Below are 57,671 nucleotides of genomic sequence, written 5' to 3' on the forward strand. Positions count from 1 at the left end.
CTGAAACCGAAGAAGACCTTCTTTTGGTTAAAAACTGTGTCGAGCTTCCCTTCCTTTTAAATGTCATTGAACATGACCGTAAGAAAATTCTGACCAGCAATATTAAATTTAAAGAAGTTTATAATTTACATTTACTAAAGATCCAATCGCAGATACTTAATGATTTGAAGGATCTGAAGATGAAAATGAGAAACTATATGATTTTTGTGATTAAAAAGGAAGAACATCACGATAGATATATCATTAAATACAAGAATAAGGGCTACGTTCATTATATGGAATTAGAAAGAACTAAGATCAAGTATGATTTGATAGAACTGATGAATTCCTATGAACAAGAATAAATTTCTAAGGAATATGTTATAAATGGATGACCAGCCAGTATCCAGTTGTAGACTTATGTATCTTGATGTATAGTACCTTTTAAACGATGTATCTTTAAAACATTATTAATTGATAATATAATCCGGACAGTGAGCAGAGAAAAGGTAAGTGAATAAACTTATAAATGGAGGTAATTAACTTAATTATGTTTGGCCTAATTAGTGAATTCTTCAGATCGAGAATAACTTTGAATTATTTTTTAGTTAGTTTAAGTAGACCAATTCAAACAAATTGTTGGGATTCCAGAAATGATTTGATTCAAGTCATTTCAGACACTAAATATAAAGAGTACAAAGAGTTAACAGGATTAATGAGCAAAGAGGAGTTAAGAAATCCTCAACGGATTACAACTCATCGTATAAAAGAATTTTCACTTAAATGTAATGTGCCTGAAGAAGAAATAAACTCTCTCTTTAAACTGTTCGAGATTAACTATAGAATTCCTCTACCCAAAGATCCTATCGAACGTATTGAATTTGTATATAATTACAAGTGGTGAGCAAGAAAAGAAACAGCCTCTCGAAGAGGCTGTTTCTTTTCTTGCTCTTTTGACTTTATCACTACTATTTTATTTAGATAAGTTTTCTAAATAAACTACAATCGAATCATCTACCATGATATATCTCGGAATTAGGTTCGACTACACTTATGACAATTCCAACAAAGCTAAGATACCAGCTTTGCAACGTTGCTCAGGAGTTGCTTGTACCAGATTAAACTCCTCTGCACCAATAATCTGTAATTTCAACTCCATTGTGAACCGGATCATAATCATGTTATCGTTCAAACTTCTGAGGTGCTCACCGAGTACATATGCAGCTGATATGTTGGTTGAAAAATCCCCGTCTCCATAAATAACATGCTTTAATAGATCAATTTCAGAATAAGGAATAATTGTATACCGCTCTTTGCGTTTCTCCCAGTCTTGAAACTTCTTAAATGGTTCTTCCTCCCCAGGCTTTTGAAACGTAACTGATTCATAATCATTACGTTTTTCTAGCCACGGAATCCATCCCAAGATAAATTCTTGAACCCACCGGTTTATTTGAGTGGTGGATTTCTCACCTAACACTTGCTTTCGAGTCAATTTTGTTTTAGTCATCTACTTTTCCTCCTGAGGTATGTAATTCAACAAATTATGAACATAGTTACGACTTTAATCATTGAGAATCATAACTTAGTTTGAGGTTAATCAAATTAAATTTTCACATCGTAGTCAGTATGGTTTACAAACCAATGCTGCCCTCCATTAACCGGCATTGCCTCAACACCCACATCTCTTTCTGCTTCATCGTAAATTTCCCACTCGGTAACTACACAATGTTGACCAAACTCAAACTCATGATGATTCGTATTTGCAGTTATAACGATGTGCTGACCAGGACTAATACTTGTATTAATTCCAATTAACCTTCTAATTTCATCATGCATTCTTGAAGAATAATTTGTACAGTCGCTTTATCAATTGCAGTATTATTAACAATGTTACTTTCAATCTCTTCTAATCTCTCTTTATCCATATCTATTCTCCATTCTCATTTAATTAATTTGTTCTTTAGTTCCGGAAAATCGAGATTGCATTGTGATAATTGTAATACAATCAATCATTGTTATCTATTCTTGAGAGCAATATTTAATTGGAGGAACTACTCGATTATCAGCACCTGAATTATACTTAGGGCTATAAGTCTATTTTGCTTAAGGAAGGAGCTGGTAGTATGAATATTTCCACTCTGTTATCATCAAATTACGCAGTCTATTTCACGCTGGATGATGAAAGGATGTTCCAATTAAATACTGTAGATGGAACCCATAAAGAAGTCTCGACAATTCCAATCTTAGACCGAAGTATACCAATTATGGTCTTACACAAAAATCAGTTTGATTTCGTGAAACACTATCATTTGAACCCGGACAATCCAGATAGAATCAGTTTATCAAGGGCAGAATTATATAACCAAATCGGGTTCATTAGTGATGAGGAATTGAGGACATTCTCCAACTGTATCAAAGGTTCTGATACTGCATCGGAGCAATAGTAAATAGAAAAGAGAAACAGCCTCTGTGAAGGATCTGTTTCTCTTCTACTGTCCTTTAAAATACTGTGGAGGGGAGTAGATACTAATCTTCCCAAACTTCCTCAGCTAAGCGTTTAATGCGTTCCTCAGCCGATTTAGTAGCAGCTTTATCGGTAATCCATCTGCCATTCTCTAATTCAACTACATCTCCAGTCTTTACGGCCGGATCTACTTGGTCCCTAGGGATATCCTCACACGCTCCATCTATTTCGATAACCGCAAATGGACCTTCGAATCGATCAACTATACCTTTCATGTAAAAAAACCCCTATCGTTCTGTTTTAAACTCCCATTTGTCTCCATTGGTTGTGGCCAAAATGGAGCCTTGTAAGTCATTACGAAACACTTTAACCTTCTGTTTTTCTAGGCGCTTCAATACTTTGTCTGTAGGATGGCCATACTTGTTATTAGCCCCCACTTGAATGACGGTGTATTCAGGTTTTACAGCTGATAATAGCTTTGCCGAACCGCTGCTGCTTGACCCGTGGTGCGGTTGGAGAATGAGCGAAGCTCTAAGATCTTCACCAGACTTAACCATATCCATCTCACTTTCATACGAAGCATCACCAGTCAAAAGAAGGGACTGATTCTTGTAGGTTAATTTTACAACAACACTGTAGTCGTTCAAATCATCATATTTAGATTTAATGGGTGCTAATACTTCAACAGAAATGTCTTTTCCAAAGTCGATTGTGGTTCCTGCTTTTGCGCTAGTTATCTTCAGACCTTTTTTCTTCGCAGACAGTAACACAGACTCAAACGTTTTAGTATTTGTGGTCACTTTTGGCATGTAGAGCTTCTTCACATCAAAGTTATCAATTACAGCATCAAGTCCTCCGATGTGATCTGCATGAGGATGACTACCAATTGCAACATCAATTTTCTTAATATTATGTTCTTTTAGAGTCCTAACCATCAAATCTTCTGTACCGTTGTCTCCTGCATCAAAAAGCATGACCTTTCCGTTGAGTTCAAGAATGATCGCACTCCCTTGATTTACGTCTACAAAAAGAACATTTAACTGCCCCTTTTTAAATTGAAGCTTCTGATCTGAAGAAGAAATATTAATCGTTTCAATCCCGTCAGCCACTGCTTGGGCAGATTTAATAAAGTTCTCTTGGTTTACTGAACACGATGTAAGCAGAACGGATAGAATGATTGATGTGAGTATAATCTTGAATAGTTTCATGGGTTACCTCCAGTTTATAATTTAGCTGTTCAATCCTACTATTATGTAACGAGTTTGAGCACCTCCTATACATGATTTCAGTTCTACTTCTCTGGATGAATGCAGCGTAGAAGGCACAAAAAAATACACTTTAACCTGAATGACAAATGTCTAGTAATTATTAGACGTATTGCCACCAATTTAAAGTGTATTTATAAAGTGTGATCCTCTCGCGCATGCAGAAGATTTAATCGTTTAAGATAAGGTAGAATAAACTTATCCTAACATTATATTCCTATGTTGAGAAGTACTCATTTTTTGCTTATGATGATATGTCGTCGGGTTTATTAGGACCGATTATGGTGACCGTATATCCTTTTTTTCTGCCGAAGAAATTCGCATATTCTTCACTTTCAAAATACACATCTATTTTCTTTCCTTTAATAGCTCCTCCTGTATCTTCGGCCTTCCTGTAACCGAGGCCATCAATATACACCCACCAGCCCATAGGGATCACACTCGGATCAACAGCAATCGTCCTCCCTTCCATTACTTTTGTTCCAGATGCTGTAACCCCGTAATCCGGATCTCCCTCATGCTTACCTGTGGAGGCGTAATGGGCTGTATAAGCCGTTAGTTCGAATCCAGTTAATGTTTCTTGGCTTTCACCGTCATAAGGTAACATAGATTGATTATCGGTTGCCTGGATTTCCTCCACCAAGGCGCTCGATACTCCCTCTTCCTGAGTGATAAGGATATTGTCCTGAGTAGTCGGTACTTCGATGTCTGGTTCAACGTAAACCGGTTCAGGTTCTTTCGTTCCTACAACTACAATTTGTGGAATCCCTTCAGTCTTCACGATGGACTCGTTAGGATCTTCGTTCAGTGCATATCCATTTAAATACGTTTTTTGGACTTGTTTTTGTATCGTTGGGGGAGTACCCTTCTGAGCTATACGACTCTGACCTTTTAGTAAGGTATCGTCATAGATTGTGATGGTTTTTAGTGGCTGATCCTCAAGGGTTTCCTCCATATTCTTTACATAATTCAGTATCATAATATCATCGTTTGCTAGCAGCGTTGATTTTCGCGAAGGTGATGTTTCATCATCATCTGATAGCGCTATACCCACGTCCTCTAATGCCATTTCTACGCTTTTTGCAGTGGATGAATAGTGAGTGGTTTGACCTTTGCTAGTAATCGTAAAGTTCTTAGCATAGCGAATCTCGATGTTCAAGCCATCCTCAATCACCGTCTGCAGGGGGACAGAAATATAATCACGCTTGGCCAACGGTATCATCTCATCTTGAAGCATATCTTCTACAGTCGTACTCTGTGTATCGACCTCAAGAGATTTTCCATCGATATGCAGTACGATTGATGTGGTTATGGGACGCCGGCTTTCTATAATATACACACCCGAGACAACCAGGCTTAATGCCACACAAACGAGCACACACACAAACCACTTACGTTTTAGTAGAAACCCAAGAGAGGCAAGAGACAAATCTAATCTTCTAAACATCAAAACAAGTTACCCTCCTTCTGTAAATAAAAAAAAGCACCTCAATGCAAGCCTACCGGCGCATTGAGGTGCTTCCTCTTTCATGTCTTATATTGTTAGGACTATTATTATATTTTTAGCACGTAAGGTCAAATATTCAACAAGTACAATACGCTTAGTATCTTGGCTCAGGCAGTAAATTTTGAAGATGGCCAAAAATCTGATTGTGATCTAGGTTATTAAGAGCTGCATGCAGTGTCTGCGCAGCCTGTTTGAACAGACTATTCGATGATCCCTCTTCAATTTCAGCAAGAGCGTACATAATCTTGCCTAATTGTAGATGATCAGACTGATCAACATACTGAGACGTGCGATGCAGCATCTTTGTTTGTTCCGTGATGTTTCCTATTGCTTTGTAATATAGTGAAGCAAGCCAGAACGTATTTTTGTTAATGGAGTCAGGCATTTCATCTGCAATCTCTATACAATATTTTACGTGCTCTAGAACATCCTCAGATCGATTCTCTTTTAACATCAACTCTATCCAATTATGTAGCAGTTCAATGTGAAATATTGATTGTGTATTCATTGCAGACAGAAAATCGCCATCAAAAAACTCTTCAATTAGTTTGTGATTCTCCGGATCTATTAGATATAACGTATAAAAACATTTGTACATATTTGGAATCGTTGTGGAATCACTGGTCTTTTGATAATAAGTTAATGCTTCTGTAATATAATCTTTTGCTTGCTGAATATCTTCTTTAATAAATGAATAAATGCCGAGAGCAAATTTAATTTCTGTTTGAAAGACAGTATCTGCATCTGAAAGCAACGCTGCATCTTTAGCATGCGTCATGGCAACATCTGTGTATCCTATGAAGCTATACAATAAACTTAGATTATACAATGTATTCGATTTCACTTCGTCAGATATGCGGTTTTCATCGATATAGCGTAAAGCATCTCTTGAGTATTTTAGGGCTTCACTTATTTCCTTAGAGCGATACAATTCACAAGAAAGAGCATTTAATGATCGTACCTTGTAATGACTGAGTATTGAATGATTTCCTGAAAGTGCAGAAATTTCTTTATAATTGTCTGTTTCCTTCTGTTTATCACCCCTGGATTTAGAGATCTGGGAGTCGATAAATAAAAAAGCAGGTTTAAGCCATTCTAGTTCTTTTGAAGTAACAGAATTACGTATTTTCATTTTCATTTTTTCAGCTTTGTCTATGAGTCCACTTTTAACAAATTGTAAAGTCAGATCAATCAATGAAGTAAACTTTTCAATAGGTGGTGTTAATAATGTATCTTCACTGAGAATATCTGTTATATCAACTTCTAGTGCTTTAGCTATTGTTCTAATTTCGTCAAAGTGCTCTTTTGAAATCTTTCCGTTCTCAAGGTAAGAAATTTTACCAGATGAAATGTACGTATCCACAGATAATTTTGAGATTGAAATGCGTTTGTTTTGTCTGATTGCACGAATATTTAAGCCTATCTTAATTGGATCATATTCACGTAGATTGAATGAGTATTTTTCCACTATGGTTCCCCTTTTGTTAATAATCCAATAGGTATAATGCCCTATTGGAAGTATTATAAACTAAATTATGTATTTTAAGAAGAAGAGAAAATATGTATCAATATAAAATGGAAAGATTAGTATATATAGAACCTTTTCTGAAACTAAGATTTTCTCTTCTGGCAGCGGTGTTATTATCCCAAATCACTTGTGGAAAGTGAACTCATTTGTAAATTCACTAACTCTTCTAGCCGTTCTTTAGTGATATTAAGATCGTTTTGTGCTTGAGTAATTGCGAATGGATGCACAGACTTACCTACATGTGATTTGAAGAATTGAAATGACTTCTTTGTTTTAGTTCTTAATTCAAAGTTATTGCTAATACTAGCATTACACATGAGACTTAGCTCAGCAAGCAACTGTGCAGCACTTGGCTTTGAGACCCGTGTCCAAATGACTTGTGGCAGACGATCCTCAATTCCCAACTCATTTATTCTTGCTTGAACACTTGGAAATTTTGAGGTATCTATTTGTTTAGCACCTTTAATTGGTTTTGTCATGTAGCTCTCTCCTTTATCTACCTATTTAAGAATCATAATCAGGATTGCCATTATATTAATCCTATGGTTTTTACCAGAGAATAATATTTTACATTTATCACTTCTCATTTAATCAGAGTACTGGACTATTTGAATGTTACTTTAGTCTCACAATCCTCCAGATATTCCTTGGCTCAGAATTGGCTCAGAAAGTAAGTTTACTATTAGAACTTGTAATGTAATTGTACAAATAAAAACACCTGGTTGTCTAAATTTGAGCATACATAATAAATATTGATCTGAATGTAAGGGCACCGACAACCAGAGGAAGGTATAGTTTAGTTGGATGTTCTTTAATTACTTAGTGCATCCAATTCATTAAATAAAATTGCGTCCGTGCGTTCGATGTCCTTTAGCGCATGCTGCAAATCTTTAGCTTTTAGTTTCAATTGTATCCTTAAAGCCTTGATCCCTTCTTTGTTAGAGCAATAGTATTGATTGTTATTACAAGTAACCCCCACCAATTTTACATCTTTCAGCGCCATGTAGCTCACAAGTTGAGCGTCTTCTTGTTCCAATTGTATCAAACCCTCACGAATGAGCTCCGATGCAAGAATAGACAGCCTCTCCTCCTCATTCGGAGGGAATGGTATACTCATTTCTCTACGGGTATCAGTAGAAATAAATTGTGGATTAAATAAAGCGTTTCTGGCAGTTGAACGCCCAAACTTTTTTGCAATCTGATTATATAACGATTCCTTTAGTTCAGAATCCTCAGTAAGATTTTTCAATGTCTTCTCTACCAGGTCTTCACAACTTAAGTTCAATTGAATTCCGTCGGTTCCTAGAAGATAATGATATTTAATTTTATTAAATTGAAACGTGCCTTTTCCTAGTAACTGCATGTTGTCATCTCCCTTGTAAAATCGATTAAAAACTCTAACTTGAATATCAGATATATTTTATACATTCTTTCGTTTAACACTTTTTAGAAACAAGATGCAATTCAATGCTTTCTCTTTTTCTTCAGGAGTAACCATTTCATCATCGATGAACAGGTCGCTTCTGTTCAAAGGAGTTATTAATTGGTTGTACGGGTTTGGGCTACCTGTTTGAATCATTTTTACTTGATCAAGGTCCGCTATAAACCTAAACCCTTTCTCATATAATCCATTAAATGCTTCAATTAATGAAGAATCAAGAGTATCGTTTTCCATAATATTTCCTCTTCTCTTATATCTCTCCTTAAAACATTAAAGTGCGTATTTTAAGAGGGAACGTTAATTCTATTTAACCCCTTGTATATATAAAAGACAACTTTGCAGGTAACAAACAAAGTTATCTTTTGAATTAAATAGTATTGTCATAAATGATATGGGTTCTTTTGAGTAATGTATCTCATTACATTTTCAATTTCTTCATCTGATACATACGCGGACACTAAACGTTGTCTTGGCCGGTCCTTAGGTTTGAAGTACATATCGCCTTGGCCAAGAAGATCTTCTGCTCCTGGTTCATCTAGAATGACCATGGAATCATTGGTTGCAGACACTGCAAATGCAATACGAACCGGCATATTACTTTTGATGTTGGGTGAGATGAACGCCTTTGTAGGTCGCTGCGTTGCTACTACTAAATGAATTCCTGCTCCTCTAGCAAGTTGAGAAAGTCGTTGAATTTCGTCTTCTACATCTCTAGGTGCTAACATCATGAGATCCGCCAATTCATCAATAATGAGTATAATGTAGGGCAATTTTTCAGCTTTTGGATCTTGTCGTAAAAGCTTTTCATTATACATTTTTATATTACGCACTCCACCCATTTCAACGAACATAGCGTACCTTCTGTCCATTTCACTGGTGAGTCTCTTCAGTGCTCGCAGTGCTAATTTTGGGTCAGTAATAATCGGACTGTATAGATGTGGTAAATTTTCGTACTTGGATAACTCCACCATCTTTGGATCGATCATCATGAACTTCACTTCCGCAGGGGATTTTCTAAAAATTAAACTTAGAATAAATGAGTCAACATAAACCGATTTACCAGCTCCTGTTACACCAGCAATAAGTAAATGAGGCATTTTCGCTAGATCAGCATATTGAGGAGAACCGGTCATATCCACACCAATTGCGAAGGTCAAATCACCTTGATCGTTTATAAAGGATGGATTTTCCAGCATACTTCTCAGGTTAACAGTATAGGGCTGTTTATTTGGAATCTCTATGCCAATATATTTGGAACCTGGAATGGGCGAATAAATTGTAATCGTTTCTGCCTCAAGAACCGCTTTAAAATTGTCTTTATAGCGACGATACTTTGATATGTTGATATTCATAGAGACTGGTAACATTTCAAATCTAACGACTTTTGGACCGTAAGCAACATGTTCTACCCTTGCCGGCATCTTCATCATTTCTGTCGCTGTCTCGATCCACTCGATCTCTTTGCTGCTATCTTGTGTAAGTTGATCTAAGGATTGTTTTTTCAAAAGTGCCCCTGGCAGCAGTAACTTTCTGGGTTCAGGTCTTTTAAAATCAAGTTTACCCTCATTACCCAATGTCATATAGGCATCAAAAGGAGTGTTACTCTTCTTTGAAGTAAACCCGCGCTTCAGACTAGTTTCACCTTTCAGGAGTAGTGTTTGTATATCCTCTCTAGTAATGTCTACCCCCATAATTATTTTCCCTATAGTGTAGTCACAAGCGGTTTGGTGATAGGCACTACAACCATAGAATTTCCCCTTATCCGTGATATGGCCCGAAACACATTTAGGGCAAAGACCTAAGTCATTCATGTTGAGAGAAGGCTGTTGTGAAGGTTTCTGCTGGTGTCGTTGAACGCTCCCCCCATTACCTGCAGGTGGATAGTTCTGTTGCACTTTTTTGGGTTGTTCCGGAATATTTACTTTTGCTTGGGGTGCAGAAGTATTAATTTGATGGGTTACTTCTGGATTAACTGATCTTGCAGGCTGGTCAGCCGGCTTTTCGGCAGCAACGCTACGCTGAGGTTTCTCGGCCGAATCGATCGGAGCCCTCTCCGGTTCACGGACAACGGGTGCTACACGTGCTTCTACTTTTCTCATGAATAGATGAGGATACTTTTCCTGGAATTGCGATGTATTCATGTAGACTTCTCTCGGCATTGACCCTAAAAATTTTGAAACCACACCGAGTGCTTCCAGGGCATCGATGAGTTTGGCAGCTTCAGTATAGCCGACCCCTAATTTTCTCTGAATCAATGATACAGAACCTTGTTTAGCTTGAACAACCACCCACATCGCCTTTAGAGTCATTTGGTCAACCACAGGACCTGGGTTGGGCTCAGACGGCTTAGATTGGACTGAGCGTGGCTGCTCCGGACTACTGGCTTGTTGCTTCACAGGTTGCACAACGATTGGTTTAGAGTCGATTACAGGTTGGACTCTGGCAGGAGGTGGATCAGATATAGGAGTGCTTTGATGTTGTTTATCTGTTATTTGGGTACTTTTTCCTTTACCCAGGTACTCCATCGTTGCGCTGTATCCAGATCGGACCAATTCTCTAGTTTGCTCCTGCACCTCTTTAACGAAAGCCTTGTAAGGATATTGTCCATTACTAATGTCTCTTAATTTGGTTTCCCATTGAGCTGTCATTTCTGCACTGGTCAATAATGAGGGTCCAATGGCTTCAACCAGCAATTTGCCTTTCTCCGTTGTGAACACCTTATTCTTTTTAACTTCAATGTATTTCTGGGATTTAAGTCGATCAATCATCCCAGCGCGAGTAGCCTCTGTCCCTAATCCACCGGTGGACTGCATGATATTTTCGTAATCTTTGTCATCAATATGCTTGCCAGCGTTTTTCATAAGAGAAATCAGATCACCTTCGGTGTAGCGTTTGGGGGGCTGCGTTTTCCCTTCCTTCACCTCAGTGTGTATCGCTGTACCTTTTTCTCCCATAGCCAGCTGAGGTAAAGTTGTCTCATCATCATCCGTCAAATCATCTTCAGAAGATGTTGGCAACGGAGAAATGACGTTTTTCCAACCCGAAGCTACTGTTACCTTGCCTTTAGATAAAAACGAAAATTTAGAATCGACATACGTCACAATCGTTGTATAATCAATGATTGCATTGGGATAATGTGCCGCGATGACTGAACGAACAATCATATCGTATAAATTGCGTTCCTGTTCATTTTTTAAATCTGAAAGATTAGGGACATTTTCCGTCGGTATAATTGCATAGTGATCAGTTACCTTATTCGGATTCACATAACGTGTATTTCCTATTAGCTCTGGTTGAGGAGCAGGCAACAAAGGAGCATACTCTTTTAATTGCTGGAGTTTGCTTAAAATGCCTGGAAGCTGCCTTGCTTCCCCTTCAGTGATGTACTGTGAATCAGTTCGAGCATAACTAGTAATTTTTCTTTCATAAAGGCCTTGTAATACTTTTGTTGTCTCTGCAGGAGAATACCGGTATAGTTTATTAGCTGCAGTTTGAACTGAAGACAAGTTGTGCAACAAAGGAGGCTTATACTCCGTTCTATTGAACTTCACATCTCTTACTTCTGCTGGCTTGTTTTTACAGGCTTGTGCCAGCTCCTCAGAGATCTGCCGTGCGGGTAAATCCGTAAGATCATCCTTAAACCATTTTCCTTTAAACTCTTTACCATCAATCGAAAGAGTAGCATATACTTGCCAGAATGGTTTAGGAACAAATTTACTGATAGCCACATCTCGTTCCACTAACAGTGAAAGTAATGCGCTTTGTACTCTCCCTGTTGAGAAACTGCCTTCAGCTTTTCCTCGAAGTAAAATACTATACAAGCGAGATGTATTCATGCCGATCAACCAATCGGCACACTGTCTGCTATATGCTTCATAGAATAAATTTTCCTTCGTTTTTCCAGGCAGTAGGTTATTGAAAGCATCTTCTACTGATTTTTTGGTTAATGAAGATGTCCATAATCGTTTGGTCGGCTTTTTATTCCCCGCTTGTTGTAGGATAAGACCGGCAATGAGTTCACCCTCACGTCCTGGATCAGTAGCGATAATGATTTCGGAAGTCTTTGGGTCCTTCACAAAGCGTTTAATTACAGCAAACAACTTAGACTTGGTTCGATCAACATGATATTTGAATTCAGTTGGGATGATCGGCAAATCTTGTAGGTCCCATTTCTTGAATTTTTCATCATATTCTTCAGGCTCTAAGAGAGAGACTAAGTGTCCTGAAGCCCAGACCATTACCCCACCTTGAGGAAAAGTCGAACAGGGTGATATCTCTATATATCCTTGGGCCATTTTATGCGGAAAGGGTTTCGCTAACTCTTCAGCTTGTATTTTTTTTTCGGCTAGAACAACTTTCATGATAACCTCCCGTAAATCAGGCAATAAAAAAGCACACTTTCCCCAAATTAGGAAAAGAGTGCTTCTCTTTGTTTTCATTATTCTTTGTTTCATTATACCAGTTTTAATTCAGTGATAACAGATTCCTAAGAATCATTTAACATGTCCGAATTGGAGAGGCTGGTAAACCATGAATGCGTATGTAACATATCTCAATTAAGGATGCATTTCATCTTTTGCATTCATAGCAATCTGATATCTAATAAATTCTTCGGTAACGACTCCATCTAGATAATTCTCTAAAGTATATAGAGCATCAATCATGTCTACTTCACTTGTGAATTTAAACTGCATAGAACGCGAAAAATCATTACTTTGTGAGTAGACGATATTCTTCAAAGGGATTGATTCCAGAGATGCTTGCCATGTGAAGGTAGCTTCCTCAAACCATTTTTTATTTTTAATTTTACAAACTTTCAAGCTCTTATACTTATATTTATAGTATAGCCTTTCATAAAAACCCTCAAATCCTTTTGAGAATTTGACTGTAAAAATATACGGATCAGGAAAAATCGGCTGTACACGTTTTTCGATTGTAAACAGTCCCAAATCATTCATAGTCTAAGCCTCACTCTTTATTATTTTTAATCAGATGAACATTGAAATACTCCCTATTCACCATATCTATTTACCTGCCTGTGATCTCTATTTAATGATTCTGATTCCTACAAATAACTCCTCAACGTCCCTGTCTAGATATTTCGCCGCCTTACACGCCATATCAAATTTAGGAGTTGAGTTGTTGTAAATCCATTGGTATACAGATCGTTGGCACACCCCAGCAGCATTTGCTTAATGCCACTCCTAATCAAGATATTGAAAACCTTCGTCTCAGTGTATTATTCTCCATGGTGCGGTTGTTAGTCTTTTTTGAAGACACTATCATTCCGAGCAAGTTCATTTTGGGTCGTAATATAGATTTCTACAAGAAATATCAATCTCTGTAAACAGACATTTATTATCATGTCATTCTGTATTGCTTCTTCTCGTTGCCAATCCGGATCACTTTGAAAAAGGGCATCTTTGATAAAGAGATCTCGAAGGTTAGAATTACTGACTGATAGTAGCTTAGAACGTAACGAGAGCCACCCTCCAGAACTATGCAGCAATTCATAAGATGCACTAACAATTTGGTTAAAGTTAGTCAAATCATTTTCACTTGAAACATAGAGTTGAACAACCGATAGTAGGTGTTTCTCTTCTTGTGTCCAAAAGTCTTCAGTTATAGAAAGGTGTTTAGTAAGATTCATTACCTTTTGTCCAAATTCCGTAACTATTGCAGGAAATAAATGTTCAGTACTCATAATTATTAAGCCCCTTTTCAATGACAAAGCTATTAGAATACGTTGTAGTACATCGACAGCGTCATTTTATAATTTGCCTATCATTGGCCACCTGATGCTTGACTGGATCTATCCATTAAATACAGCAAAACTGGAACTGATATTATAGGTAGCAATACTCTCCAGGATTGAAGTAGAATTAAAATATTTTTATATGAGGCAGTATCTCCCCTAGTGAATGTTAAAAAAATTATAAACATGAGCCATCCCATACAACCAACTAATAAAAAGAAACTCATAATAAAGACAAGACCACCTATTAACGAGAATGTCTTAAAGAAACTACCGATACCTTCATGTAATTTTTCCAACATCTTGGATTCATCCCTCCTTCACGATATCCTTAATTTTCAAGCAATTGATTACACATAAATCACTCGTAATCCGTCTTTTCATAAATATATTAGCGATATTAAGTGTTGTTAAAAATGATACGTGATTACATTGAGAGATACTCATCAATCAGACGAATTACGACAGTCAGAACAAGGAGGAGAGTGACCTTCTTGATCAGTTGCTTTCTTTTCTTTGAGATTAGAATGGCGAGAAAAATTGGAAGGGACAGCAACAGACTGAAACTTATAAAGTTATACACCCATGGATGTGTCAGTAGCTTTACCACAATCAGAAAAAAATCTATAACAGAGCTTTGGATCTCATGCAATTTTCCGCTTGTATTGTTATTTAAGTAGCGTAAGAGCACTATTATAAACAGAGCTTCAACATATGACTTAAAAAGTCTGTACGATCTATCTTCTATGGAATGCGTATTGGCTTTTTCCACTGGTAACATTCTCTCCCTTAAATATGGATTGATTTGATGGATCTTTTAGGCGCTGAATCTTCTTTTGATACGATGAAATTCGGGGTACTCATATATTTGTGTAATTAATGGATGATCATCATATGTAACGATAATGTCAGCACACGGTGTTTCTAAGTACAATGATTCAAGAAGAAATTGAAGATTATGATGATCCTCTTCTGTATAGTAATGCAGGTATAATTGTTCACCTGCAGTTACATAAGGTGGATCAACCAGGCAGGTGCTGTCATCTTGAAAAAAGTGGTTTTCAATGAATTTCAGTGCATCTATGTTCTCTACAGAATACCTATCCTCCAAAGCATGAATAGAAGATATTCGTTTGCACAAGTTATCCGGATTCCATCGGGACAATAGGTTTTCCTTGTTTCCCCGAATACCTCCTAAAGGATTTGCTTTATAGATTCCTGAATATGCTAAGCGGTTAACCACCAAGAGGCACCAGGCAGCCTCAAACATATCGCAGTCCTTATAGTAGTTTTTAATTATTGTCCTAGCTCGAATAAAATCCTCATGTGTTGGTGTCACAGACCTTAGTTTATTTATTAAGAGTTGGGGTGTAGTTTTTATAAGCTGGAAGAGGGAGTACACTCCGAAATCATAATCGTTAATGATGAGTCTTTCCACGAGTCCTGCCTCAAGTAGACCAAACTCTACGCTACCTCCCCCAACATAACCACTAGTTAATACTTTCGACTTTTCTGGCCGTAAACGCGCTTGTATAAAATGAGCTACTTTACTCTTGCCACCTGGATAACGTAAAGGTGATAAACGTTTTTTTAATTTAATGCTTGGTTTATGCAAAGCTACTTCGTTCGTCTCGTCTTTACTTTCGAGGAACAGCGTGAATTGTCGATTTGCTGCTTCATCTTCTGGATTAAAGAAGGTGAAGCCCTGACAGTGATCGCACCAAAAACCTTTATTCTCGATTTGGTCTACTGGTTCGAGATCTAGATCATATTCCTCACCACAAAAGACACAACAAACCAGATGATTATCAGTCATGTTCTCACCTTTCAATTCCTATAAATATGGAGCATTAATTCAGCTGGATTTATGTCTGAGGTGCAACTCCGTATATTCTGTATATAATTGTGATGTAATCGCACCGAACGCATAGTAAAAGTTAAGCCTCCCTACATCAATTGTTGAAGGACTTTGTTTCCAGACATCAAATAGAAGTTCAATCTGCTTATCATCCATGATGTAGACAGGAATTCCTTCGCGATTGTATTCGGACTTCAGTTTATGAAAGGTTTCTAGTGATATCTCTTTTCGTGGAAGTCTTTCAAACAACTCGTAATACAGATTTGTCTGACTATCTTGATAAAACACATGACCGACGACTGTATGCGGGTATTTAGGCAACATTTGCTACTGTCACTCCTTTCTATATAATGCCTAATGGAATGTGCCTCCCATTAACTTCAACATCCAATTGAGTAAGTCTCTAGTTTCTATCGGTTCCCATGTCCCCTGTCCCTGAAGTTGCTCCAGAACGGCAACAAAACTCTTTGGCAATGGTAAGAACAACAGCCTTAATTCCAGCCCTTAGAGCGCGGGGTAGTCCTCCAGAAGCTGCTCATAATCGATGTAATCCAATATGGAACCAATTAGGTCTTGTTGGGCTTCAGGACTTTCCTTTAAGCCATTGGAGTATCGAACAGCCTTTGTGATATAGCGCTTAATATGCACGGCTAAATCAATACCATAGAAGGTGAATTCCGCCATGCTTTTCCGGTTGTTTTCGATTAAATCTCCACGAGAACCAACATCGATCTCCACCAACGCGAGTAATATGACCTGTAAATTACACTGAGGATGCAAGAGATAGAGCAAGTGAGGTTTATTTCTGAATAATCTTTTAAGATAACGACATACCGCAGGATATTTAAAAAGGTGCCGCTTATCCAAACCTTCAAATGATAGAATAATAGACCCTTTACCTTTAATTTTCTTCTTCTCAGCCCGTTCAATGATATTTAGATTTTTTTGAAAACTTCCCGAAATCAAGTCTTCCTTTGTTATGTTGATTGTCATAGGAACAATGGCCATATCATTAGAAGAATAATTGCTGCGCTCTTTCGTACACTCCATTAAAATGGATGAAATTAGCTCTTTACGTTGCATCTCTTATTGCTCCAATCTTGTTCTTATTTATAATGTTCAATCACGCCGCTATAGAGAAAAAAGAATTCATCCTTTATATGTGTTTTCGTACCCCATGTGAAGATAGGTTTATCTGCAGCGTAGCCCATACCTCTGATTACTTGAGTAATTAGTAACTCTATCTGATCCTCGTACTCACCTTCAGATAATTCAGGAGACGATGAGGGGATCTCTATAGAACAATTAACTGTTGCCTTATCACCTCGAATCGTGAAGGTAAAGTTCTCAAGTGTCCAACCAAGTTCCTTTCTCATAGATGGTGAGGGGGATAAAGGCGTTATAGAATTCGGTTCAACATGAATAGTCTTTTTTAATTGAAACGGTTCTTCCTGCCAGAGTTTATTGGGATCGGAAGGTTGATGAAACTTGCAATTTCTATACAATAGAGTGATTTTTTCATCAATTTCAATCACACGATCTATGACCCACCAATGATGAAGGCTACCTGCAGTCCCTAGTATTTCTTTATAATCTTTTGTTTTCTTAATAGTAATCATAATTTTTTCTGTGGCTTTGAGATCAGCATCAAAAATTGCATCTCTAATCTGATATAAAATATTAAATTTTTCTTTATTCTTTTCTAATCTTCTGCGAGAAATGTATCTCTCCCATTTATAATCTGTAACTTTCAAGGTGTGTAACTCCCTCCTCCTATAGGTTTGTATTGTAAATTGTATTTACTATACAGTGCCTCGTGATCTTCAAAAGAATGCCTCTAAACACTTCTGACGTGAGGCTAAAATCATATTACTTTAATCGAGCCCAGTTGCCCAATTCCAGGAGATGTTTTTTGTAAACAAAAAAAAGAGCCAGGATATTATCCCAGCTCCAATCATGCTTTATTTTCATCCAGAATCTCTAAAATCGATTTTTTGTCCAAGAGGCTCATTAAATTTGAGATGGTAAGGTAATGTTCTTCTGATATTTCTACCCGTTCTCGCACCTTCTCAAATGGGATGAGGTTGCCTGTAGAGTCAATTACATACTCCATTGGTATAGATCCATTGTTTAAATCAGATGGATTGCACCTTCCATGTGACTGATAATCCAAAACTATGTTATTTTCATCTGGTTTCAAAATATTCAGAGCTCCCTTACTTTTATTTGTTGCTATCATAATATGATTATCGTTCTATGTTTTCAAGTTTAGACGGTGCTTGGGAAAAGCTTTAACAATTGAACTGTATACCTCTGCAAGCTACGGATGGGTTCTAACGCATCCTTGCATTCGTGTGAAATCCAAGTGTAACCTTCTTGCGTGAGTCGATATACATAGGTATGCTTCCGATTCGAAGTCCATCTCCCGATAATCCATCCTCTTTCGGGGTGCTCCATTTCATGAGCCAATTCATAAATGTATCCTTCACCACACTGCCAACCATACCGGAGCTGCATCAATTCATATATCTCGACACAGGTACACGCTTTTTCTTTCTCTAGGATTGTCAGAAATAAATAACGAGTGAGATGACGTACATTAATCAACCGGTTAAAATGCTTACGTACCGCATCACTCATTGGTGGTCTTTCTTTTACCAGATGGCCGTTTAATTCACTTACAAAATAATCTGTCGTATCTTTGAGCTCACTTAGCAAAACATAGTAGGTGCTGCTCAACTCTTCTTGTTTTTTAATACCTTGATCGGTAATGGCCATAATTTTATGATTCCCGATTCTTTCAGCCTGTACCACCCAGTTGTGTGAAGCCATCTCGCGAATGACCTGGTAGATGTAAATCCTTGAGTTCAGATTCTCAGATTCTCTAACAACAGTCTCACTCAGTGATTTCATCACTTGTGGCTCTATACGCAGTTCACGAAAGATGATCAAGTAAATGATGTCTTTAGTACTTAACCCTAAACCATCTTGAGTAGTCAGGGTTTCACTTTTAGCTACCATATGAGAACCTCCTATCATTATGATAGTGGATTGTAATACACTATGTTTTCGTGCGTACTTTTAATAGCTTGACCTGTTCCCAGGCCTCCTCCACCGTTTTTAGCCAGATACCAGAGGGGATTCCGGAAAGATCGATCGGGGATTTCGGATCTATGTCTAAGTTCCGGACGAACGCTTTTCGTGCGCCAACATTGGTGCACATATGGAAATCCTTTTCCTCTATAAGAAAATTGCGCAAGTGTTCTATTCTCTGACGAAATAATTTGAGATGTTCACTTGACTCTTTTTCTTTTAAAGCTTCTATTTCATCTTCGTACTGTTCCAACAAACCTTCAATAAACTGCTCTTTGTCTTTAGGATACCTTTCATCGTTCGAATGTTCAAAACAGTACATCATACCCTCATGTGCTAAGAAGAGAGTGATTTCTTGTTCTTCCCCGATGTGAACACGCAAACGATTCTGCGATTCATTGAATTCCCTTACCTTATTAGAGACTTCCTCTTTAACGTATCCTAGAGGTCTTCTGTTTAGGTCATTGTCATTAATCAACTGATCCTCTATTTCAAACTCTTCAAGACGCTGAATGTCATAAAATATTACTGATGTCTTCCAGAGTGCCACAAGCTTTAGAAAGTCTTTGTATTCCTCAAGTTGAACATCCACATGATCCGGGATCGCCGGCAATAGCAAACTGCAGTGCTGTTCCAGATCTTTTTCGCATGTTTTAAAAGTGAATGATTCCATAATTCAACTCACCTCTCTTGATATGATAGTCGTTGAACGGTTTTAGCACCTATCTGATCCGAAGCAAACTAGCTACAGGGTATGTATGTCGTAGATGATCTTTACCTGTTCTATGTTCCCATGCGGACTTGATTGCCAATTTGGAAAATCTATAAACTAGCATTTCAAAGTCCATAGATTAATCAAGTCCTGACGAGGTCAAACTTAAAAGTTAAAAGAGCATGGAACGTTTATCTTAAACATTCCAGTTCTCGGAGGCAGAGGTGTATTCCTCGTAAACTTGCAGCAATATATTTAGCATTTTGATTTTTTTACTAGGAGTATTCTCTTTTTCTAATATCCATTTAGTCTTAAGTGCAAATAGATGTTCTGGAAGATAATGTTCTGAAAAATCAGTATATTTAAAAGCTTGTAGGACATCCTCTCTACTTCCATACTCATAAACATATTTGGTTATGCCACTGGACAAAATTCTCTTACGTTCATCCTGCATATAATCAACTTGCTCTTTTATTCTTTCGAGTTCCAGATTTAAGACGGAAAAACGAGTATCAGTAGCGACACACTGATTTAGTTGATCTTTCACATCCTTAAAACGTTCTTCTAAACGAAAACTCAATTCATCGGTGAACTCCAATTCAGTTTTAGGTTTTATTTCACTCACGGACTAGCCTCCCTTTTATGATTAAGCTATCCTGGTACAACCCATCGTATGCTTCAATCAATTGTACCAAGAAAGTACGGAACACAAATGAAGTTGAAGGAGTAGAAGAAGAGGGGAACGAATGTACGTTTGTTTACCTGATTATAGCATATGCGTTTTGAACCCACTACAGGTTCGCATTACATTCACTACTCGATAGGGTTGAGATCTGCTATGCTGTCCTATGTCTGCTGACAGGTAGTTCATCATTACTAAGTCCAGCATAATCCTCACTAGACTGAATAGGTTTACCTTCTGCAGCTAGGTTTGTTCTTCGCTCGTAACCTTCCCCTTTGTGACGAGGTTTTCTACTTTGGCCAATTTAGTACGTACATAGTTGCAGATCTAAATTCTTCTACTTGATCCGGATCAAGTCATGTTTTTGTTTGTGGGGGCGGGGGGGATGATCTTCTCGGCGGCAAACCAGGGTCCATACAATGTAGCAGAGTTCAAATCCAAAGATCAAAACCCGTTGAAAAGGTAGGGCCAACCACCCAACAGGCAAGCAAAAGAATGAGGTACATGAAAGAAAAAAACGGAGAAAAAGGGATATGTGGAAGAGGTAGAGCTATTCAAATCAGATCTCTATTAAGTCGAGTGAGGTCTATTCCGTGCTTAATAGGTGTTCTTTTAACAATATATTTAGATGATCAAACAAACAACAACCAACCAGCTATAACTATTAGTTATTTGTTAAAGTAGTAGTTATAGTTGTGTTACTAGTGTTGTTCGGATTAAGTACCCTCCAATACCAGTTGCTTTATCCGAATCTGAGTAAAAATAATTAAAAAAGGCTTATGTTCAGATTTTTCAGGAGTTTCATATAAGTACATATTTGTGTCGATTAATTGCGGTTAGAGCCATCAGAATAAAATTGCATTATGTAATGGATACTACCTCTTAAAGGAGGTATCAACCATGATTGAAACAGATTATTTAAATGGAATGAATCTCGGGCTAGGATACAACACAATGACTAACTCTGTTCACCCGGCAGTTGCTTTAGACAATATAAATGACATAAGAGCTGTGGTTAATGCAACGGGCCAGAAAGTGTATTTTCAGCTCGAACTTTTGAGTAACAGTTTAAGTTTGTCGGAACAGCTAAAAATGTCCGCCAGCGCCTCACTAAGTTATGGCACTACAAGTGGCTCCGCTAAGGCTCAATTTATAAGCTCGTTTAAGCAAAATAGCTTCACGGTGTATGTATTAGTGCGAGTTCATGTTGAAAATCAACAAACGCTACTGGATCTTACGAGTGCAAAAATGAATGATAAAGTAGCCTTAATGTACGCGACAGATATTATAGGGTTCACAAACTTATATGGTGATTCTTTTGTGTATGGTATCCTGAGCGGAGGTGATTACTTTGGTGTTCTTGAGATTGAAAGTAAGTCAGCTGAGGAGTATAGGTCTATCAAGGCCAGTTTATCTGGAAAAGCAATGTTTGGCGTCATCAGTGGAGAAGCAGCCGGTTCCTTTGAACGTGAAATCAGAAAGATCACCACTTCATATAAGATGAAAGCAACGATTTATCGTGATGGGGCTGAAGGTGTATTGCAAGGTATTTCTTCTGACCAGCTAATTCAAGAAGCAATAGCCTTCCCTAACCAGGTACTAGGGGGTAAAGGGGTTCCCTTCTCCGTGTTGTTATTGCCGTATACTCAAATTCCTCACCCGCCAAGCCAAACCATAGGACAAACAGGTGATCCTTATTGTCTTGAGAATTTTGGAAAGTATTATGAACGGTTAATAAGGCAAAGAAATGACCTTCAGTATGCCATTGAAAATCAACAACTCTTCCCCGGTCTGCCAGTAACAGAAGTGAACGAGCGCCTCGATAAAATCCAAAATGAAATAGAAAAAGTGAAGACTGCTGCAAGAGCATATTCCAGTAATCCATATGTATGTCCTGTTGTAACGGTTTTAGATGAGTTATTTGTAAATCTAATTCCGCAACAAGTTATCCCTTCAAGATTGGGACATAAATGGTATTGGACAATGGGCGCTTGGTTTGCTTTATTTGTTCGCGATGGAGATACAAATATATTTAAGGGTGACTTTAAATTAGGCACAGATGTGATTAAAGCTTCTCTAGAAATCCACGAAAGTGGAAATGACCTTTTTATTATTAGAAGGGATGAAACTAATTTCCCTTGGGATCGTCATGACGATACTGTCTATAAAGGGTTTTACACCTCAGAAAATACAGCAGAGGGCGTTGATTTAAAGGATGGTAGCATTACATGGAACGCAAAAATAGAGAATTAATATCAAGGAGTACTCTATTCGAAACATAAATTTTGCTCCAAAATATTAAGCGAAAGTTAAAATGTTGAAAAGCCAATAAAATTATGAACTTGGTTGTAAAATGTTTTCTTGAATGACATTAAACTAAAAAAAGCATTCAAAGTGAAGGAGTACCGTCTCCTGCGTCCTATTGGGAACCAATCACAAACTATGACTCCCAGTTGTGTTGAGAAAGCGTGAAAACACCATAATATGACTAATATACGCCACGCTTATGGGTAAACAACTGGTCCCTTTATGAGTTAAATTAACTTAACTTAATTTAACTTAGTTTTGAACATAAAAAGAACAACAATCATTGTTGACTGTTGTTCTTTTTATAGCAAATTCAGTTCGTTTTTTCAGTAGGTAAATGAAGCAGTTTTTTTTCAAAAGAAGTGACATCAATTTGGTTGATGGTGGCTAGAATAAGTGCATAAGAGTTCTCCTTCTCCCAATCCTCTATCGCTGCCCCATGGTAATGTATGTGTTGGAACAACTCCGGATCAAAGTGTCCATGCGGCACCTCCACCTGATCTCCCATCCACATCCTGATCCGGAAATCAATCATCGTGTTATCACTAAGGATAATCCATAAATGAGGTTGGACAATACGCGATGAGCCATCCATTTGAACTTTTCCCGCGAGTACATCATGTGCTATTCCCGCCCTACTCAGTATCAAGCTGATTACTCTTGTCAATCCATCACACTCTAATGAACAGTTATCAAGTTCGCTAAGTATGGTCCCAATTTCCGAGTCGGTACTCATCAGCATACGCGCTTTCCTGTACCAAAGATAATCTTCATCAGTTGAGTCCAATCTTGCCCCTCTCGACTCGATTTCCTTTTGTGTGTCTTGATCCTTACAACCAACCGGTATTAATCCAGTTGATATTTTCTTGAAGTATTCCAGATTCATTATTTGTCTTCCTTTGTTTTTCTTATTTCAGATAGCTGCTTTGATGAAGATATCCGATTTTAAATGTACAATTTGATTTAAGATATCTTCCTTCATTATTCAGTACCACACCGTTTTCCGAGTGTGCTTGTAACGTTCCAGCCTCTAAATATTTACCATCATTCATGAATACTTCAATAGGTACCTGAAAAAAAACAGCATTATCAAAATCTACACTATGTACTAATACTTGATCGCGCTTAAACAAAAGTACTTCCTCCTTTTTTTTTCTTAAAATAAACAACCCTCGAATAGATTAAATCAGAGAATTTCTAATTTAACAGAGCCTAATTCGAGAGTTGTAATTTCTTATGCCGCATGGCTAAAGACTATGTAAGCAAAGGTTGTTATGCCTATATTATAGCATATTGAATCGAGATAATCCTCCACTAGTGTGGATTGAAGCTATCAAATTGGATTATTGACTTTAATGTACTGGACTAGAATCGAAAAATAACGGTTCACATTGCGCGCCGTGTTTACGTATCATATCTCTCATCGTTTTAACTGCAGCATGTACTACGTCCTCTTCAGTTATTGTTCTTTGATGGAGACGCAGATGCTCTACAATTTCAAGTATCATTGGTTTCATTAATGGATCATTGTTTATATTCATTTGAAGTCCTCCTCAGGTTGATAGAGATTCTGATAGCCAGTCTCTCTGGGGTCAATAGCAGATACAACATTAGTTTTTCATGTCCAGCCATTAGAATAGGTTTAGCAAATTTAGATCTTCAATCCGATCATAGTCCGGATCATATCAGTGACGGTGAACTCATCCATATTTTCTTGTCCATGGTTTGACCCAATCCCTGAAGCTATGTAGTCATTAAAACATTCTTTCAAATTCTTTTCGGTTGGTTCTACGGCCGTATATCCTGAAGCATCCAACGCCCTACGAATGCGTGACTCCTGAATACCATCAGTAAATTTCTTCCACGATGCCATGGCCTTGTCAGCTGCTTCAGCTGCACTACCTTCAACAACTTCGTTTCCCAGATTCCTCACCCCTGACTCTTCAATTGTTTAGTTTTTATTCCAGCGTATTACCACGTATATTCGGATCATCGTAAAGATAATATGGACCTTCCCAATAATACTCACATTGCTGGCATTCTCGCTCTACGTACCAGCAGCCTAATGACACGTCAAAGTTCCATTCTTCATTTTTATCAGAGCAAGTGCAGTTGGTGACCAGTTCGGGAGGAACACTTCTAATAAAACCCGATTTTGTCTTTAATAATTCAAGTGAAGCCTCTATGTGCGTTGCCATAAGGTCTTCAATCATCTTCATATGCCGACGTTGCCGTAATTTCATAAAAACCAAGTATCCTATAAGCACCATACCTACACCTGCACCTATCCACAACATATAACTCCCCCTACGAACTACCAGTCTTGTGCTTCAAATGATTGTGATCCATACGCCGAATAATGAAAATTTGTTTGTATACTCCGTTTTAATACCCTGGTTGGTTCCTGGTTATTTTGATCAGTAATGCTAGGATCTTTACCGCAGAAGGGACAATACGGGATATCAATCGAATCTAACTGCTTCTGCTGGTACTCATTGGTTGGATATCTAAAGTAAAGGTCCCAGGAATCATTAACTGTATCTTTGATCACGAAGACTCTGTCTTCCTCCGAAAATTGAGTATATTTTTGGTTAAAATCCATCAATTCGTTGCATGCATGATTAATTGCATTAGGTTTCAATATGTCCACCTTCCTGTACATTCATAGAACACCAGCCATTCACTAACTCTTAACTGTCATCATAAAACGGCTGCAAAATCCAAATTTGTCTGTGACTATGGCTAGAAATGATTATGTGAGAAATTAGAAATCGAAGTCACTGTTTTTTTATAGTCAGTCCTATCGTCTCTCAGGTCATGATCTGGCTCAAATTCCTAGTGATTAAAGTATAGTCACTTATCTCCCATTCGCTCCCTCCTGTGAGTACGTTGTTTAATGTGTGAATGAATAAAGATTATACCTGCTGCTATTTCACCCATTATAATGCGCATACCAAAAATCGAGTAATAAAAGATGTAACAAATTTATTGACGAAACGTTTCAAGAGGTTTCGCCACGTATTCTAACAATGAAACAGTTTTTTTACGCAAAAAAACGAGCCATCATTTCGATGACCCGCTCTTGTATTCATTTTGTTAGGCTTTTGTCTTATCTTAAATACATTCTCACAGAGGATTCTTTTTTATCTATTCATCATCAGTTACAGTATCAATCCATGTAATCTTTATAACGTTTAAAAATTTCCTCTTTTAGATCATTATTTCTGACGAAGTTAGCATGTTCTTTAGCCATTTTCTCAAAGTCCGCTTCTCCATCGATCTGGAGTTCACTATCAATGACTGTGAAATAATCATCTAAATAATGATTATCACCATTTTCAAAGAATATATCCTGAATGGAGTCATCCGAGATATTAAGGAGTGATGCCCTTAGCTCCCCCTGTTCAATAGTATTTTGTATGTAATTGTAATGGTGATAAAAAACAATTGTAATATGAAAATCTCTTCATTTTTTTTCGGTTTTATTACCAATAGTCCTACATTTTCAACATGGGGTACTGCAATCATAATACATACCGAGTCATCAGATAAATACTGATTCAGTATAGGTCGAGCTTTTACGTAGGGCGCATCGATGTATACATATAGTGGTCGATTTAACTCTTCAATTACTTTAAAATAATTGGGATTATTAGTGATTTCTTTAAAGCTACTCTCATGAACAGTCAGTGGCAAATTCACACGTTTGAAAAGTTCAATGAGTGTATCTTTTTTTACAAATCCACCATAGGTGGTCTTTGTAACGTTATCCATAAACATAAAAGGATAAGTCGAGGGGGATATCAACATTGGTAAGACAACCGCTCCACTACCACAAATTAAAACCTCAACAAGTTTCTGTGGCGATATTTCCGCTGATATTTTATATGATGTAAATGAGTTTGGGTGAATCCAAAGGTATGTTTCGCTAAGATTTATCTCCTGCATACCTTCTAGAATTTCAAGCAGATCTTCCTTTTGAGGATGATTTTCAATTGTGGTGTGTAGTAATTCAAGTACATCTTCATGTTTTGAAAGTTTGTGCTCCAGTCCTGCCTTGTTGAAAAGTGCCTCCACTGTGAATTCTTCATTATTCTGGAGAATACTTTGAGCTGCTGAAGAGAGTAATTTAAATCGAACATCTGGAATCAAAGCTTTAGACCCTATGCCATACTCATTTTTGAAATGGTTTTCTAAAAGTCTTGGTTTCGAGGCGTTAGAAACTTTCCCGATGTTACCTGATAGAGCAAGCTGGGTTAACATGTTAGCAATTTCGAGTTTTTCTGAAAAAGAGAGATCGTCATGTTGATGTATTAAGAAGAATAGAGGTTGAAGATAGTCAAAATATTCTCTGTTGTTTAGTTGCATGTCCCGTAAATGATGGAAGCAAGCTTCCTTTCCATTTTTCTCATAATACCAAATCATTTCATAAAAAACAGCGATACATTCTTGAGTGATTTTCATCTTGGAGAGTAAATAATGTGCTGTATCTGTTAACCGCTTGTCTTTTTTACCAAGTTTGTATAGCATGGTGACCAGCAATCCATACGGTGAACGATGAGTAACTTGGAAATGTACTGTCTCATGAAGTATGGTAGAGAGTTGACCAAGTGGGTGCTTAACGGTGGAATCTACCTGGGCGTAATTGTTCCACTCAAGATCATATATTCCTTGTTGAAATTTGTTCTTCATAGTATCTTTCTCCTTTGAAATTATTCCCTCCTAGCATATACCTTATTTTGGGTTAAATAAATAAAAAGCCTCCCTAAAGGGAAGCTTGATGTTACCTCACCAGATAAATGGAATGATTTTATGTTTTACTTTAAGTTGGTAGTCAGTATAAGCTTGGCCATATCGTTGAATCAAATACGATTCTTCTTTAAGAACTACCAAACGGTAGATCGGAATTATGATGCATCCCATACCGAGAGGGATCAACCATGGGGAGATAAGAGAAAGTAGTACTCCCTCAAAGAAGAACATGCTATAAATTGGGTGCCGAACACACCGGTACATTCCCTTGTGGACTAGTACAGAACTATCTTTCGGTTGATGAGAATCTGAGAAGTTTTTAGAAAGGTTGAAAATGCTTAAGTTGTGTAATAACAGAATTAGATCCAATATTATAATTAAGATAGTTACTGTTACTGGGTGAAACCAAAATATAGTAGAAAGTTCCACAAAATAAGCACCAACATAATATACGACGACAAACGCTCCAAAGTATAAAGTATATCTGTCTATTTCTAATTTCTGTTTCTTTGAGTTGAAGTACATTTGAATAGGAATAGAGAATAACAAAACAAATAACGTAATGACGGCAGCGTAAAACAATAAAGTAAGATTCATAATGCCAGGACCCCTTTTCTTTAATTAGTGATTAGTCAACCTCATTATTAACGGTGTTGATAATGTTCTCTTACTAAGCTAGCAGTTAGAAAGCATTATGCGTCCTCTTATTATAGAGAAGTATAATTTTTGTAGATACCAGAAACTTGCTCTATCAAGTTTGAGCTCCTTTTTTTGATGTTTCATAAAACAAGCTATTGGAGCCATCCGATAGCTTGTTTCCGTTTTTATAGATGTCACTATTTGAATACTGGTTTCTCTCACTAAAGGCAGACTTTTAAAATATTATTATCATATAAACATCCAGGAATTCAAAAAATTTTCTAATGATCTTATCAAAGTTACAAAAACCAGATAAAAGATCGCACATGTACATCCTGTATAAAAGATTAGCAGCGTTTTTCCGTTTTTAAATAACAACATACGATCTGATTGCCCGTAAGCGGTCTTCGTTAGCGATTTCACTTTTTTGTTTTTGAGTTGAACAGCTTGATTACTCCCAGTCCACAATTTTAAACAAGGAATGAGTATGGACATAAAAATGAGAATAATCATTACGATTGCAGTAATTAAATCCATCCACGGTGATGTGGTATGCGTATGAATAATGAACAGTCCAATTGTGATCAGTAAAGATGCCATGATAAATTCCATACCAGCTCCTGCAATAGCATATACCTTTGCCTTCCAAGACTTAGGTTTAGCGTATACTTCATTCCATGGATAGCAGATTCCTTTTGTACCATGTACCTTCTTATTCTCTGACTTTGAAAAAAACTTTACTTGAACACCGGCGATTGTCTTTTCCGTCCGGAGATCACCATGTATGTCACCAATGATGATGCCACAATCAGGATCTCTGTAGATGTATTTTAATACGATGTAATGCCCCAACTCGTGAACTATAAGAGTCCCCTTACATGCGTACATTAAGGCTGCAACAAAATAAGCCCATAAGAAAATGGTCATTTTTTCACTCCGTTCTATTTTATTTTTGATTGATCTTTTGATTCCGTTGGATTAATGATGATGAGCTACTTTTTGGGTGTGGTTCGAGCGGAATTGCATTAGAGGGTCTATCGTGGTATCAAATACTCTTTTTATAACCTGCTTGTATTATTGTCTTTACACATGTTCCGCTATAGAATTTATTTAGTTGTGTTTGATCCATCATGGTACCCACTTGAACTAAAGAAGACATGAATTTTGCCCTTTATGGGTCTACTGCAAAGATTACAGATGGATTCAGACTGCTCCCTTGAGTAGGAGCCTTCATAAATGAACTAATGTCCGACTATAACAAAGCAGCATCATATTTGTTTTTTCATTACTGCACAGCAACTTTCATTGGTTCCTCTGCATGTATAGCTAACATGGCTTCAAAGTAAGGCTGAATTAGATTTAAAAAATCTTGGTCTAACGGATATTCAGGCGAAGTGTACTCTTTCTTTAAAAATGAGGATGAGATTTCCATTGATTTTGATAAGAAAAGCTCGAAGGATCTTGCGAAGATTTCAGATGGATAAAAATAATAGGATCTCTTTTTTTCCCATTTGACTTTGAACTCGTTGTTGTTTGGCAGTTTAGTTACATTGTCCTCCACAAGGTGTTCGTACATGCTGATAATGGGATCAAAGTTGATGGTTTCACTGAGGACTTGCCCTGGGAGAATGGTATGGTCAAGCTGGTGCCCCAACTCATGAGCGTAAGAACTTGGACCATCTATATCAATAACCGTGGCTTTGTAGTACGGGTAATAGAGACCGGCAGCCTTGTGTCTTCCAAGCTTACGAATTCGGAAACTGTGGTCCAGTGCTTGTTTTAATCCTAGTTGTGTGCGCAGCTCCGTAAACTCCATTTCTAGAGTTTGAAACTTTTGAAGATCAACATCATTGTCTAACTCCACTTCTCCATACATCCAACGGAATTGATTCTCTTGCATCATGGATAATGTAGCAGGACTAATATTCTTTTTCATTTGAAAAGCCTTAGCGTATGAAGAATGCTCATTCATGATTTGTTTTGTTTTTTCACGAATATTACTCATGGTTTTGATCAAGCGGGGAATAACGAGATTTTTCACAGCTTTAGATAAAGGTACCTCTGTATTTGATCCATCAAAATCCTCTAGTGTGAAAGTTGTGTCGTATAGCACTTCCATATTGTTCATGTCAGGAAGTGATATGCTATAGTGTTTCATCGTTTTCTGAAGTTGTTGTTGAAAGAAGATGTCATCTGGCATAATGTGTTTATTTTCATTGTAGGATCTTAAGTAATAGTATTCAGCAATCTTAAACTGCAAGTATTCGGACTGAGTTAACGCATAAGAATGAAACGTATTGTTCACGATAACGTTTGAAATCAACTTATAAACGTCTGCGAACAAGAAGCAGCCTATTTCATCCATGTTTTTTATCAGACCTCGATGACGCATATGAAATCTATCCAATAACTCTTTTCTGAGCAATGTAAATGCATTTTGAGTTTTATCAAATACTTTTAAGTCTACCTGAACAGGGTGATAAGGTATGATGTCTTCTGTTGTGATTTTCCCTGCAATGGCCAATAGTGTGAATATGGACTTCTCCCTTTCTGTATCAGGGGGTGCAAGCAAATGAATGTCGATTTGATAAGGCCCATCTGACACCTGTTTAACGAAATCTAGGATGTCCTCTAATGCCATATTCTTCACATGTTTCTTTACCTGCCTTTGTACAGCACTTCTTAATTTCTTTTCAAGCTGAACAGGTGAATCATTAGGTCCCACTTCCAAATTTATTCCTGCTAAAATCTCACTCAATCCTACTTTTTGAAATTCTTCTCTTAGTACATCTTCTTTTCTCAGGGTATGAATTCTTGTTCTTTCCATTTTAAAAATACCTCCATTTGGTTTTAGAATATGTAGCAACTTTTAATCAGACGACAAAAAACACACTTAGATAGGAACAACCCTCATGGGGGAAATTTCGATAGTTTATCGAATTGTTCACTTCAAGTGTGTTAATAATGGTTTCACTGACTTGCCGCGTGGCTCAGTGCTAGAAATATTCCTTAATTAAAGTGATCATAACATGTTGCTCACCAAGATGAAAGTTTCATATGCCTTTCGATCTGACTTTATCAGCAAAAGCAGAAAATTCTCTCCATTGGTTCTCAATGTGCTCTAAGTTTTTAATGCGATCTCTCTGACCTTCTACTGTTTGTTGTAAATTGGTGACTTCAATGTCTTTCTTTTCTATTGTTACATGTGCTTGTTTAAGTAGATTTAAAGATCTACTCATATCCTTTAAAAAAGTCTGCATCGACTTTATTGTTTCTTGCATGTCGTTAATATCAATACTCGCTAGTCCGGATTGCTTTGCTTTCTCCTCTGATTTCTCAGCAGGTTGGGATTGGTTACTGTCTTCTACCAAGGTTAACTTCGCTTTATTCGCATTTTTTAATTTTTTCGCCTTTTCTAAAGCGGATTTATGCTTATCGCGCAGTTCACTGTTCCATCTGAAACCACAACTACCAGATGTTCTACTTTGCAAACGCTCAGAGGCAACCTCAAAACCATACAGTTGAGTTTTCCCTTGGCTCACAGATTCTAATATAGCTTGGACAAGTATTATATCTTCTGAGGCTGTCCATATCGGTGATTTTTTCAAAGCAGTACTATCATTCATAAATACTCCTCCTTATCATAGTTAGGTAAATTGATCATCTCTTCTATAATCTTATCCAAAGTTTTTTGGAATATACTAAAAAAAGGAATCCATAACGGATTCCCTTGGTCTTTCGATATAGTTTATGGCGAAATGGATCTTTCCAAGACAGATCCATTCCATAGTGTTTCGTTTACTGATAATAGTACCAGTCATCTAACCGACTTTTCAAAGCACGCATCGGCTTTGAAAATAGCTTAAGAGCTCTGGATTCGGGGTTTTCAACGACATGAGTTTGCCGCTTCATTTTCAGAAGGTGACCCTTCTTTTTCAAGAATGGTAGTGCTACAGGTAGCCATAACATTGTAACCGTCACAAGAAATAAGGTTAACCCGATCACCGAATTCAGAACCAGGTTCCACTGCTCATTCTTCGTGTCAAACTCCACAATTTTAGCGTATGCAAACCATACAAAAGCGAGTATAAGACCTATAAACAAATACAACAAAAGACAACCTACAAGAAATTGTAATATCCCCATCACTTGTACATCACGATTAAGGTCAAGTTAAATTCTCCTTCCGAAGACGTTCAAGGGCACCATCTTCAATGCTTATGACATCTCCACAAAGCTCTTCCCAACTAATCGTGATACCTGATTGGCAGTGCGAACAAGTAAAATTAATTATCATCTCTTCCGGATCGTAATCTTTATCCAGAATCATTTCCATATCCATTATTTTATCGTGACACTTTCGAATTATCATAATTCACCATTCTCTCTATATCGATGTCATTCCTATGTATTGGAACGATCTTAACACGATATTTAAAAATCGACCAATGAAAACAGAGATTTTTCAAAAAAAATTTGAGAGTAAATGGACCTTCTTCGCAACAAGAGATAGAACAATTGGATAACGCACGGAAGCTTAGAAAAAAACTCATAAGGGAGTTATGTAGCCAGAAGAGAATCTGTATCAAGTGAGTGATATTGCGGGAGGGACATGAACCAACACCACCATTAGGATATAGTTTGGCAATTAGAGGGCATCTCAACTATTCTTTACTATTATATTTATTTTTTTGATCAAATTGCTTTAACATTTTTTCTCTTCTAGTACGGTTATCTTTAAAAATTTGCTCCTGATCTTTATGAACCACACGCTGAGGTTTCTTCAGAAAAGGTAAGATTTTATTTGTTTTCATTATGTACTAGCCTCCACATTCGAGATTCTAGTAACATCATTTCTTTTCTATCCTGATTTTAAACATATAATTGAAATCAAAAAAACTCGGTACAATCACCGAGTTTCTTTAAAGTTACCTTTTCTGTAATGTGTACGAACTAACGTGGAGTCATCATCCAGTTTGTGCCTACTTCTTATATGTGAAAAAACTTTGACCATATTTTCTCTTTTGTTTCGATTCGAGGTAAGTATCTCACGCTGTGAATGTAATTCAACCTTCTGTGGTTTTATGGATTCTGTCATGGAGAGTTCCCTCCTCTTTTAGAAGTTCTTTTTGTAGGATTAAACAGAAAGCATGAACTAATCTATAGACTTCTCTTACTTCGATAATATCACTTCCAAGCGTTAGTATCAACGCTCTATCATTTGAGTCATCCATGTGAAAATTCCAAATCCATTGAACTTCATTCAACATTTTCATATGTATTGAAACGATTGTTCGGCCAGGATAAGGATTATTATATTTAGGTCCTTCAGTTGGGTTCAACGCTACATCAACTCCTGACCACCGTGAAGCGTTCTCCTTTGTTAAAGCGATATACTGGGGGCTGTTACCACTAGTACCTTTATCAAATATTTTTTTTAGTTTATCCCCCTGTACCTCATAAATTGTAAAAGCACTGACAAAATCAAATTCATAGTAATCCAAACAGTCGTTTACCATTCTATAAAGTGTTTTATTAGTATCTTTAATCAAACCTATCAAGTAGCTAATGGCTTGTTCTTGTTTTTCTAGTTCATCGAAGAAATATTCCCTTTCTGCTAAGAACTGATCGTTGGAGTCCTTGAGATTAACCGCATGATCGTTGACTAGCTTTAGTGCCTCTTGCAATTCTTTTCCGCTTTGCGCATTCGAAATTAATGTAAATACGTCATATAAACCAGTATAAGTAGCATTATGGCCTTTAGTTAGTGGAGACCAAACCAAATACTCATTTGGTCGTTTTGCTTTGTAAGCACCAACATGAAACTCGTCACTAGCAATGGATAACATTTTGCTCATATATGATGTTACCATCAAATAATACACCAGGAATAATATACCCAATACGAGTGAGCATATTAACCAGATTGGCCAGTCACGGACAAAGCCTAGGAATACGGTTACCCCAGTTCCACCGGTACTCAAAAGTCCCCAAATGGTTTTACTGAGTTTACCGGTTGCACTAAGGAGTCTCGGAAGCTTCTTTATGGGTGATGTCCACGCAATCATTCTCCAGTTATTCTTATCCTGATACCTCATCTTTCGTAAAATAGGATCTAAAGAGTGAGCAGTTTCAGATAAGAAACTATGGTAATTTTCTCGGATATGGGTATTGTTCATTAGCTAAATACCTCTTTCATAGTTGGTAACAACTCATATATCTTCGGTGCACTTACATACTTCTTCAACTTTGTAATCATGGCAATCTGTGCAGAATTCCATCGATATGAGTATTCCTCCGTCTTTGTGATTTGCACATCTGTAGTAAGTACATACACCACCTTGCAGTTCACTTGAATAGATGAGTGTATATCCGCTGCATTCAGGACATACTCTGTACTCTTCAATAGGAATTTTAGGTAGAGCGAAGCCACAACCAACACAATGACACGAATTAGTGTACCCAGTACTATTATCGAATAAGAGAAATAAGCCATATAAACCACATGAAAAACAGCTGCCTATATCAAAGACCTTATTTTGATCACGTAATTCTTCTGAATGGTAGTTTATGACGTTTTCCATCCGAAATGCGACATACAATCTTTCCATAATAGGATCAAATTCTTTATCCATATCAAGATATGTATATACAGGGGATAACAATTGATAGCTTAATTTTAGAAGAATCCCTCTTACTTCCTCTTCAGATGTTTCGAAACAGAAATGCTGTATCTTGTTTCTGAAGGGAGCAGCTGTGTTTGAAAACACCTTAAGGTTTGCCCCAGTGTTAGCAGACAGATCAGGCGCATATTTTCTAATTGCATCACACAACGGATTCACTTCTAAGGACCTACAAATGTACAATTCATTTATCGTTGGGTTTAAAGGGTCCTCACATCTTTTGAACAAATCATTTTTATCGAATACATAGATCGGATTGATTCTGAACAATACCTCTTTTAATAGCAACTCAGCAGCATGACAAAAATCAAGTACAGCTCTTTTGTACTCGAATGGGTTATCCTCCGTTACTGCCTTCTCTAAGTGCTCAATTCCATGATCTAATGAGTCATACGCATTCTCTATCAGGGAGAACCCTAATCTGTTATTGGTGGTCATCGCCTTTAATCCTCTCTCAACTCACTTTTGTACATGTTGCCAAACTCCTATAATAGTATAGGATAATAAACCCAACAATATCTAGTAAAGTTTTCTTCTCATTAGTAAAAACCATATTTATCGTTCTATTCCTAAAGTTTACTTAACATTTATTGATAATACAGAACTATCATGTTTTCCTGAGACATTCTTTCAGGATACATATGAAGATCAGCATAAAATGCGATGAGTTGACTAGCTGGGCTACAGTGGGGAAGGGACCTGCATAAGTAACCATGTACAGAGTTTTCTTGCAGTGTTGTTTGAGAATAACAATTTTCTAGTAAAAAGCCGTAAGTATATTCGCGGTTTCCGTAATCATTGAAAAGCCCTCCATCAATTATTCTGAAGGAGGGGTATCATTATTTAAACATGAATTTGTATATTTGGAATAAAGTCAGGACTCCCAGGCCGAATGCTGTAAAAGCAAGAAGTTGTATAAGCGTATCGTACAAACGTAACTTCTGAGTTACTGATGTTTTACTGATACGACTGACCGAAGTATCTTGGATAACTTTCTCTTGAACCTCTGTTGAATCCTCCAGCAATCTCTTCGCAAATATCAGATTAACCAGTGCTACAGCCACGATCAATAGCCCTCCAAGATGCAAAATCATAGCATCATACCACTTGCCATTAGTTCTTTTACATCTTCTCTCTTCAGGTTTGATCTTTGAATATCGTGGGTGTTAATGAGTCTTACAAGTAATGGTAAATCCATTTCAATTGAAAGGTTACTAAGTTCTGCACAAATTTGTTCCAGCTCCACCCCTTCGACATAAAGCTCTCTTACGTAGCTGATACACTCTGCTGAAATGTTTAGCAAGGCTTCAGATTGTTTATTTCGGATTGGATTTCGTTTCTCAATCCCAAATGTATAGATAATTTGATTAAGCATATATCTGTTGATAATCACACCATGACTTTTCAATTTCGAAACGATATCATTTTTTGATGAGCACAGCTTATACTGCTCTTCAATAAACGTAACAATTTCTGCAGGCGTCTGACCGACTTGATTAACGTCATTCGTGTGCCCACGTTTACTATTGCGTCGCTGTGTAATGACCTCTTCATCTGGTCCCGTTACATAATTCTTAATCACTGGTGCGTAAATACCCCCACCTTGTCGCTTTGCAATATCATAGAGGACCATCCGAGACAACGTTGAATTTACTGATGAATATGATTGGCCCATTGCATCAGCAATTTCTTGTAAGTGCATGATCCCCGCACATAACAAATCATAAATCTGCTTTTCTATTGCTCTAATTTTGACTATTTCACCAGTGATCACGCTAGTTGTTGTACTCATTTTAAAACTCCCCACTTTGCTTATGTATTGGTTTCCTGAATATGCAAATTTAATTCTCCACAAGTTATCCATGTAGCTATTGAAACAAACTTCAAAACCAAAAAACGACAAAAAGCACCCCTTATGCAAGTTTTTCTCTTGCGTAAGAGGTGCTTCCTCAATGAAAAAAAGTATGTAATTAGCTTCAACTTATCTTTTATATATTTATAAGTTAACCTAAGACTATAGTAATGTCAATTAAAAATTCAATTAGGTACATAGACAGGTATTATCAGGAAAGAGATTCTCTGATATAATAAGAATATAAAATAAACCGGAACGTGGAAGCACCACATGAAAGACCCTCGCAGGTCTTTTCTGTGGTGCTTTTTGCATTGGAGGAAAAAAATTGTGCAAAACTATGGCTTTTTTCTACCTGTCTTATTAATTCCACTTACTGCATTCAGTATACTGCTGCTTCCTTTAGCTACGACAATTGAACTTTCTGTTCTATTTAGTAGTATGATCATCGGGAGTATATTAGGGGTATTAGCGATTCAACTGAAGAAAAGAGCAGCAAGCTCAGTGACATTGGATAAAAAGACAATTGAACACTCCGTTCTATCATCTCTTGTGGCTGTGGTAGAAACAAGAGACAAATACACCGATGAACATAGTCATAATGTGGCCAATTACGCCTACGCCGTAGCAAAGAGTATGAATTTGTCTGAAGAGGATTGCTCACATATTTACATGGGATGCCAGCTCCATGATTTAGGAAAAGTATATGTCCCTAACTCCGTATTGAACAAAAACTCCTCACTCACAGATGAAGAGTATGAGATTATGAAAGCTCATCCACAGCAAGGGTACGAGGTAATTACTAAACTTGATATCTTTCATGGCACGAGTATTGCCAATATTGTACGTTACCATCATGAGCGAATTGACGGTACCGGCTACCCTTTGGGTCTTAAACATCATGAAATACCCATTGAAGCAAGGATCGTAGCGGTATGCGATGCGTATGATGCCATGACCACAAATCGTTCTTATCGTGATGCAATGCAGCCAGAGGAAGCACTAAGTATTATTAAGGAGAACGCTGGAAGTCACTTCGACCCCGTCGTTGTGGAGCATTTTTTGAACGCCATGAGCTCAAGCAACGATTTTGAAAGAAAACAGATCAGTTGATTTGTATCTGTACCGATCCGTGAAGCAGTACCTGCTCTTCATCGTATTCATAATCTATAATGATAGCTCCATTATTGGGGAGATCTGATTTTGAGAGTTTGTCTGAGAGCAGCCCAACAAGGAACTGTTTTTCTGCCGGCCCTATGACAAGGCCACAATCTAGAATCCCTTCCGTGCTACTCACTCTGCCAAAATTAACGTTAAAGCATCTAACCGACCTTGAATACATGATTGATTCTAATATCTGTTCTCTCATTGAACTAATCACTTCAGACATTATTCAAGCACCTGCTCTCTTCACTAAAATAAAAACGCACAATTCCTACCAGGTAGGTAATTGTGCGTTCTTCGCATCTATTGTTCCGTTATAAGTATGGATTTTAATCCATGACTATTTGCATTGGACCACATATCTTTAGAATCAGTAACGAATAGATTGTAATATAGATTCTCTGACTGATCTATGAGGTAAGACTCAAGAATCGTTCTATCATTTATATCGGAAAGCGATCTAGAATTGTTTAGTGAATTGTCACTTTCAGCCTTACAGATTTTAAGATCTTCAAACTCTTGTATGCTCGAAAGAATACTTTTCGTCAAAAAGGCATATTGTGAAGACTTACCATGCTGTTTCAGTGTTTGCGTGATAAATTCTGATATCCCTACCTTAGTCGTACGCGGCAATTGATTAATTAAGTCTGGCCTATTAAAAAGTATATTCTGATCAAAGCACAACCTGTACCCGAGATTGGAGAAGTGTTGTAATTCCATACTAGGATCAATAGTATGATTTGAATCAGTGTTGGGGCTATGTATTTGGCGTTGTTTAGGTGTACCAGCAGTGAGAGCACCATAAATAATTGGTATGGCTACAAATAATATTATCAATAGATCAACCATATTATCATCTCCTTCTCCGACCCGCATTATGTTCTAGTTTCGAACACTCATTATGAATATCTTTCAAATCTTTCTGAGACAGCTTACTGAATTGCATGGATTTGATTCCATATTCCTCAAGTTTATAATCATCCAGTACAACTCTTTTAGATATTACGTAGGTGATCGGTTCCCCCATTTGCTGAAAGATCTGAAGTAACATATTTTTCTTAGGTGTGACCCAAACTTGATAAAAGTAGGCAATTATCAGATAGACTGATATCAAGAATAATCCAAAGAAGAGCAAAAAATAATATTTAACTTGGGGACTCGATGAATCCTGAACCTCTGAGAATAAAATCATCGAGAGAAAGAACAATCCTACGCATGAAGGTAACAAGTATGTAAGCCATAATGAGTTTGGCTTTTTGAAGGGAGCTATATCCTTCTTACTCTCCATGCAGACTGACCATTTCATCTCGGGTTAATCCTAATTGATCCGCTGCTGCAGAAAATGCTGCTTTGTTTAAGTGTGAAATAGTATCGGCATCCAGTTCATGCAATTCACGTTTAGCCACCTTGCGCTCTTCCGGAGTACCAAAATTAAGCATCCCTAAAATGCATACATATTTATATAAATTCACACCGGCTTCTAATTGATTGAGGCCCTTCATATCTGGTTGTTCATTCATATTATATCGCTCCTAAATTTGTTGTGTATCTCAAATATAATGACCTTCAGGAAGAATATCAAACTTCAAAAAAAAAAAAAACGCAACAAGTACGTTTTTTTTGAGACATTCAGATTTCACATATTGGTGTAAGTTAAATTAAGTTAACTTAACTTAACTTAGTTGGTGTAAATGAAAAATGAACATTCTCTAAATCATCAAACAAAATACCAGAAGTCGATTTGTGGTTAAGCCAGTACTGAATGTGATCTCTACCAAAGTAATGATTGATCTCTTCGTTCTCTAGGTTGAAATCTCCGTCCTCTGAGCTTTGAAAAATAATTTTATGTCTGAAATGTAGTTCTGGGGCAGGATACAACATTTCGGAAGAGAGCAACATCGTTGTCGTTGTCTCTCGAGATAAGTATCTAAGAATCTCCAAAGCTCGGATTACGACCTGGGTAACTTCCGGATCAAGAGAAAATTTAACAAGTGATTTTGGCATATCAATGACTAAAAGGATTGGTTGAGGATCATCCATTTTTCCGATTTCGGCCCAGAAGCTCCACACTGCGAAAAGGAAGTTCTGTGCAAGAGCATACACATCATTTGTGTCATCAATATAGAAGCACCTTCCATCAGAATCAGATTGGTACCAGATGTTTTCATCTAGCTTATTCAACTCTGTCTGTAAGCTCAGTTTATGAGGATGGTCTGAATCCAGATTTTCTATAGCCCTACGATATCCCTCAAGTGGTCCTTCTAGATTCCAACGATACGATGTTGGTGGCAGTAATTCACTGCGTAGCACTCCTTTGGACTGTGCTAACAACCCAAAGTAATTAGAGCAAAAAAAGATCCGGTTGCCTATAAAGATTTCTCGATCTTCCACATCCGATGGAGGATCAGAGAATTGTCCACTCCATGAAATGGCATCGCTCGGGATCGCTATCTCATTAGAGTTTGGCTTACCCATACGTATTTGAAACACTGACTTCGCGTCCTGTTGAATCACTTCTTTAACAATGCTGTCTACCAATGCAAATCTAGGGCTGTTATCAGCCCCACCCACAATAGTCATCGTAGAGTATGCTGCTTCACTCCACGGCCACTCTACAACCTCCCCTGTTACAGCATTGTGTCCTATAGAAATTGGCTTATAACCGATACTATCCATTCTGAAAAACCTCCTAAATAAAATAAGGAAGCACCGCTTAAACAAGGCTATTAGGCCCAATTTAAGCGGTGCTTCCGCTACTCGTATTATACGTGAAATAAGATTTTAATTCTAGTTCATCATACCTTCTGACCTCAGTCCCTGGTAGCTAGTCACTCTATTTTTCCCTGTAGTTTTCGAATTAAACATCGCTTGATTAGCATTGATGATCAACTGCTCTTCTGTAATATCGTCACTACCTCTTGCATACCCTATGCTTAGTGTAACCTCCGTTTCCGCGGACACTCTTTTTAAGATCGTTTCTGAAATGACCTTCACGACATTTGGATCATCCGATTCTAGTAGAGCTACGATCTCCTCTCCCCCATATCTTGCTGCTATACCGATTTCTATCACTTCGTCCCTTATAATATGAGAAACTTTTTTCAGTATTTCATCTGCTTTGACATGCCCCATGGTACTATTCACTGTTTTAAAGTTATCAATATCACAGAATATAACATAGACGCTTTCATCGGCATCCTCGATTAATTTTGCTGTTCGTTTTCTAAATTCTTTCTTGTTATATAATCCCGTTAGATGGTCTACTAACGAAGCATGATAGCTGTTTATCAGTAACCTTACTAAACGATCCTGCAATGTCATAAACAAAGCGATATGAATCCCCACATAAGTCATAACCACCATTATAGCAATTAGAACATTCCCATTTAAAACAAAATACAAGATTATCTCGAAAAACGTGAGTGAGAGCAAACCAGCTGTAGTACATAATTTTCGAAGATGTCGATAGTTCCCATTGGCTTGGTACAACAAGTACCCGCTTATGACAATACCCATTAAACCATAAATGATGTTGAATGGGGTGAATGATAAGCAGAAGGCTACAAGGAGTAAACCATAGCCAATATATCTCTCGGTGTTTTTTTGTTCCCAATAAAGATGGGATAACATAACTAAGAAAATAAGAGTCATGGTTAATGAAATCTTCCAAGATGAATCACTAAATGCATACAGTGTAATGCCGATGAACTGAAAAAACATCCAGACCGTAGATACAATCAACAATGGTAAATATGGTTTTCTTCTCACTTGGTACAATTGAAAAGTAACATAAGCAATGATTAATACTACGGGTATTGTGAACAAAAAACCTGTGCCCAGTGATATACCATTCAAACGATTCCACTCCTAGTAACCAAAAGAAGCACCACTAAACCAAAATTGGTCTAGTGGTGCTTCCACTGATTCTTTATTATGTTTAATGCGTGCCAGAACTGTTGAAGTCATCGTATGATGATTTGTTCGCATCATAGTACATAACATCACCATCAATAGAGCTAAAGTTCACTCCATATGGTGTTGTGAATGACGAACTGAATCCTTCCATATCTCTCCACTGATTATTATACGTTCCGTAGAAGCTTGAACCAGGTCTACGAATGTACTGTAAATGAGGCTTAGACGTATCCCCATTTCTGATGGTATCCACTGTGAAATTCACAACAATATAACCATCTTTCAGGAATACTTTAGATTTATCATCTAATTTACCTCCATAGGATGCTAGGTTAGTTCCTCTCGGGACTGCGTACACCGCCGCCGGCAAGCTGTACTCACCATACCACTGCTGTACAGAAGCATTCGCTTTATAGATGTCTACTCCACCAGGTAGATTATTCATTGTGCCAATAAAAGTGCGTAAAGGCGCGGTTAGAATTTGTACATCGTAACCACCAACATAAGTGGCCTTTGAAGTATTCTTTAAATAATCTTGCATGTATTTTTGCTTAGGTGTAGACCAGCCTCTTGAGCTTGCAAACATTTCCCACAACGTACTGGACGTATTAACAATGCTTTGTTGAGGCACATTCCGAAGTCTTGAGTTTAGGGTGACATTACGCTTCTCTACATCGGCTGTCGTGCCAACTTTGATGAACTTCGCCTTATCTGAGTGATAGTAGAGATCCACCAATCTACGGTTTTTCCCGTCTCTCGAGACAAAGTAGAATTCCGGAGTTACGCGTACACCGTCTTTATCATCAAACATGTTCCCTTTTGTTTTAAGATCAAATTTGAAAGTATAACCTGTCTTCACTGTTATATTTTGAAGCCCCTTGATCGGGTTACTCCCCTGGCGAACAGGAAGAACAAAGTTGTTCGCACTTGTTCTATTGGCTCCATCTATTCCTTTTCCACCAACCCAGAAGCTGTTACCTGTTGGTGTACTGCTTCCTTTGGCTTTCCGGAAAAAAGTCTCCCAATTGAAATCAGCAATATCTGTAACATGGAAATCATAGACGCGTCCTACAACATCAATAGGAACTGAGTCCGTTGCTACGTGATTAGCCAGATTAAGGTTTGCTTGAGACTCCGTTGTAAAGTTAGATGGGGCATTCTCAGCGATTGTCCGGAATAACACATCATAGTAGCCCTCATCAACCCAAACTGGTAAGAAGAACGTCTGAGTTTCTTGAGCAACCGGTATTGAGATCCAGGTTCCCTTAGGATAAAACTTAGATTTATCTCCACTGTATACATCGAATGGGAAGTACACCTGTTTATCACGCACGTACTTCGCATAATCCCGATTGCCATAACCCAGAATATTTCGATGCTGGCCATTCGTTGGCATACTCACCGTAAATGGTCGATCTAAAATGGTTGAGTTCCGAGCAGTCGCAGGTATCGTCTTCTGGTTGTGAGCTCGGTCATCAGAAGTCGAAGCGTAGATGACAACCGGTGTGTGTACTGTGACCGTGTTAATTCCATTAATATCAAACTTCTGAGGTGAACCACCATTAATGTTTCCTGGTGTAATCACTTCATAATGGATATCTCCGGTACTCTCCGTATCGGCTTTATTGATCAACGTGTTACTGATCAAATAATCCTTACCGTAGAGCACATTCTGATTAATCATTGTCGATGCAGGAATGGTACCAGGTGTTGGCCCAGTTTCTTCATAATAGCTTCCATCCATAACCCTTGAATTCTCGAACACGAGAGTGTCATTTTTCACTTTGATTTTCCCTGTTTGTGCTTCTGCAGCCGACTTAAATAACCCCGACTCGTCAGGTACTGTCTCCCCTACCTCTTGCGAACCTAAATTAACTGTAGGCAGCGGAGGGTCTACAATATGTTCCCGAAGTTCTGTACTGTTAGTGACAGAAACAAATGGTGGTGTATAGCCATTCGGAGTTAATTTAACAGATCCATTTGGCAAAGCATAGTTAGATAAGTTCGCTTCTTTGATTTTGTACACTTCTAGATTGTCTACTTGCCAGTATGAATAATTACGTTTGACTTCAATTTCCTTAGTTACTGGTTCCGGAGTTCGTTCCTCACGTGCCGGTGTTCCAGGATTATTAGGTCCCGTACCAGGTACAGCAGGAATTTGTTTTACCTTAATATAGAGTTTAGTGACAGTTACTTTGTAGGTACAAGACCCTGTGTAATTTGCAAACTCATTTTTAAATAGATAATTTAAGGCGTTAACTTGACCAAAAAGTGTTTCGGAAGTAGGAATACCTTTAGAAACATCAAATTTTTCTGCTCCTCTATTATCAGCTTTAATCACTGCAGAAGTTCGAGGATTCATTGCAGTTGCCGGTGATTGAATCGTTGTTCCTTTTGACGGAGGTGTACATCCAACGGTAATAGGTTGGCATTCCGGTCGGTTAGGATCAGTTGCACAGCTAGGAACCTCACACTCACCAGTTGATGGATCAATAGTACAGCCACTAACTTTTCGATAAACCCCTACTACATTGGTACCTCCAAGATAGTTTGTGAAATTCCTTGAATTTAATGACGTATCCGTGCCACTGTCTGGATCAGCTTGACCAGTCTGGACAAAATTCTGTTCATTTAATTTCCTCTTTGACTGTATGTACGATTTTACTAGTACATACTCACCACCATTAAATGGTGTCTTTTTATCTAAAATAACTCTCACTGGTTTGCCCAATGGCCAATTTTTATCAGGTAGCTGACCAGGGTTATCAACTTTTTCTGTTAAAATTTCCTCGGCATCGACAGTACGATAAATTTTTGTTACAGGGTAATAGGGGTTAACAACTAATGGAATATCATAATACTGTCTGAATCCCCCTGGATCAGCCCAGCCTTCAGCATTCTTAATACTTTGAAGTGTCTTATGATCTCGGTTCACCTCATTTGCTCCGTGCATTACTCGAAAGATAGCACTTAGCCAGATCTGTCCACTTCCCTCCATAGATCCTAGTCCAGCATCCTCAAGAGCATCGTTTACTTTCTCAGCAGGAATTTTAAAAGCAGTTCTAACTTTTCCACCTGGTAAACTTACTCCAGGCCCATCTTGCTCAATTCTCACTTCTCCGAATGATCCACCACTTTGGGGCGCACAATCAGTACTTGTGCAGCGTGCATTTCGCGTGATTGTGAAACCTACTGTCTTATACTTAATACTACTTGTTGCTTCAGTAGAGACAGTTGTGAATCGTATCATTCCGTCTGGCCCATAGGAAATATTTTCATATGGAATTGAAATCGGATCGTCTGCAGCAGATACCTTGCCCAAGGGTAGCAAACCAACCATCAATTCCATAATAAGAGCGATAGAAACAATCACAAATAAAAATCTCATGTTACTTTTTGTCATGTGGTTTACCTACTTTGCCACGCGAACTATGGACCCAAAGTTGAACAGTGAGGTCAATCCACCAACTTTTAAATCAAAATCATTTGCATTGGTCGTTAGAGGAATATCTGCATAACCCTCGTACCGCGTACCCTTCTTGAATTTAATTGAATGATCACCGATGAATGGATCGAACATTACACTTTCATATTTATTAAAGTTTTTTAGGGTGAATTCAAATTTAATTCGGATGTAGTATTCTCCAAACCTTTTAGACATCATTACCATCGAGGGCTCAGCAACAACATTCCCTGTAATAATGATTTTGTTGCTTTTTACATACTGTACGTACCTTTTCATGTCAGCAAGCATTACTCGACTGGATTGATTTGCATTTGAAAAAGCCTTAGTTGCCCACTTTTCGTCAATTGTTCTGTAGTCAACATTTAGAATTTGACCGTAATAAGCCTCGGTCGTTTTCTTCCATAGATCTAATGTTGGTTTTGAATTGTAAGCAATATCATTCTTTGATAGTTGCATCGAATTTGTATCAATAGTTTGGTATGGCTTCATTTCGTACATTTCATTTGGATATTCTTCAAGGATATACGGATAATTCTTCGCGTTTTTTGGGAGATTGGTTGTACGGATCACATGTCCCCAGAAATCGGTTTTGGCGTTCATTGCTTTTTCTGCATTCGCTAATGCCACTGCGTCTACTTTCAACGTTTCTCCGTTTCTGACCTTGTTAATGCGATCGATGACCGTCAAAGCCTGTGCACGGGTCGTAGTACCATCGGGGTCGAGTTTACCGTTACCAACACCTGAAATCAGACCATTTTTTACGGCTATGTACATGAATTCCTTGTCATTAGCTGCTGTTTTATTAATCGCACGTACAGCCACATGCACCATTTCTAAACGAGTCATTGGTTTAGACCAATCACTTGAAGGGAAATCCGACTCATTATACAGATTGTTGGCCTTAGCAGTACTAACATAAGGACCATACCAAGCACCGCCATTTGTTGTACCAACCTCATAGCCCAATGAGCCTACAGTGAGTTTAATAAACTCTGCACGTGTAACTTTGTTATTCGGGTAGAACAAGCCATCAGGGTAACCACTGACGATCCCCTGTTTAATAGCCGCAAGAATGCTAGATTCTGCCCAGTGTCCTTTGATATCTTTAAAGGTAGCAACAACTGCACTGACAATCTGTGTTGCACCATCCTTCAACTTGTCTGAAGCACCCAGCAGCGTATCTGTGATACTTTCTTTTTCCAAAGCATAAACGTTGCTAACTTGTAAGGTACTTGCTGAAAGTATAGTTAAAGCTGCGGTAGATGCAAGAAGTACTTTCTTCATATTAGTCCTGTCCTCATTTCCTAATGATTAGTATGTTGGTAATCCAATAGTAACTTGTACCAGTATCTGTGTCCAACGACGAGAGATTTATTTATTTGAACAGCTCAACGGATGATAACCTTCTTGAGCGGCTTCTTTCTTTGATGTAAAAGTCTCCTCAGTCACATACGATGATTTGCATGCTGTCCGATCATAATAGTATTTAATTCCGTTTGCTGTTATCCCTACAATAGAAGGTTTTTGAATAATACGCGCCCCACCTAGTGCATAGTTATTGTAGTATTCCGTTCCTACTGGAATACCTTGTACGAAAGATAACACCCCAACATCATCCACTGTGTTATTCCATTCTTCTTGATCAATTGAAGGTAGTGTGAATGTGTACGTTACACCGTAACGTTTCACCAGCGTATTGTGTTTGTTGATTTCATACTGTAGATCTTGCTGAATAAGTGAAACAATTGTGCTACGTCTTACAGTGTCAAAACGTTTGGGGTCTTGAATCAAAGACGAAGTGTTGCCGTTCCACATCTCAGCAACAAATTTTTGGCCACTATCGGAATTGACATCAAACAAGTAGCCCTTCTTCAATTCTTTTGTTGTGGGATCGAACATCGTCACATAATCGTCCAGCGTGAAGGATATAAGGTTTCCTTTCTCATCCTTGTAACTGTAAGGTTTCTTAACTGACCAAACATGTTTTAGTGCTTTCTGACCCGTTGCATCTGCAAACTCTTTTTCAGACAAGATATAGTAACCATCGTAACCAATGACGACTAAGGCCGGTACATATCTATTTAGAGTTCCCTGAGCGTATGGATCGTCTTGCACATCAAAGTTTAAATACATGGTTTGAAAGAAGGCCTCGGCAGCAGCCTCTTTGTTAACACGAACATTTTTTGCAGATTCGTATAATGATTCTGATCCTTGAGAAGCATTGTTTAAAAGCATCAGTGTTGCATCTTGAGTCGCAGCATCGATCGCAGCGTTATACCTTGTTTCTAAGAACAGTGCTTTCTTTTGTGCTTCAATGTTAAAAGTGTTTATGATAATAAAAGGTAGAATGATAATGATTGCTAGCACGGCAAAATTAGTAATCTTCATTGCTTATCATCCCCCCATAAGGGATATTAATTTTTGCGTCTGTCGTGTTACTATTTGTGAAAAAGTCCCTCATGATTTGTGCTGGTGTCCGATTCGTGTTTTTTATTTGAACTGAAAAATAGTCACCTTTGGATAGCTTGTACCAACGACTCGGATCATCCTTGGTCTTCACATTTGTAGGAAAAAGAACCGGCATAATTTGATCATTAAAAAACTCATCATAGTTTAATGTGAACCCACCCAAAAATGCAGGGCTATTGGGGTTTGTCATGTTGTCGTAATTGGGATCATAGGTTTTATGTTTATGGTACATGGTAACCTCATATGTATTACCAGTGGTAGATAGCTCTTCAAAAAAATCATTGTACATAGTCGGTGTGATATATCCTTTGTCTCTCACCGAGTCAACAAAATTTGTAACCGATTTGAATGCTACTAAAAAGGATAAATCATCCTGTTTCTGAGCAGAATTGTCCAGCGGAAAAACATACATCAGAATTACAGCTAGAATTGCAGCCAATATCTTACTAACCGAATTTATCATCATTGTCCACCCATCTTATTGTGCTGTATATTTCACTTTGGTTATTTCACCTGCAGTGTTTCTTTCATAATTAGCAATAAATTTCTTGTCAGAAGGTACTTTCGTTAAGTCGATATCTTCAAACTCTAGTGTTTTAGAAAATAAAATTCCGTTAACCTCCACATCAATATGTGTATCTGGAATCTGGGCTATAGTAAGAGCTACCTCACTGCTGAATATTACAGACTGTTCCGGAATCTTTAAGTCAGTGTATGTGGTTCTATCTTGTTCCTGTTTGTTGATACTCACGAGTTTTAAAACATTTTTGGTCTCATTGCTCAAATTTATGGCTGTAGCTAATCCAATTACGAATAAGATGGACATGGACCCGAGGAACAGCCAACTTCGGATATGGTTGGTCAAGTGCAGCAATCCTCCTTGTTAAAAATAGGGAGTGGCAAGCAAGGGTATTGCCCACCACTCATTATTTTTATTTCTGTACAAATGTAATTCCACGAACCACGTTGTTGCCATCATAAACAATTTTTGACTCGAAATTACCTGAAGGATTTACATAATCGTTAGAAGCTTCATCACTTGCTTTTGCGAGTGTACCTGTTGCAGTCCCCGTTGTAATGGCTCCGTATGTCGGTGAACCAGTGGTGAGGTTTACCATGTTGTTATACCAAGCTCCAGTTGCATTTTTACCAGTGATGACTTGAATACCAAACTGATCTTTATTTGAGTACTTACGCAATGCATTAAGCACCTGGTTCCCAGATACGGTCGTACTGTCATAAACGGTGAAAGTAGCTTGTGACAGTTCTCTTTGAATATCGGAGAAGTTGTTTTGAGCTGTTTTGGTTGCTTCTTGTGCTGAAACAAACAACAGCACTACGATGGTGATTAAGGCAATCGTTAAAAAGATACCCGCTGCGACTTTAAGAGCAGATGAAGCGTTATTCATTTCTAATTCCCCCCATGAATTAAATTATTGTTGTACAAATACCAATCCTCGAACGACTCCACTTTTGTCATATACAAGAGAAGATTTGAACGTACCGCTTGGATTAACATACTCATTGTGAGAATCTGCTGCAGTATTAGCGACAACGCCTGAAGCGGAGCCTGAAATAGAGCCGTAGGTTGTAGATCCGACTGGGTCAGTCACGTTAACTACCTTGTTGTACCAAGTACCTGCAGTGTTTTTACCTGTCTTGATCTGAATTCCAAACTGCTCTCTTGATGCATATTTCCGAGTTGCGTTGAGAACTTGACTGCCTGAAATCGTAGTGCCGTCATATACCGCGTATGATGCTTGAGACAATTCAGTCTGAATCTCCGAGAAATTATTTTGAGCTGTTTTGGTTGCTTCTTGAGCAGAGACGAACAACAATACGACAATAGTGATCAATGCAATCGTTAGAAAGATACCGGCCGCGACTTTTAAAGCTGATGAAGCATTATTCATGAATCATTCACTCCCGTTTATAAGTTTGTAATTTTGTCATAGTAACTGGTCATCTGAGTAAAACTCATGTATACCAACGGTAAGACCAGGTACAAAAATACCAAAGCGTAGAGTGGTGCAAAGCCAATGTTACGCCCCCACTCTTTTTTTGAATCAATCACTTTTTCGTAATCCTGTTTTCGTTGTTCAAAGTTAAACGCCCGATCCGTTTCCAAATCCTCAAATGCCTCATTCACAGGAATCTGCATAACGGATACTTCCAGTCGTTCCACCGTGCGAACAAATGAAGTGAAAGGTGCGTCTTCTTTTAATTGTTCTAATGCCTCTACGTGACCAGCATCATAGTGCAACAAACACTTTTGAAGGGGTTCTTTGAATATAGTAGAAAACCGCTCCATCCACTCTAATATAGTCTCTACGGAAATTCGTTCAATCTCAGAGAGCATAGAAATAATCGAGTGCAATTGTTCTACTTCATTCTGCATGTCCATCCTTCTCAATCTACTCTGGAAGGCCAACACAATAACCGGTATGTGGTAAGAGAAAATACCGACAAGCAACGCAATGAGAAACTCCCACCATTTCAAGTATTCATTTTCAAAAAGCAGATGCTTATTCAAGATTCTGACTAACGTTGAATCTATATACTTTTCATCTGCATCGGGTACTTCTTTTTGAATTGCTAACCGGATACGATCGCTTAAATTATCTTTCACCCCCTTCATCTGCAGAATAATTCTTCGATCAAGATCCGTTGCCTGGATCGCTTTTTCTTTCTCAAATTCATTCAACTCCCCGAAGATAACATCCGTCTTCGTAGGTGCGTATAACGTGTTATGCGCAGAGAATGAATGCATGTATATGAATGATGAGAGAAGAACAATGAACATAACAACCGAAAGAACAATCCTATGAATATAAAACCATTCAAGTGGTAAAGGTGAATTTGACTCTTTAAGAAGTTTGATAAGCTTAGGTTTTTTATTCTCAGGTGGCATCAATCTATCAACGATGAAACGAATAGGTGCAAACTCATACAACCGTTTCTCCCACTTAAACCTCTTTAACTTGGCTACATATTTGCCCTCGTTCGTCTCTTGCAGTTTTTTAACAAGGATGTAACCCAGTAAGATAACAAGAAAGATGACGAGCTTCATTATGAATCCCAATTTTGATGTGTAGAACTCTGTCATGGTTGGGAAACTGCTTTTCGCCCAATCCTCAATAGGTTTAACAAACAATACCGGTGCAACGGCAATGACCGTTAAAAAACTTAGATGGTAATTGAGCTGTTGTCTTCGGATTATTTCTAAATTGATCTCTTTTTTTAACTTATCCAACGCTGATAGAAAGCGCGATGAACCATCTTTCAATTTTTTATCCCCGAACTCTTTAGTCAGGAATGTTAGTCCAGCGAAAATTTTTAAGAATCGATTGGGTGCCACTTCGTAGTATTCTTCAAGGGCCTTAACCGGTTCGGGTGATCCAAGAATTCCATAAATCCGATTAGCATGTAGAGCAACTTCATTTGAATTCGCTTCAGCTGCATCATATATCGCTTCATCCACCATAGAATGGCGGTGAAAGTGATATCGCACGTCAGAGGTCAAATCAGACATTTGTTGCATCAGACGATCTTCCACTCGATTAATGAATCTGTGCATGAGGTGACCGTGTATAACCAGTGCGCCTAAAAGGATCAGAAACGAAGTTAGGAGATCCTGATTCATAAAGATGAGAAACAGCAATGTAAACATGACCAAAATTAGCGATGTGTAAACAATTTTCATGATTTGTTTCCGCAGCGTCATTTCGTCATAAGCATGAACATTCGTAATTTTTCTGCGTACACTTTTCACATAACGATTAACAAAAGGAAGATGCGCTATTCTTCGGTATGTTCCTAAATAAAGCCGATCAAAGAAAACATCAATTTTTTTCTTTAATCCTGTCTTCTTCGGATTAATCAGATCACGGAATAGATTCTCTTCTTGCAACTCTGCACTAGACTCTATTTTTCTTCCTATGAATTTTTGAATCATAATGAGGATCAAAGGTATGATCAGACAAGCTGCAGCCACATAAATTAATATAGTGATCATCTAATCACCCCCAATTTTCCTTCAAGAAAGCAGAAAATTTCTCAGCATCCGATGGAGTCATTCTATCTTTCATTTCAGAGATGCTCTTCTCCGATAGCGCAGAACCGACTACGTATTCCCCATCTTTATACTCGATAACATTACTCCCCAGCTCTTTAGCATCAAGATCTGTGCCTGTTTCGGTAATACGCTCAATGTAACGGTGCCCATCAAAATCTTTTCTTAGGTGAATATCGAAATTTATGACTTGCATGACTTGCTCCTGAGCGATTCGTTCATTATTAAAGATATTTTGTTTCAACAATGAGTTACGTAGGGAAAATACGAGATCATTAAATGTCTTTCCATGGTGTGTGAAAAGTGTGAACAAGCTCGCTACCTGCCCCATCTGAATCATCCAAGCAGCTACAGGATCGGAAGCAACCTCACCCAAGATATTTACTGCACCATCTGTTTTCTTTTGAAGGTCCAGACCTTCTTGGCCCGAAACAGTGTCTGTTTCTCTAAAACTCAAAATGTTCCGTTGAGAGTAAATCTTACGTAATCTGAGCTCGAAAGCCATTTCTTGAACACGTAAGGAATGCCAACCGTAAATGTGTTTGATCATAGCCATAAGCATCGTAGTTTTACCAGATCCCTGAGGACCTGTTATTGCAGTAATTCGTTCTCCTTTGGTAAGAAACATCAGAAGATTAATGGGTAGCTGTGCATTTTTGTCCGTGATAATGGTCTCCAACGTGGAGATATTGGAATCGAATTTACGAACGAAGAAAGCCCACGTCTCAGCTAGTTTTGGTCTTACAACAACAACACGACTTCCATCTTTCATATCGTTCACTTTATAACCGTTACTTTCAGAAAGTTGACCAGGATTATTATGCTTATAAATGGTCTGACCAACCCGTCTGAGTTCATGTTCTGATCCAAAGGATAGAAAGGCCAAGTTGATGAGCTTACCTCCGAAGAAGATCCAGACACTATCACTAGCCTTCGGTTCAGTTGAAGGTTTTAGTTGCTGAGAGTAAGAATCATAATCACCTACCACATGCATAAATGATTCAGGTATACCGGATACACCTCCAGATACACCGTCAATCCGCATGTCTCTTATCTCATCAATCACGCCGAAGCCCTTCATGTTTTGGTAGACTCGTTGTACGATGATCTGAAGTTTCTCATCAAAAGTCAGATTTTTGTATTCATAATTGAAGATATCAGAGATTTCTTGCTCATTAATGATGTAAGACTCCGTTTCTCCATTCTCAATTTCTGATTTCAATTCATCTAAGTTATGGTCCAGAATTAATCGTGTTAACGCATCAAATCCATATTTTTTCTTGTACTTGAATAAGAGAATCTCGAACTTATCTTGAATGGATAGTTTTTTTCTATTGTCGAAGGGAATGACTAAGTTAATATTCGTTTCATTGAGATCATAGGTTTTATTCAAAGCGTCATAGATGAACGTTTTCACATAGGTCTTGTCATTCAGATCACCGTTACTACAACCCTTTAAGGCACTTTTCAGTTCCAACCGTTTACTCTTCAAACGTGAGTACTCTTCATCGGTTAACCTCATATCATTGAGGTCAACATTCGTGAATTTATTAAAGGTTTCCAGTATGTACTCCCTAATTTTGATCAATGAATACTTAGCAATTTTCGGATCAACTTTATGGGTAACACCCTTCTTTTCGGTGAATTTATGATAAAGGAAGTACGCACCCAAAAGAGTAATTATCACAATCACGAATATGTTGACTGCTTGTGGTGATGGCATTATTCTTCTCCCTCCTCCTGCTGATCACCCTTAAGGCCAAGTGTCGCAATAATTGCATTCCCTAATGCTGCGGAGCTATTGAAAAACTCCCATGTCTCATGCTTCTTATTGACGTTACGGTTGCGCAAAAAGAAATCTAGAACATTTCTGTCATTGATGGCATCCATGTATGGACTGCAATGTGGTACGGTGTGAATTTTCTGTTTCACACCGTATTTCCGAGCAATATTTTTCGCTGAATACTTGGAATCAGCATGATAGTTACCAAGGACGATAATGAATTTTTTATCATTAAGGACTTCGTGATATTCTGTCTTATTGAAGAAGTTGTCCAATAGCGATACGTTCTGATTCAAACAGACAACGACCAGATCACTCGAATTCAGAACCACATTTGACAACTGATTTCCGCTGCCACTATTTACATCGACAAAGGTCATATCATATGCTTTGTCAGCCTCATTAAGAATTGTAGGCATCGCATTTGAAATTTGCTGATGTGAATGTTCATCAGGTTTGCTTGTCCCGTGTAGTAAATCCAGTTTCCCTTGTATTAAAGGAGCAGTGTTTGAACGAATGGACTCTGCATTCAGACGGTGGCTCTTTGCTAATCTTTCTAAAGAATCAATCCCAAAATCTGAAAATGTGAGTTGTAGATCCTTACTAGACTCCAGCTTCTTGAAGGCAACTTCCAGTGTTGAGCGAGTCCAGTGAGTATGACTGACCAGCGTGCTCAACTGATGTTTCATCGCGATTCCTGTCGATACGGCAATCAGGTTTGAAGTTGTTGCTACTTGACCATGACGTGGTCCCCAGAATGCAATTGTTGTCATAATTATCCTCTCCGTGCTTTGCTGAAAGCACTTGCCACTTCTTTGGAGCTGGTTGGTTCAATGTCACCAATCAATGATTCCAATGTTTTCCGGTATCCTCTTGAATACTTTTTCAAATTAACCTTTTCGCTGTGACTATTTTCTACAGCACGTAAATAATCCAGCTCGTTAAATTCAAAAGTGTAAAAATCGTCAGAACGAAGAATGTAATCATTATTCAGGAAGTCATACACGTAATCCTCATCCATGTGCGTTGAAACATAAGGGTGAATAATTAGCTTCATTAAATAGGTTGCTTTTTCTTGTGCAGCAATAATTTCATCAACTAAGGTTTTGGTCTTAGAGAGATCGCTACGATCAAAACTGGTTATGATGTATATATGATCGAATTCCTTCAATGAAGCACCTTTTAAAAAGGTGCTGCTATCCGTTTCAATCTGAACGTAATCGTACCCATCTGTTTTAGCTTCTTTTAATGTCCGGTGATTCAAAGCACAATCAAATCCAGAGAATTCGATTTTGTTAAGCTTCCCCCCAATATCCGGAACAACGTGGTTCAGATATGAGGAGGTGCTCCCATCAATGTGCAACGACTTTAGACCGGTATTGGATACTACATTAATTAAGTTCAAGAGTACTTTTGATTTATCAGAGGAACCAATAAACAGAACTTTTTTCAATGGAATCTTCCTTCCTTATGGATTCACAGAATCCGTATTTTGTTGGAATATATCGTCTTGTTTATCTGTTGGAATCGTGTTATCGGTTGCTGGTTGTACAATGTCTGCCTTATTCTCAGTAACCGGTGTCGCATCAGGTGTACTTTTCGCGTTATTAGACGAATTACTTTCTGAAATATTAGTTCCGTTCATGGTTCCATATCCCCCATCTTCTGCTGAGACTTGGGCATTGTTATTATTCACTTCATAACTAAGATCCCCGGTGGTGTATTTCATTTTATCCACTTCATCCACCTTCTTGAGATCCCTTTCAAGTTGCTCACGCATCTGTCTATTCAATCCCATTTTGGCCACTGCCAGAATATTAGGATCATTTTGCATGAGTTGCATTACTTCAGAATTCACAGGATAGGTCGTTTGTGCCTTGTCTTGGAACTCAGGATCAACATAACTTAAAGCGTAGATCTTTCCGCCATTTATGAATGCATCCACAATCGCACTGGAAATGGTCAGAATTTCACTTTCATTCATTTCGTACCACACAGTCCCTGAAGCGCCAGCCAACTTTTTCACCTTTTTCTTACTAAGTACAATGTAATCTTGTCCAGTAGGGAAATTAATCCGGACATCCACGAATTGATCTTGAGTCAAATCAGACGGCAATTTCATGACATTAAACTCTTGGTACCTCAAATCATTAGGAGTAACCCCTTCACTGTATAAAATACTCGGGATAATAGTTGTATTTTTCGCAGCAGGAATCTTGATAATTTTGCTTACAATCTGTTTGATATCGGTAATGCTATCCTCTGGGGCATCTTCCATGCTGATCTCTTTTTGTAGCAGGTCATCTTTGCGGATTTTATCTCCTGCCTTCAAGTTCCGCTTCAATTGATAGATCATCACTTTCTTTGCTTGCTCTGCTCTCATTTCAGCTTCCATCTTATCAACCTGAGCTTGATAGGTTTTTCGAAGTTCGATCTGTTCTTTCTTATGTTGAATACTGTTAAAAGCGATAATGCCTGTGCTAGCTGCTCCAGTAACCACCACTCCAACTAGACCCGCTAAAAGTAAATGTTTTGTTCTTTGTCTTATTTTAGACATTTGATAATTTCCCCTCTCGTTATGAGTAGATCATTTTAATTAGCAAAACAATGGTAACTATGATGCAAATACCCAAGGCTATTAAGGTTCTCTTATGTTTGCTCTTCAAAGCCAGGTTTTGGTCAGATGTTGCCTCAATAACTTCTTCAAAGATGAGATCCAATTCCTTACGCGATTTAAAAGGATCGATGTGTTGAGGTATAACGTGTACTTTCTCTAATGAGAGATCATTAGTCACGTCATTCTTTGTCTGATTATCAGTTAAAGGGAGAAATACGTTCCATTTGAAGCTGTTGTCGACATGTTCATTCTCCAGGAAAAAGTCTTTAAGATGTCTCAGTTTGTATTCAATGCCACTTCCAACTACGATTTGAATGTCTGCACGTAGAAATTCTTCAAAATAGGATGTGTCTCTGTAATTCCCTAAATCTAAGACAACAAAGTTATAATCTTGTGAAAGTAAAGATACAATGTCTTCTTGCATGTGGGTTGATTTAAAATAATCAACTCCATCAATTTGAAAACTGCTTGTTTGTAAAGAATAATTTCCGTCTTTGATACCTTCATAGGTCAGTTCTATGTAATCAAAGTCCTCGCTTCGATTGCATTCAACTAAGGCTACCCTATTTCCCTTTCTAGATAAGAAACCACTCAGTGAAATAGCTGAATGTGTAGTTCCAATTCCGGAGATTACACCAACTACCCCAATTACTACGGTCCCAATAATCTTATTCTTAATAACTATTCTTTCTTTTGCCGCTGGAAAGGCGATTTCAAAATTCTCAATATCATCATCAATGACTAAATTACGCTTAGAAGGTACCGTCTTATTAGCTGTATTGTTCTCTAATTGTATCGTTGATTCAGATGTTGTCTTCTGGGTTTCGGTTCCATTAACCGTTTGTTCTACCCTTTTTATTAATACTTCATTTGCCCCTCTATTAATTTTCCTCCAGCGAATCGACTCATTAACCTCTCTATAATGAGATACCTCTTGAAAGTTTTTAGGGGTAACTAAGCTATTGATGAGTTCTTGAACATTGATAGATGACTGTTGTAAGAAAATATTGTAGATTCCACAACTGATTAACTCAAAAAGAAATGGATGGCCGGCAGATTCGTTAGACAGAATTGTTATAGCGATGGAGCTGTATTCGTTTCGAACAGTCAATAGCGTGTCAGACAAAACATCTAAACGCTTATCACTCCCTCTCTGGGCTAAATCAGAGGTCATAATAATTCCATCGAGTGGTAAATCTTTGTTGTTTTCGAGGGCTTCGAACAAATGATCAGACAACATCACCGTCTCTACTACTTTATGGCCAAGCTTCTCCACATTCAGTTTTAAACTATTCGCGAATTCAGGATTCTGAGAGGCGATCAGAATATGTAGAGTTTTATCGTTGTTGTTCTGCATCGTTGTATATCACCCCTATCGACACCTCAGAATTACTTTCATCTGCCCAAATTTCTTCTCCAAAGATATTTTGAATAGTCTCTTTTACAATTGAATCGGGTTCTTCCTTATCTGTTTCGTATCTACTTACCGTACCCTGATAAACCTTTGGCCCATTTTCTCTAATTTTCTCGGCTAATTCTTCTTGGGTCCAATGCCTTCTCGTTCTCAAAACCTTTAGCTTTTCAGAAGGTTTTACGATGATCATCGTTACCAAACACCCCTTAATGTTCATATAAAAACAAAAAAACACGCCAACCAACCCAAATAGG

General features: G+C 37.9%; 55 protein-coding genes. 2 read left to right on the forward strand and 53 right to left on the reverse strand.

The genetic code is table 11. The annotated features are described in order from the left end of the window. Positions 1-1,030: 1,030 nt before the first annotated feature. From OM416_RS19945 to OM416_RS20035, 19 genes are all read right to left on the reverse strand, one after another. A complete protein-coding gene (locus OM416_RS19945) occupies positions 1,031-1,486 on the reverse strand; it encodes a hypothetical protein (protein WP_264932456.1) in 456 nt (151 codons plus the stop codon). A 1,019-nt stretch (positions 1,487-2,505) separates the two neighbouring features. After that, entirely contained in the window at positions 2,506-2,718 is a 213-nt protein-coding gene (locus OM416_RS19950; protein ID WP_264932458.1) for a DUF3006 domain-containing protein, read from the reverse strand. A 12-nt stretch (positions 2,719-2,730) separates the two neighbouring features. Next, positions 2,731-3,651 (reverse strand): ComEC/Rec2 family competence protein, encoded by a 921-nt coding sequence (locus OM416_RS19955; protein ID WP_264932460.1) that lies wholly within the window; start codon positions 3,649-3,651, stop codon positions 2,731-2,733. Positions 3,652-3,952: 301 nt separating this feature from the next. Further along, the gene (locus tag OM416_RS19960; RefSeq protein WP_413775810.1) at positions 3,953-5,158 is read right to left on the reverse strand and encodes a 3D domain-containing protein; all 1,206 of its coding nucleotides are present in this window, start codon (positions 5,156-5,158) and stop codon (positions 3,953-3,955) included. 151 nt (positions 5,159-5,309) lie between these two features. After that, on the reverse strand, positions 5,310-6,683 hold the full coding sequence (locus OM416_RS19965) for a helix-turn-helix domain-containing protein (protein WP_264932462.1): 1,374 nt from the start codon (positions 6,681-6,683) through the stop codon (positions 5,310-5,312). Positions 6,684-6,856: 173 nt separating this feature from the next. After that, the gene (locus tag OM416_RS19970) at positions 6,857-7,222 is read right to left on the reverse strand and encodes a hypothetical protein (protein WP_264932464.1); all 366 of its coding nucleotides are present in this window, start codon (positions 7,220-7,222) and stop codon (positions 6,857-6,859) included. 332 nt (positions 7,223-7,554) lie between these two features. Further along, positions 7,555-8,106 (reverse strand): hypothetical protein, encoded by a 552-nt coding sequence (locus OM416_RS19975; protein ID WP_264932466.1) that lies wholly within the window; start codon positions 8,104-8,106, stop codon positions 7,555-7,557. Between the two features lie 57 nt (positions 8,107-8,163). Then, positions 8,164-8,418: a hypothetical protein gene (locus OM416_RS19980; protein WP_264932468.1), complete on the reverse strand. Its 255-nt coding sequence runs from the start codon at positions 8,416-8,418 to the stop codon at positions 8,164-8,166. 146 nt (positions 8,419-8,564) lie between these two features. Next, on the reverse strand, positions 8,565-12,545 hold the full coding sequence (locus tag OM416_RS19985; RefSeq protein WP_264932470.1) for a DNA topoisomerase 3: 3,981 nt from the start codon (positions 12,543-12,545) through the stop codon (positions 8,565-8,567). Between the two features lie 195 nt (positions 12,546-12,740). Then, positions 12,741-13,142, reverse strand: coding sequence for a hypothetical protein (locus OM416_RS19990; RefSeq protein WP_264932471.1), 402 nt, complete (start codon positions 13,140-13,142; stop codon positions 12,741-12,743). Positions 13,143-13,444: 302 nt separating this feature from the next. Next, a complete protein-coding gene (locus OM416_RS19995; protein WP_264932473.1) occupies positions 13,445-13,888 on the reverse strand; it encodes a hypothetical protein in 444 nt (147 codons plus the stop codon). Between the two features lie 80 nt (positions 13,889-13,968). Beyond that, a complete protein-coding gene (locus OM416_RS20000; protein WP_264932475.1) occupies positions 13,969-14,241 on the reverse strand; it encodes a hypothetical protein in 273 nt (90 codons plus the stop codon). Positions 14,242-14,756: 515 nt separating this feature from the next. Further along, positions 14,757-15,755 carry a DNA adenine methylase gene (locus tag OM416_RS20005; protein ID WP_264932477.1) on the reverse strand — a complete coding sequence of 333 codons (999 nt, stop codon included), beginning with the start codon at positions 15,753-15,755 and terminating at the stop codon, positions 14,757-14,759. A 546-nt stretch (positions 15,756-16,301) separates the two neighbouring features. Continuing rightward, a complete protein-coding gene (locus OM416_RS20010) occupies positions 16,302-16,880 on the reverse strand; it encodes a hypothetical protein (RefSeq protein WP_264932479.1) in 579 nt (192 codons plus the stop codon). A gap of 23 nt (positions 16,881-16,903) precedes the next feature. Continuing rightward, complete coding sequence (locus OM416_RS20015; RefSeq protein ID WP_264932481.1) at positions 16,904-17,551, reverse strand: hypothetical protein; 648 nt, start codon at positions 17,549-17,551, stop codon at positions 16,904-16,906. A gap of 200 nt (positions 17,552-17,751) precedes the next feature. Continuing rightward, positions 17,752-17,997, reverse strand: coding sequence for a hypothetical protein (locus OM416_RS20020; protein WP_264932484.1), 246 nt, complete (start codon positions 17,995-17,997; stop codon positions 17,752-17,754). 68 nt (positions 17,998-18,065) lie between these two features. Next, positions 18,066-18,818: a hypothetical protein gene (locus OM416_RS20025; RefSeq protein ID WP_264932486.1), complete on the reverse strand. Its 753-nt coding sequence runs from the start codon at positions 18,816-18,818 to the stop codon at positions 18,066-18,068. A gap of 40 nt (positions 18,819-18,858) precedes the next feature. Beyond that, positions 18,859-19,563, reverse strand: a complete 705-nt coding sequence (locus OM416_RS20030) for a hypothetical protein (RefSeq protein ID WP_264932488.1) — start codon at positions 19,561-19,563, stop codon at positions 18,859-18,861. A 235-nt stretch (positions 19,564-19,798) separates the two neighbouring features. Continuing rightward, positions 19,799-20,227 (reverse strand): hypothetical protein, encoded by a 429-nt coding sequence (locus tag OM416_RS20035; protein WP_264932490.1) that lies wholly within the window; start codon positions 20,225-20,227, stop codon positions 19,799-19,801. Positions 20,228-21,184: 957 nt separating this feature from the next. Between OM416_RS20035 and OM416_RS20040 the strand changes: the two genes are divergently transcribed. Beyond that, positions 21,185-22,537 (forward strand): hypothetical protein, encoded by a 1,353-nt coding sequence (locus OM416_RS20040; protein ID WP_264932492.1) that lies wholly within the window; start codon positions 21,185-21,187, stop codon positions 22,535-22,537. A 367-nt stretch (positions 22,538-22,904) separates the two neighbouring features. On the opposite strand, the gene OM416_RS20045 is transcribed toward OM416_RS20040, so the two are convergent. The 15 genes from OM416_RS20045 to OM416_RS20115 all read right to left on the reverse strand — a co-directional run bounded on the left by OM416_RS20045 (position 22,905) and on the right by OM416_RS20115 (position 36,457). Continuing rightward, complete coding sequence (locus tag OM416_RS20045; protein ID WP_264932494.1) at positions 22,905-23,477, reverse strand: hypothetical protein; 573 nt, start codon at positions 23,475-23,477, stop codon at positions 22,905-22,907. 22 nt (positions 23,478-23,499) lie between these two features. Further along, positions 23,500-23,724, reverse strand: coding sequence for a hypothetical protein (locus tag OM416_RS20050; RefSeq protein ID WP_264932496.1), 225 nt, complete (start codon positions 23,722-23,724; stop codon positions 23,500-23,502). A 219-nt stretch (positions 23,725-23,943) separates the two neighbouring features. Then, positions 23,944-24,132 (reverse strand): hypothetical protein, encoded by a 189-nt coding sequence (locus OM416_RS20055; protein WP_264932498.1) that lies wholly within the window; start codon positions 24,130-24,132, stop codon positions 23,944-23,946. A gap of 110 nt (positions 24,133-24,242) precedes the next feature. Next, positions 24,243-24,524 carry a hypothetical protein gene (locus OM416_RS20060; RefSeq protein WP_264932501.1) on the reverse strand — a complete coding sequence of 94 codons (282 nt, stop codon included), beginning with the start codon at positions 24,522-24,524 and terminating at the stop codon, positions 24,243-24,245. 25 nt (positions 24,525-24,549) lie between these two features. Next, positions 24,550-24,888, reverse strand: coding sequence for a hypothetical protein (locus tag OM416_RS20065; RefSeq protein ID WP_264932503.1), 339 nt, complete (start codon positions 24,886-24,888; stop codon positions 24,550-24,552). A gap of 1,093 nt (positions 24,889-25,981) precedes the next feature. Then, a complete protein-coding gene (locus OM416_RS20070) occupies positions 25,982-27,283 on the reverse strand; it encodes a hypothetical protein (RefSeq protein ID WP_264932505.1) in 1,302 nt (433 codons plus the stop codon). A 96-nt stretch (positions 27,284-27,379) separates the two neighbouring features. Further along, complete coding sequence (locus tag OM416_RS20075) at positions 27,380-27,940, reverse strand: methyltransferase family protein (protein ID WP_264932508.1); 561 nt, start codon at positions 27,938-27,940, stop codon at positions 27,380-27,382. 291 nt (positions 27,941-28,231) lie between these two features. Then, entirely contained in the window at positions 28,232-28,909 is a 678-nt protein-coding gene (locus OM416_RS20080; RefSeq protein WP_264932510.1) for a hypothetical protein, read from the reverse strand. A gap of 358 nt (positions 28,910-29,267) precedes the next feature. After that, entirely contained in the window at positions 29,268-30,809 is a 1,542-nt protein-coding gene (locus OM416_RS20085) for a hypothetical protein (protein WP_264932513.1), read from the reverse strand. Positions 30,810-31,035: 226 nt separating this feature from the next. After that, complete coding sequence (locus OM416_RS20090; protein WP_264932515.1) at positions 31,036-31,608, reverse strand: hypothetical protein; 573 nt, start codon at positions 31,606-31,608, stop codon at positions 31,036-31,038. A 1,038-nt stretch (positions 31,609-32,646) separates the two neighbouring features. Continuing rightward, on the reverse strand, positions 32,647-32,796 hold the full coding sequence (locus tag OM416_RS20095; protein ID WP_264932517.1) for a hypothetical protein: 150 nt from the start codon (positions 32,794-32,796) through the stop codon (positions 32,647-32,649). A 252-nt stretch (positions 32,797-33,048) separates the two neighbouring features. After that, entirely contained in the window at positions 33,049-34,161 is a 1,113-nt protein-coding gene (locus OM416_RS20100; protein WP_264932518.1) for a hypothetical protein, read from the reverse strand. 33 nt (positions 34,162-34,194) lie between these two features. Then, on the reverse strand, positions 34,195-35,103 hold the full coding sequence (locus OM416_RS20105; RefSeq protein ID WP_264932520.1) for a hypothetical protein: 909 nt from the start codon (positions 35,101-35,103) through the stop codon (positions 34,195-34,197). A gap of 401 nt (positions 35,104-35,504) precedes the next feature. Continuing rightward, positions 35,505-35,729, reverse strand: a complete 225-nt coding sequence (locus OM416_RS20110; protein WP_264932522.1) for a hypothetical protein — start codon at positions 35,727-35,729, stop codon at positions 35,505-35,507. Between the two features lie 26 nt (positions 35,730-35,755). Then, entirely contained in the window at positions 35,756-36,457 is a 702-nt protein-coding gene (locus OM416_RS20115; RefSeq protein ID WP_264932524.1) for a hypothetical protein, read from the reverse strand. Positions 36,458-36,847: 390 nt separating this feature from the next. On the opposite strand from OM416_RS20115, the gene OM416_RS20120 reads away from it, so the two are divergent. Beyond that, positions 36,848-37,630, forward strand: a complete 783-nt coding sequence (locus tag OM416_RS20120; RefSeq protein ID WP_264932527.1) for an HD-GYP domain-containing protein — start codon at positions 36,848-36,850, stop codon at positions 37,628-37,630. Here the strand turns inward: OM416_RS20120 and OM416_RS20125 are convergent. From OM416_RS20125 to OM416_RS20215, 19 genes are all read right to left on the reverse strand, one after another. Continuing rightward, positions 37,623-37,907: a hypothetical protein gene (locus OM416_RS20125; protein ID WP_264932529.1), complete on the reverse strand. Its 285-nt coding sequence runs from the start codon at positions 37,905-37,907 to the stop codon at positions 37,623-37,625. The genes OM416_RS20120 and OM416_RS20125 overlap by 8 nt on opposite strands. A gap of 77 nt (positions 37,908-37,984) precedes the next feature. Then, positions 37,985-38,530: a PIN domain-containing protein gene (locus OM416_RS20130; protein WP_264932531.1), complete on the reverse strand. Its 546-nt coding sequence runs from the start codon at positions 38,528-38,530 to the stop codon at positions 37,985-37,987. A 428-nt stretch (positions 38,531-38,958) separates the two neighbouring features. Next, on the reverse strand, positions 38,959-39,201 hold the full coding sequence (locus tag OM416_RS20135) for a hypothetical protein (protein ID WP_264932532.1): 243 nt from the start codon (positions 39,199-39,201) through the stop codon (positions 38,959-38,961). Between the two features lie 148 nt (positions 39,202-39,349). Beyond that, on the reverse strand, positions 39,350-40,357 hold the full coding sequence (locus OM416_RS20140) for a hypothetical protein (protein ID WP_264932533.1): 1,008 nt from the start codon (positions 40,355-40,357) through the stop codon (positions 39,350-39,352). Positions 40,358-40,468: 111 nt separating this feature from the next. Then, complete coding sequence (locus tag OM416_RS20145) at positions 40,469-41,536, reverse strand: GGDEF domain-containing protein (RefSeq protein ID WP_264932534.1); 1,068 nt, start codon at positions 41,534-41,536, stop codon at positions 40,469-40,471. A gap of 82 nt (positions 41,537-41,618) precedes the next feature. After that, positions 41,619-44,999: a DUF5704 domain-containing protein gene (locus OM416_RS20150; protein WP_264932535.1), complete on the reverse strand. Its 3,381-nt coding sequence runs from the start codon at positions 44,997-44,999 to the stop codon at positions 41,619-41,621. 9 nt (positions 45,000-45,008) lie between these two features. After that, positions 45,009-46,346 carry an S-layer homology domain-containing protein gene (locus tag OM416_RS20155; RefSeq protein WP_264932536.1) on the reverse strand — a complete coding sequence of 446 codons (1,338 nt, stop codon included), beginning with the start codon at positions 46,344-46,346 and terminating at the stop codon, positions 45,009-45,011. Positions 46,347-46,433: 87 nt separating this feature from the next. Next, a complete protein-coding gene (locus tag OM416_RS20160; RefSeq protein WP_264932537.1) occupies positions 46,434-47,450 on the reverse strand; it encodes a hypothetical protein in 1,017 nt (338 codons plus the stop codon). Further along, complete coding sequence (locus tag OM416_RS20165) at positions 47,437-47,997, reverse strand: hypothetical protein (protein WP_264932538.1); 561 nt, start codon at positions 47,995-47,997, stop codon at positions 47,437-47,439. The genes OM416_RS20160 and OM416_RS20165 overlap by 14 nt, the downstream gene beginning before the upstream one ends. 12 nt (positions 47,998-48,009) lie before the next feature. Further along, a complete protein-coding gene (locus OM416_RS20170) occupies positions 48,010-48,396 on the reverse strand; it encodes a hypothetical protein (protein ID WP_264932539.1) in 387 nt (128 codons plus the stop codon). 67 nt (positions 48,397-48,463) lie between these two features. Beyond that, positions 48,464-48,940, reverse strand: coding sequence for an ABC transporter permease (locus OM416_RS20175; RefSeq protein ID WP_264932540.1), 477 nt, complete (start codon positions 48,938-48,940; stop codon positions 48,464-48,466). A 24-nt stretch (positions 48,941-48,964) separates the two neighbouring features. Further along, entirely contained in the window at positions 48,965-49,444 is a 480-nt protein-coding gene (locus OM416_RS20180) for an ABC transporter permease (protein WP_264932541.1), read from the reverse strand. Between the two features lie 17 nt (positions 49,445-49,461). Further along, the gene (locus tag OM416_RS20185; RefSeq protein ID WP_264932542.1) at positions 49,462-51,546 is read right to left on the reverse strand and encodes a hypothetical protein; all 2,085 of its coding nucleotides are present in this window, start codon (positions 51,544-51,546) and stop codon (positions 49,462-49,464) included. Between the two features lie 4 nt (positions 51,547-51,550). After that, the gene (locus tag OM416_RS20190; RefSeq protein WP_264932543.1) at positions 51,551-53,326 is read right to left on the reverse strand and encodes a pilus assembly protein CpaF; all 1,776 of its coding nucleotides are present in this window, start codon (positions 53,324-53,326) and stop codon (positions 51,551-51,553) included. Continuing rightward, positions 53,326-54,159 (reverse strand): chromosome partitioning protein ParA, encoded by an 834-nt coding sequence (locus OM416_RS20195; RefSeq protein ID WP_264932544.1) that lies wholly within the window; start codon positions 54,157-54,159, stop codon positions 53,326-53,328. The genes OM416_RS20190 and OM416_RS20195 overlap by 1 nt, the downstream gene beginning before the upstream one ends. Positions 54,160-54,161: 2 nt before the next feature. After that, positions 54,162-54,839 (reverse strand): hypothetical protein, encoded by a 678-nt coding sequence (locus tag OM416_RS20200; RefSeq protein ID WP_264932546.1) that lies wholly within the window; start codon positions 54,837-54,839, stop codon positions 54,162-54,164. 15 nt (positions 54,840-54,854) lie between these two features. After that, positions 54,855-55,943, reverse strand: coding sequence for an SAF domain-containing protein (locus tag OM416_RS20205; protein WP_264932547.1), 1,089 nt, complete (start codon positions 55,941-55,943; stop codon positions 54,855-54,857). A 19-nt stretch (positions 55,944-55,962) separates the two neighbouring features. After that, positions 55,963-57,360 (reverse strand): hypothetical protein, encoded by a 1,398-nt coding sequence (locus tag OM416_RS20210; RefSeq protein WP_264932548.1) that lies wholly within the window; start codon positions 57,358-57,360, stop codon positions 55,963-55,965. Continuing rightward, the gene (locus tag OM416_RS20215; RefSeq protein ID WP_264932549.1) at positions 57,341-57,607 is read right to left on the reverse strand and encodes a helix-turn-helix transcriptional regulator; all 267 of its coding nucleotides are present in this window, start codon (positions 57,605-57,607) and stop codon (positions 57,341-57,343) included. Before OM416_RS20215 ends, OM416_RS20210 begins: the two co-directional genes overlap by 20 nt. Positions 57,608-57,671 lie beyond the last annotated feature (64 nt).

It is taken from the genome of Paenibacillus sp. LS1 (genome assembly GCF_026013365.1).
Classification (GTDB): Bacteria; Bacillota; Bacilli; order Paenibacillales; family Paenibacillaceae; genus Paenibacillus.

Coding starts and splice junctions, on each gene's coding strand:
- OM416_RS19945 (WP_264932456.1), bottom strand. CDS start 1,486: ATGACTAAAACAAAATTGACTCGAAAGCAAGTGTTAGGTGAGAAATCC.
- OM416_RS19950 (WP_264932458.1), bottom strand. CDS start 2,718: ATGAAAGGTATAGTTGATCGATTCGAAGGTCCATTTGCGGTTATCGAA.
- OM416_RS19955 (WP_264932460.1), bottom strand. CDS start 3,651: ATGAAACTATTCAAGATTATACTCACATCAATCATTCTATCCGTTCTG.
- OM416_RS19970 (WP_264932464.1), bottom strand. CDS start 7,222: ATGACAAAACCAATTAAAGGTGCTAAACAAATAGATACCTCAAAATTT.
- OM416_RS19975 (WP_264932466.1), bottom strand. CDS start 8,106: ATGCAGTTACTAGGAAAAGGCACGTTTCAATTTAATAAAATTAAATAT.
- OM416_RS19980 (WP_264932468.1), bottom strand. CDS start 8,418: ATGGAAAACGATACTCTTGATTCTTCATTAATTGAAGCATTTAATGGA.
- OM416_RS19985 (WP_264932470.1), bottom strand. CDS start 12,545: ATGAAAGTTGTTCTAGCCGAAAAAAAAATACAAGCTGAAGAGTTAGCG.
- OM416_RS19990 (WP_264932471.1), bottom strand. CDS start 13,142: ATGAATGATTTGGGACTGTTTACAATCGAAAAACGTGTACAGCCGATT.
- OM416_RS19995 (WP_264932473.1), bottom strand. CDS start 13,888: ATGAGTACTGAACATTTATTTCCTGCAATAGTTACGGAATTTGGACAA.
- OM416_RS20000 (WP_264932475.1), bottom strand. CDS start 14,241: ATGTTGGAAAAATTACATGAAGGTATCGGTAGTTTCTTTAAGACATTC.
- OM416_RS20005 (WP_264932477.1), bottom strand. CDS start 15,755: ATGACTGATAATCATCTGGTTTGTTGTGTCTTTTGTGGTGAGGAATAT.
- OM416_RS20010 (WP_264932479.1), bottom strand. CDS start 16,880: ATGCAACGTAAAGAGCTAATTTCATCCATTTTAATGGAGTGTACGAAA.
- OM416_RS20025 (WP_264932486.1), bottom strand. CDS start 18,818: ATGGTAGCTAAAAGTGAAACCCTGACTACTCAAGATGGTTTAGGGTTA.
- OM416_RS20030 (WP_264932488.1), bottom strand. CDS start 19,563: ATGGAATCATTCACTTTTAAAACATGCGAAAAAGATCTGGAACAGCAC.
- OM416_RS20040 (WP_264932492.1), top strand. CDS start 21,185: ATGATTGAAACAGATTATTTAAATGGAATGAATCTCGGGCTAGGATAC.
- OM416_RS20045 (WP_264932494.1), bottom strand. CDS start 23,477: ATGAATCTGGAATACTTCAAGAAAATATCAACTGGATTAATACCGGTT.
- OM416_RS20055 (WP_264932498.1), bottom strand. CDS start 24,132: ATGAATATAAACAATGATCCATTAATGAAACCAATGATACTTGAAATT.
- OM416_RS20065 (WP_264932503.1), bottom strand. CDS start 24,888: ATGTTGTGGATAGGTGCAGGTGTAGGTATGGTGCTTATAGGATACTTG.
- OM416_RS20070 (WP_264932505.1), bottom strand. CDS start 27,283: ATGAAGAACAAATTTCAACAAGGAATATATGATCTTGAGTGGAACAAT.
- OM416_RS20075 (WP_264932508.1), bottom strand. CDS start 27,940: ATGAATCTTACTTTATTGTTTTACGCTGCCGTCATTACGTTATTTGTT.
- OM416_RS20080 (WP_264932510.1), bottom strand. CDS start 28,909: ATGACCATTTTCTTATGGGCTTATTTTGTTGCAGCCTTAATGTACGCA.
- OM416_RS20085 (WP_264932513.1), bottom strand. CDS start 30,809: ATGGAAAGAACAAGAATTCATACCCTGAGAAAAGAAGATGTACTAAGA.
- OM416_RS20090 (WP_264932515.1), bottom strand. CDS start 31,608: ATGAATGATAGTACTGCTTTGAAAAAATCACCGATATGGACAGCCTCA.
- OM416_RS20095 (WP_264932517.1), bottom strand. CDS start 32,796: ATGAAAACAAATAAAATCTTACCTTTTCTGAAGAAACCTCAGCGTGTG.
- OM416_RS20100 (WP_264932518.1), bottom strand. CDS start 34,161: ATGAACAATACCCATATCCGAGAAAATTACCATAGTTTCTTATCTGAA.
- OM416_RS20105 (WP_264932520.1), bottom strand. CDS start 35,103: ATGACCACCAATAACAGATTAGGGTTCTCCCTGATAGAGAATGCGTAT.
- OM416_RS20115 (WP_264932524.1), bottom strand. CDS start 36,457: ATGAGTACAACAACTAGCGTGATCACTGGTGAAATAGTCAAAATTAGA.
- OM416_RS20125 (WP_264932529.1), bottom strand. CDS start 37,907: ATGTCTGAAGTGATTAGTTCAATGAGAGAACAGATATTAGAATCAATC.
- OM416_RS20130 (WP_264932531.1), bottom strand. CDS start 38,530: ATGGTTGATCTATTGATAATATTATTTGTAGCCATACCAATTATTTAT.
- OM416_RS20135 (WP_264932532.1), bottom strand. CDS start 39,201: ATGAATGAACAACCAGATATGAAGGGCCTCAATCAATTAGAAGCCGGT.
- OM416_RS20140 (WP_264932533.1), bottom strand. CDS start 40,357: ATGGATAGTATCGGTTATAAGCCAATTTCTATAGGACACAATGCTGTA.
- OM416_RS20150 (WP_264932535.1), bottom strand. CDS start 44,999: ATGACAAAAAGTAACATGAGATTTTTATTTGTGATTGTTTCTATCGCT.
- OM416_RS20155 (WP_264932536.1), bottom strand. CDS start 46,346: ATGAAGAAAGTACTTCTTGCATCTACCGCAGCTTTAACTATACTTTCA.
- OM416_RS20160 (WP_264932537.1), bottom strand. CDS start 47,450: ATGAAGATTACTAATTTTGCCGTGCTAGCAATCATTATCATTCTACCT.
- OM416_RS20165 (WP_264932538.1), bottom strand. CDS start 47,997: ATGATGATAAATTCGGTTAGTAAGATATTGGCTGCAATTCTAGCTGTA.
- OM416_RS20175 (WP_264932540.1), bottom strand. CDS start 48,940: ATGAATAACGCTTCATCTGCTCTTAAAGTCGCAGCGGGTATCTTTTTA.
- OM416_RS20180 (WP_264932541.1), bottom strand. CDS start 49,444: ATGAATAATGCTTCATCAGCTTTAAAAGTCGCGGCCGGTATCTTTCTA.
- OM416_RS20185 (WP_264932542.1), bottom strand. CDS start 51,546: ATGATCACTATATTAATTTATGTGGCTGCAGCTTGTCTGATCATACCT.
- OM416_RS20190 (WP_264932543.1), bottom strand. CDS start 53,326: ATGCCATCACCACAAGCAGTCAACATATTCGTGATTGTGATAATTACT.
- OM416_RS20195 (WP_264932544.1), bottom strand. CDS start 54,159: ATGACAACAATTGCATTCTGGGGACCACGTCATGGTCAAGTAGCAACA.
- OM416_RS20205 (WP_264932547.1), bottom strand. CDS start 55,943: ATGTCTAAAATAAGACAAAGAACAAAACATTTACTTTTAGCGGGTCTA.
- OM416_RS20210 (WP_264932548.1), bottom strand. CDS start 57,360: ATGCAGAACAACAACGATAAAACTCTACATATTCTGATCGCCTCTCAG.
- OM416_RS20215 (WP_264932549.1), bottom strand. CDS start 57,607: ATGATCATCGTAAAACCTTCTGAAAAGCTAAAGGTTTTGAGAACGAGA.